This window comes from Verrucomicrobium sp. BvORR106 (assembly GCF_000739655.1).
Lineage (GTDB): Bacteria > Verrucomicrobiota > Verrucomicrobiia > Verrucomicrobiales > Verrucomicrobiaceae > Verrucomicrobium.
On the sequence record NZ_BATR01000096.1, the window covers coordinates 1 to 57671 of the forward strand.

The 57671-nt window shown below is 59.9% G+C and carries 48 protein-coding genes and 3 tRNA genes (1 of these 51 running past the window's edge); 30 read left to right on the forward strand and 21 right to left on the reverse strand.

The genetic code is table 11. From position 1 onward, the window contains the following. Together dnaK and BV106_RS16100 are read right to left on the reverse strand one after the other, a co-directional pair. The coding region (dnaK, locus tag BV106_RS16095; protein WP_038166401.1) for a molecular chaperone DnaK at window positions 1-1819 on the reverse strand (1819 nt) is incomplete at its 3' end. Between the two features lie 488 nt (window positions 1820-2307). Then, window positions 2308-4752 carry a hypothetical protein gene (locus BV106_RS16100; RefSeq protein WP_038166402.1) on the reverse strand — a complete coding sequence of 815 codons (2445 nt, stop codon included), beginning with the start codon at window positions 4750-4752 and terminating at the stop codon, window positions 2308-2310. A 181-nt stretch (window positions 4753-4933) separates the two neighbouring features. Here BV106_RS16100 and BV106_RS36835 point away from each other — a divergent pair, with 181 nt between their 5' ends. Next, a complete protein-coding gene (locus tag BV106_RS36835; RefSeq protein WP_265595744.1) occupies window positions 4934-5215 on the forward strand; it encodes a hypothetical protein in 282 nt (93 codons plus the stop codon). Then, a tRNA-Gly gene (locus tag BV106_RS16105) sits at window positions 5206-5280 on the forward strand. Before BV106_RS36835 ends, BV106_RS16105 begins: the two co-directional genes overlap by 10 nt. A gap of 208 nt (window positions 5281-5488) precedes the next feature. Here the strand turns inward: BV106_RS16105 and BV106_RS16110 are convergent. Continuing rightward, window positions 5489-6001, reverse strand: a complete 513-nt coding sequence (locus BV106_RS16110) for a GNAT family N-acetyltransferase (protein ID WP_051945943.1) — start codon at window positions 5999-6001, stop codon at window positions 5489-5491. 187 nt (window positions 6002-6188) lie between these two features. Between BV106_RS16110 and BV106_RS16115 the strand changes: the two genes are divergently transcribed. From BV106_RS16115 to BV106_RS35705, 4 genes are all read left to right on the forward strand, one after another. Continuing rightward, window positions 6189-6902, forward strand: a complete 714-nt coding sequence (locus tag BV106_RS16115) for a sigma-70 family RNA polymerase sigma factor (protein ID WP_265595745.1) — start codon at window positions 6189-6191, stop codon at window positions 6900-6902. Window positions 6903-7054: 152 nt separating this feature from the next. Further along, window positions 7055-8797, forward strand: coding sequence for a serine/threonine-protein kinase (locus BV106_RS35700; protein WP_051945944.1), 1743 nt, complete (start codon window positions 7055-7057; stop codon window positions 8795-8797). A 44-nt stretch (window positions 8798-8841) separates the two neighbouring features. After that, the gene (locus BV106_RS16125; protein ID WP_038166579.1) at window positions 8842-9270 is read left to right on the forward strand and encodes a DUF4442 domain-containing protein; all 429 of its coding nucleotides are present in this window, start codon (window positions 8842-8844) and stop codon (window positions 9268-9270) included. Window positions 9271-9442: 172 nt separating this feature from the next. Next, the gene (locus tag BV106_RS35705) at window positions 9443-10519 is read left to right on the forward strand and encodes a hypothetical protein (protein WP_265595746.1); all 1077 of its coding nucleotides are present in this window, start codon (window positions 9443-9445) and stop codon (window positions 10517-10519) included. 12 nt (window positions 10520-10531) lie between these two features. On the opposite strand, the gene BV106_RS16135 is transcribed toward BV106_RS35705, so the two are convergent. The 7 genes from BV106_RS16135 to BV106_RS16165 form a co-directional block, all read right to left on the reverse strand. Further along, window positions 10532-11464 (reverse strand): hypothetical protein, encoded by a 933-nt coding sequence (locus BV106_RS16135; protein ID WP_038166404.1) that lies wholly within the window; start codon window positions 11462-11464, stop codon window positions 10532-10534. Then, on the reverse strand, window positions 11461-12399 hold the full coding sequence (locus tag BV106_RS35710) for an alpha-1,2-fucosyltransferase (protein WP_051945946.1): 939 nt from the start codon (window positions 12397-12399) through the stop codon (window positions 11461-11463). The genes BV106_RS16135 and BV106_RS35710 overlap by 4 nt, the downstream gene beginning before the upstream one ends. Further along, the gene (locus BV106_RS16145; protein WP_038166406.1) at window positions 12396-13118 is read right to left on the reverse strand and encodes a hypothetical protein; all 723 of its coding nucleotides are present in this window, start codon (window positions 13116-13118) and stop codon (window positions 12396-12398) included. Before BV106_RS16145 ends, BV106_RS35710 begins: the two co-directional genes overlap by 4 nt. Window positions 13119-13122: 4 nt before the next feature. Beyond that, entirely contained in the window at window positions 13123-13848 is a 726-nt protein-coding gene (locus BV106_RS16150; RefSeq protein ID WP_038166407.1) for a hypothetical protein, read from the reverse strand. 5 nt (window positions 13849-13853) lie between these two features. Next, entirely contained in the window at window positions 13854-15233 is a 1380-nt protein-coding gene (locus BV106_RS16155; protein ID WP_265595747.1) for a glycosyltransferase family 2 protein, read from the reverse strand. Between the two features lie 67 nt (window positions 15234-15300). Beyond that, window positions 15301-15684: a hypothetical protein gene (locus BV106_RS38590; protein WP_265595748.1), complete on the reverse strand. Its 384-nt coding sequence runs from the start codon at window positions 15682-15684 to the stop codon at window positions 15301-15303. Between the two features lie 454 nt (window positions 15685-16138). Beyond that, window positions 16139-16213, reverse strand: a tRNA-Asn gene (locus tag BV106_RS16165). Between the two features lie 151 nt (window positions 16214-16364). Between BV106_RS16165 and BV106_RS16170 the strand changes: the two genes are divergently transcribed. From BV106_RS16170 to BV106_RS16185, 4 genes are all read left to right on the forward strand, one after another. Continuing rightward, entirely contained in the window at window positions 16365-17759 is a 1395-nt protein-coding gene (locus BV106_RS16170; RefSeq protein WP_265595749.1) for a hypothetical protein, read from the forward strand. A 288-nt stretch (window positions 17760-18047) separates the two neighbouring features. Continuing rightward, window positions 18048-18422, forward strand: a complete 375-nt coding sequence (locus tag BV106_RS16175) for a hypothetical protein (RefSeq protein WP_038166414.1) — start codon at window positions 18048-18050, stop codon at window positions 18420-18422. Between the two features lie 102 nt (window positions 18423-18524). Further along, window positions 18525-19316 (forward strand): aldolase DeoC/FbaB family protein, encoded by a 792-nt coding sequence (locus BV106_RS16180; RefSeq protein WP_009960440.1) that lies wholly within the window; start codon window positions 18525-18527, stop codon window positions 19314-19316. Between the two features lie 241 nt (window positions 19317-19557). Continuing rightward, window positions 19558-19649: transfer RNA gene (locus BV106_RS16185), tRNA-Ser, on the forward strand. A gap of 596 nt (window positions 19650-20245) precedes the next feature. On the opposite strand, the gene BV106_RS16195 is transcribed toward BV106_RS16185, so the two are convergent. From BV106_RS16195 to BV106_RS16210, 3 genes are all read right to left on the reverse strand, one after another. Beyond that, window positions 20246-20473, reverse strand: a complete 228-nt coding sequence (locus tag BV106_RS16195; protein ID WP_038166419.1) for a hypothetical protein — start codon at window positions 20471-20473, stop codon at window positions 20246-20248. Window positions 20474-20637: 164 nt separating this feature from the next. Next, on the reverse strand, window positions 20638-21120 hold the full coding sequence (locus tag BV106_RS16200; RefSeq protein ID WP_051945947.1) for a MarR family transcriptional regulator: 483 nt from the start codon (window positions 21118-21120) through the stop codon (window positions 20638-20640). A 1301-nt stretch (window positions 21121-22421) separates the two neighbouring features. Next, window positions 22422-23585, reverse strand: coding sequence for a DNA-binding transcriptional regulator (locus BV106_RS16210; RefSeq protein ID WP_038166421.1), 1164 nt, complete (start codon window positions 23583-23585; stop codon window positions 22422-22424). Between the two features lie 204 nt (window positions 23586-23789). Between BV106_RS16210 and BV106_RS16215 the strand changes: the two genes are divergently transcribed. From BV106_RS16215 to BV106_RS16240, 6 genes are all read left to right on the forward strand, one after another. After that, entirely contained in the window at window positions 23790-24356 is a 567-nt protein-coding gene (locus BV106_RS16215) for a DJ-1/PfpI family protein (RefSeq protein WP_038166425.1), read from the forward strand. A gap of 16 nt (window positions 24357-24372) precedes the next feature. After that, entirely contained in the window at window positions 24373-26184 is a 1812-nt protein-coding gene (locus tag BV106_RS16220) for a GMC family oxidoreductase (protein WP_038166427.1), read from the forward strand. A 28-nt stretch (window positions 26185-26212) separates the two neighbouring features. After that, complete coding sequence (locus BV106_RS16225) at window positions 26213-26827, forward strand: gluconate 2-dehydrogenase subunit 3 family protein (protein WP_038166587.1); 615 nt, start codon at window positions 26213-26215, stop codon at window positions 26825-26827. A 145-nt stretch (window positions 26828-26972) separates the two neighbouring features. Next, window positions 26973-27782: a sugar phosphate isomerase/epimerase gene (locus BV106_RS16230; protein ID WP_265595750.1), complete on the forward strand. Its 810-nt coding sequence runs from the start codon at window positions 26973-26975 to the stop codon at window positions 27780-27782. A gap of 167 nt (window positions 27783-27949) precedes the next feature. Further along, window positions 27950-28432, forward strand: coding sequence for a DUF2975 domain-containing protein (locus tag BV106_RS16235; protein ID WP_038166430.1), 483 nt, complete (start codon window positions 27950-27952; stop codon window positions 28430-28432). 84 nt (window positions 28433-28516) lie between these two features. Next, the gene (locus BV106_RS16240) at window positions 28517-28717 is read left to right on the forward strand and encodes a helix-turn-helix transcriptional regulator (RefSeq protein ID WP_038166431.1); all 201 of its coding nucleotides are present in this window, start codon (window positions 28517-28519) and stop codon (window positions 28715-28717) included. 116 nt (window positions 28718-28833) lie between these two features. On the opposite strand, the gene BV106_RS16245 is transcribed toward BV106_RS16240, so the two are convergent. Both BV106_RS16245 and BV106_RS16250 read right to left on the reverse strand, forming a co-directional pair. Next, window positions 28834-30513 carry a family 16 glycoside hydrolase gene (locus BV106_RS16245; protein ID WP_265595751.1) on the reverse strand — a complete coding sequence of 560 codons (1680 nt, stop codon included), beginning with the start codon at window positions 30511-30513 and terminating at the stop codon, window positions 28834-28836. Between the two features lie 397 nt (window positions 30514-30910). Then, window positions 30911-32386, reverse strand: coding sequence for an AlkA N-terminal domain-containing protein (locus BV106_RS16250; protein ID WP_051945948.1), 1476 nt, complete (start codon window positions 32384-32386; stop codon window positions 30911-30913). A gap of 143 nt (window positions 32387-32529) precedes the next feature. Here BV106_RS16250 and BV106_RS16255 point away from each other — a divergent pair, with 143 nt between their 5' ends. Continuing rightward, the gene (locus tag BV106_RS16255; protein ID WP_038166433.1) at window positions 32530-33033 is read left to right on the forward strand and encodes a methylated-DNA--[protein]-cysteine S-methyltransferase; all 504 of its coding nucleotides are present in this window, start codon (window positions 32530-32532) and stop codon (window positions 33031-33033) included. A 9-nt stretch (window positions 33034-33042) separates the two neighbouring features. Here the strand turns inward: BV106_RS16255 and BV106_RS16260 are convergent, their stop codons facing one another. Next, window positions 33043-33927, reverse strand: a complete 885-nt coding sequence (locus BV106_RS16260) for a LysR family transcriptional regulator (protein WP_038166434.1) — start codon at window positions 33925-33927, stop codon at window positions 33043-33045. A gap of 69 nt (window positions 33928-33996) precedes the next feature. On the opposite strand from BV106_RS16260, the gene BV106_RS16265 reads away from it, so the two are divergent. From BV106_RS16265 to BV106_RS16285, 5 genes are all read left to right on the forward strand, one after another. Further along, window positions 33997-34710, forward strand: a complete 714-nt coding sequence (locus tag BV106_RS16265; protein WP_051945949.1) for an HAD family phosphatase — start codon at window positions 33997-33999, stop codon at window positions 34708-34710. Window positions 34711-34885: 175 nt separating this feature from the next. Beyond that, the gene (locus tag BV106_RS16270; RefSeq protein ID WP_038166435.1) at window positions 34886-35305 is read left to right on the forward strand and encodes a hypothetical protein; all 420 of its coding nucleotides are present in this window, start codon (window positions 34886-34888) and stop codon (window positions 35303-35305) included. After that, on the forward strand, window positions 35302-35502 hold the full coding sequence (locus BV106_RS16275; RefSeq protein ID WP_038166436.1) for a helix-turn-helix transcriptional regulator: 201 nt from the start codon (window positions 35302-35304) through the stop codon (window positions 35500-35502). The genes BV106_RS16270 and BV106_RS16275 overlap by 4 nt, the downstream gene beginning before the upstream one ends. Window positions 35503-35703: 201 nt before the next feature. Next, the gene (locus BV106_RS16280; protein WP_038166437.1) at window positions 35704-37080 is read left to right on the forward strand and encodes a serine hydrolase; all 1377 of its coding nucleotides are present in this window, start codon (window positions 35704-35706) and stop codon (window positions 37078-37080) included. 463 nt (window positions 37081-37543) lie between these two features. Continuing rightward, the gene (locus BV106_RS16285; RefSeq protein ID WP_038166438.1) at window positions 37544-39610 is read left to right on the forward strand and encodes a cation:proton antiporter; all 2067 of its coding nucleotides are present in this window, start codon (window positions 37544-37546) and stop codon (window positions 39608-39610) included. A gap of 84 nt (window positions 39611-39694) precedes the next feature. Here BV106_RS16285 and BV106_RS16290 read toward each other — a convergent pair whose 3' ends face one another. Together BV106_RS16290 and BV106_RS16295 are read right to left on the reverse strand one after the other, a co-directional pair. Further along, the gene (locus BV106_RS16290) at window positions 39695-40828 is read right to left on the reverse strand and encodes a hypothetical protein (protein ID WP_038166440.1); all 1134 of its coding nucleotides are present in this window, start codon (window positions 40826-40828) and stop codon (window positions 39695-39697) included. A gap of 38 nt (window positions 40829-40866) precedes the next feature. After that, complete coding sequence (locus BV106_RS16295) at window positions 40867-41580, reverse strand: hypothetical protein (RefSeq protein WP_038166442.1); 714 nt, start codon at window positions 41578-41580, stop codon at window positions 40867-40869. A gap of 190 nt (window positions 41581-41770) precedes the next feature. On the opposite strand from BV106_RS16295, the gene BV106_RS16300 reads away from it, so the two are divergent. The 3 genes from BV106_RS16300 to BV106_RS16310 all read left to right on the forward strand — a co-directional run bounded on the left by BV106_RS16300 (window position 41771) and on the right by BV106_RS16310 (window position 47424). Then, window positions 41771-43153, forward strand: a complete 1383-nt coding sequence (locus tag BV106_RS16300; protein ID WP_038166443.1) for a hypothetical protein — start codon at window positions 41771-41773, stop codon at window positions 43151-43153. A gap of 402 nt (window positions 43154-43555) precedes the next feature. Beyond that, a complete protein-coding gene (locus BV106_RS35715) occupies window positions 43556-45331 on the forward strand; it encodes an SUMF1/EgtB/PvdO family nonheme iron enzyme (RefSeq protein WP_081891810.1) in 1776 nt (591 codons plus the stop codon). Window positions 45332-45651: 320 nt separating this feature from the next. Then, the gene (locus BV106_RS16310; RefSeq protein ID WP_265595752.1) at window positions 45652-47424 is read left to right on the forward strand and encodes a hypothetical protein; all 1773 of its coding nucleotides are present in this window, start codon (window positions 45652-45654) and stop codon (window positions 47422-47424) included. Window positions 47425-47443: 19 nt separating this feature from the next. Here BV106_RS16310 and BV106_RS16315 read toward each other — a convergent pair whose 3' ends face one another. From BV106_RS16315 to BV106_RS16325, 3 genes are all read right to left on the reverse strand, one after another. Next, entirely contained in the window at window positions 47444-48514 is a 1071-nt protein-coding gene (locus BV106_RS16315) for a hypothetical protein (RefSeq protein WP_038166447.1), read from the reverse strand. Window positions 48515-48694: 180 nt separating this feature from the next. Further along, window positions 48695-49243 (reverse strand): hypothetical protein, encoded by a 549-nt coding sequence (locus tag BV106_RS16320; protein WP_038166449.1) that lies wholly within the window; start codon window positions 49241-49243, stop codon window positions 48695-48697. Window positions 49244-49352: 109 nt separating this feature from the next. Then, complete coding sequence (locus BV106_RS16325; RefSeq protein WP_038166451.1) at window positions 49353-50435, reverse strand: SMP-30/gluconolactonase/LRE family protein; 1083 nt, start codon at window positions 50433-50435, stop codon at window positions 49353-49355. Between the two features lie 167 nt (window positions 50436-50602). Between BV106_RS16325 and BV106_RS16330 the strand changes: the two genes are divergently transcribed. The 5 genes from BV106_RS16330 to BV106_RS16350 form a co-directional block, all read left to right on the forward strand. Beyond that, a complete protein-coding gene (locus BV106_RS16330; RefSeq protein WP_038166453.1) occupies window positions 50603-51439 on the forward strand; it encodes a fumarylacetoacetate hydrolase family protein in 837 nt (278 codons plus the stop codon). Between the two features lie 27 nt (window positions 51440-51466). After that, a complete protein-coding gene (locus BV106_RS16335) occupies window positions 51467-52111 on the forward strand; it encodes a DUF2007 domain-containing protein (protein ID WP_038166454.1) in 645 nt (214 codons plus the stop codon). Between the two features lie 153 nt (window positions 52112-52264). Continuing rightward, entirely contained in the window at window positions 52265-53662 is a 1398-nt protein-coding gene (locus BV106_RS16340; protein WP_038166457.1) for an enolase C-terminal domain-like protein, read from the forward strand. A 387-nt stretch (window positions 53663-54049) separates the two neighbouring features. Beyond that, window positions 54050-56290, forward strand: a complete 2241-nt coding sequence (locus BV106_RS16345) for a DUF1549 domain-containing protein (protein WP_051945951.1) — start codon at window positions 54050-54052, stop codon at window positions 56288-56290. 129 nt (window positions 56291-56419) lie between these two features. Further along, on the forward strand, window positions 56420-57671 hold the 5' portion of the coding sequence (locus BV106_RS16350; RefSeq protein WP_038166459.1) for a DUF1501 domain-containing protein. 26 nt of this gene lie beyond the right edge of the window; 1252 of the gene's 1278 nt are visible here — the first part of the coding sequence; its start codon is at window positions 56420-56422; its stop codon lies off the right edge, out of view.

Genomic DNA, 57671 nt, shown 5'->3' on the forward strand with positions numbered 1-57671 from the left:
CAGGGGCGCCACCGGCCTGGGCCATGTGCTGGTATGCTTCGGCGAAGAGCTTCTGCAGTTCGTCCGTCTGGGACTTCATGGCGGCGGTGTCGTTGTCGGCGATGGCCTTCTTCAACGCATCCACTTTGTCCGTGATCGGCTGTTTCTGCTCGGCGGGGACCTTGTCGCCGAGGTCGGCGAGGGATTTTTCCACCTGGTAAACCATGGCTTCAGCCTGGTTCTTGGTCTCGACTCCTTCCTTGCGGAGGCGGTCTTCCTCAGCGTGGGATTCAGCTTCCTGCTTGGCGCGCTCAATCTCATCCTTGCTCAGGCCACTGGAGCCCGCGATGGAGATCTTGCTTTCCTTGCCGGTGGTCTTTTCCTTGGCGGAGACGTGAAGAATGCCGTTGGCGTCGATGTCGAAGGTCACTTCGATCTGCGCGGTGCCGCGGGGCATCGGAGGGATGCCGTCGAGCTTGAAGGTGCCCAGCGTCTTGTTGTCGCGGGACATCGGGCGCTCGCCCTGAATGACCACCACTTCCACGCCGGGCTGGTTGTCAGAGGCGGTGGAAAAGGTCTGGGTGTGGCGCTTCGGAATCGTGGTGTTGCGCGGGATCATGGGGGTGGCGATGCCACCTTCCGTCTCGATGGCCAGCGTGAGCGGGGCAACATCGAGCAGGAGAACGTCCTTAACGCTGCCCTGAAGCACACCGCCCTGAATGGCGGCACCTACGGCGACGACTTCATCCGGGTTCACACCCTTGTGGGGCTCTTTGCCAGCGAGTTTGCGTGCGGTCTCGATCACCTTGGGCATGCGAGTCATGCCGCCCACGAGCACGAGCTCGTCGATCTTGCTGGCGTCCAACTTGGCGGCGTTGAGGCACTCGCGGACGGGCTTGATGGTGCGCTCGAAGAGGTCGTCGGTGAGCTGCTCCATCTTGGCGCGGCTCAGGGACTTCATGATGTGCTTGGGACCGGTCGCATCTGCCGTGATGAAGGGCAGGTTCAGGTCATAACTCTGGGAGGAGCTGAGGGCGATCTTGGCCTTCTCCGCCTCTTCCTTGATGCGCTGCAAGGCGTCGGGCTGACCGCTGAGGTCGATGCCGGAGTCTGCCTTGAAGTCGTTGATGATCCACTGGATGAGCTTGTTGTCCCAGTCGTCACCGCCGAGGTGGGTGTCACCATCAGTGGCGAGCACTTCGAAGACGCCGTCACCGATCTCCAGCACGGAGATGTCGAACGTGCCACCGCCGAGGTCATACACGGCGATCTTCTCGTCCTTCTTCTTGTCCAGGCCATAGGCCAGGGAGGCGGCGGTAGGCTCGTTGATGATGCGGCGGACAGTGAGTCCGGCGATCTCACCAGCTGCCTTGGTGGCATTGCGCTGGGAGTCATTGAAATAAGCCGGCACAGTGATGACGGCTTCGGTGATGGTCTCACCCAGGCGGGCTTCGGCGTCGGCCTTGAGCTTGGCCAGGATCATCGCGGAGATTTCCTGGGGGCTGTAAACTTTCTTTTCGCCACCCACTTCCACTTCCACGTGGGCGTCGCCGTTGGAGGCTTCAACGATCTTGTAGGGCACCTGTTTGTCGGCGGCGGTGAGCTCCGCGAACTTGCGGCCCATCAGGCGCTTCACGGAGAAGACCGTGTTGCGAGGGTTGGTCACGGCCTGGCGCTTGGCAGCCTGGCCCACCACACGCTCGCCACCCTTGGTGAAAGCCACCACGCTGGGGGTCGTGCGTGCACCTTCGGAGTTCTCCAAGACCTGAGCCTCACCGCCTTCAAGGACGGCCATGCAGGAGTTGGTGGTACCGAGGTCAATGCCTAAAATTTTGCTCATGATGTTGGTAAAGTTCCTTTTGTGCCCGGAATCGGTCCGGGTGGGAAGTACTAGGGCACGAGTTGTGCCAGCAGGGGTTATTTTGATTTAACGTGTTGGTTATGAGTGTGTTGTGTGGATGGGTTGAGTATTGATGGTCCCGTAATGGGGTCGCTTTGGTGCCAAATTGGCGCAAAGGGGCGTGACGTTTTGGTCAACTTGGCGCAGTTGTGCGCGGCCGATGGCTCTCACACGGAGATGCCATGATCTGGCTCGGGCTCCAGCGGCGTCGGCGAATATGCCGGGAAGAGGCTGAATGAACGAGCGGCCACAACTTCCTGTGTTTTCATTCTGGATCAAATGGGAAGCGATGGAGGCGGAAGGACGCCTCGACCCGCCTCCAACTGGGCAGCCCTCTGCGTGACCCAATCGCCGACAAAAAAGTGCCCCGGTCAGTATGACCGGGGCACTCTCAACTCAATGACGTGGTGCTGACTGCCTCGTCCTTATTACTCGTACTTAAACGTCGCTGTCGCCGTCGCGTCCTTATCCGCTACGACCCGCACCCAGTACGCTGTGAAGGCAGTGGGGAACTCGTGGACGGTCGGTTTTCCGGCTTCAACCGCAAAGGTCTGGTACTTCACCCAGTCACCGCTGCCGGTCACATCCACTTCCACGCTGAGGTTCACGGCCTCCTTGCTGGTGTGGCTGAGGGTGACCTTCTTCTTGTCATACGCAGTCATGAGGTAGGGCTCGGATGGCTCACTGGCTTTGACGGCGGTGTCCTCCCAGGGGCCGCCTTCGCCACGGGGTTTGCCGAGCTTCCAAATATCGTCGATGGCACCGGCCCAGAGGGCAGTCTTGCCGTCGTCGCTGCGGATGATGTGCGGGTTGTCCTTGGTGGCTGCGGCGTCGGTGCTGACACCGGTCATGAGGAACAGGCCGCGGTAGGAGCAGTAATCCTGAATGCGGATGTTGCTCGTCGCCGCAGGGCGTACCTTGCTGAAGCCGCCAGCGTTGTTGGCTGGGAGTTCAAAAAAGGATCCGTAGGCGGCGAAGAGGTCGCGTTCGGTGGCCACTTCTCGGGCCACGCGGGAGTCGCCCAGCGGTCCGGTCTTCTCATAGCCAGCATCGCCCTTGGGCAGGCGCCAGCGCTTTCCAGCATCATCAGTGAAGATGACGGAGGCGGCGTCCACGGTGAGAACTCCGGCAGGAATGGCGGTGTGGGTCTTTGTGTGCTCCAGCAGTTTGGCATCGTTGACCGCCTTCAGCTTCAGTTCGGCATCCAACTCGTAGTAGCCGAGGTCCTTGCCTTCAGGGGCCTGGGCAGCGAAGGCAAGCGTCCGCTTGTTTTCGCCTTGAGCCCGAATGACCCCGCCGGTGACATTGGTATCACCCAATCGGGCCAAGCCGGCAAAGATGGCGTCGGCTTCGTTGCTGCGCTTGTCGTTGTTGCGATATTGGAAGTAGGCAGTGGCCTTTTCCAAGGCGGCGCTGGAGGTGAGGCGGATCCAGGTGCCCTTCAGGGCGGTGAGATCCACCCACTGGTAGCCAGAGGCGGCAAGCTCGAGCTCGCGGACCTTGGTCCAGGTGCCGTTGCCGGCTTCGTCCACCTCAAGGGTGAGGTGGGTTCCGTCTGCAGCCTTGGCGCTGATGTGCAGCCCCTTCTGGTCATAGCCAGCCAGCAGGAAGGCATCGGAGGGCTGACCTGCTTTCACGGAGTCGTTCATCCAGACTGCACCGCGACCGATGACGGGGCCGATGTGATCAATCTGAGAAGGTTCGACGAACCAAAGATTGGACTGGGACTGCGGAGCGGCGATCTCTCCCTTCGCCTTGCGCTTGTTCAGGAACTCGGCGTTGGCGGTGTCATCGCAGCCGAAGACAACCTTGTCCTTCCACAGCGCAAAGTCGCCGATCACCTTCAGGTAGTTGGAGCGGGGGGCGATGCCGGCGGAGTTCTTGCTGGAGAAGGTTTTAGGAAACTTCCACATCGCGCCATGCATGGTCATGAGGAGGTTGTCGCCTTCACCGATCTCGCGGATGCGGGGCCACTCCGTGTTCCAGCCGTGGGCACCGTCGTAGCTGTGGCTGGACTTGGGCAGGCGGTAGGTGTGCCACTTGCCGTCCTCCAAGAGCTGGAGGATCAGAGAGCGGAAGTCCCAGCCGATGCTCCAGATGGGATCCTTGTCCGGGTTTTCGTTGCCGTAAATGCCGCCGGGACCGGTTACTTCTGTGAACTGGTTGCGACGGATGAGGGTCCACTTGTCCGCTTTGCCATCCCACTCGGCGAGGGCGCCGGAGGGCACGGTAGGGTCGGTGACGACTCTCTTGTCGCGGTCGCCGTTGTTGGCATAGACCAGGCGGCCCTGGGTGGAGTACAGGCCCTTGCCATGGTAGCCGGGGAGATCCGCCTTGGGATTGCCTTTCGTGGCCTCATCAGCCCAGAGTTCCTTTACCGCGAGGGTCTTCACATCCACCTCGTAGATGCCTTCCTCCATGGTGGCGTAGTAGATTTTGCCCGCAGGATCAGTCAGGTGCCGTGCATTGCCCGTATGGCGGCCGAACATGACACTGGGTGGGATGACTCGCACTTTGCGCTCAGCATCGATGGCATAGGGCCCAATGAAGAGCTGATTTGACTCGCGGTGAATCATCCGGTTGGCCGGGGTGCCGCCCACGCTTTCCGGGCGGACGATCTGCTGCAACTCGGGGGTGATCTCGTAGAGCTTGTCCGTGGAGCCCTTGGGTTTGTGAGGCGCATAGGTGATCGCCCAGAGACGGTCTGCCCAAGGAACCACGGCACCGGTGCCGCATTCTCCCTCATTGTTAAACATGGCCAGTCCCGGGTAGATGCCGGAGATCTGGGGCGGTGCTGCGCTGAGGCGTGCCGTGAAAGGCAGGGTGGCCGTGGCTGCAGCGAGGAAGGCGAAGGAAGGTAAGGTCAGACGCATGGCTGTGACGGGGATAGTCCCGTCACAGCCAGATTGGACAATGAATTATTGCGTCTGCCGCAGGGTCGGTTTTTTTGGTCAGTTTCCTGCGGAGTAGAGGGGGTATCTGAACAATGTGATCTATGGCTTCGTGATAAGCGCGAGAACCTTGGAGATTTTTATCCCCAGGCGGATCGCGATCATGTCCGGCGCTTTGCCACTCGCGTGGAGCCGGTTCACTTCTTTTTGCAAAGGGGCAACGGTCTTGGATGGGGTTTGGTTCGATTTCATAGATGTCAGCCTTCGTCGTGCCATTTTTTGCACGGCGTCCTTTTCTTTAGAGACAGCGGATTTTGCCTACCGTTCAGCGGGAGGTGGTGGTGAAAGCGCATTTGCATGGAATTTTTGGGAAAAGGGCGCCTTTTCGCTTGCACATTTTCCCATTTTGAGCATACTCATCGCCCCGCACCACACGCGGGTGTAGCTCAGTGGTAGAGCACTTCCTTGCCAAGGAAGATGTCGCGCGTTCGAATCGCGTCACCCGCTCCATTTTTATGGAACCCGCCCGAAAGGCGGGTTTTTTTGTGACAATGCGCCGTTCTTGGAGCTCGTGACAGCTCGGCTGGATGTCAGACGCTTGGAGAACCTGGATGGCTCCCATCACTTGAACGGCCAGGACTTAATCTGCAACTGCCGCAAGGCAGAGGCTTGCGCAGTGGGGTCAAGCGTTTGTGATCCGTCAGGGGAGGATGGCAAGTCAAGATTCCATGAGGCTGGGAGAAGGCGAATCATCCTGCTGACGGGATATCCGCTTGCGCATGGAAACGGCCGTCTCAAAGCGGGTTTCGATTTCCCCTACCTTCTCGAAGCCGCATCTTTCATAGAAGCCGGTCGTGATTTCCCCGCAGACGACCCAAAGCCAGGCCGACCCCGTAGAGGCGGCCACGCGGCTGGCTTCCGCGATCAGGCGGGTGCCAATCGATGATCGCCATGCGCGAGGTTCCACAAACAACCCATCCAGTTCCGCCTCTCCGTCCTGACGCGATAGAACCACGCAGAAGCCGAGCATTTCTCCTCCCCGCTCCGCCACCAGGGTGCAGCCCTTCGTGAGGTGCTCAATCGGCAGAAGGATGGCATCAGGATGAGCCAGCAGAGTCGCCCGATGCTCCTCATTGGCCAAAGACGCCCGCCTTTGCAAAGCCTCCAACATCCCGCGCTCTGAAACCTTCGCAGCGCGGATGATCAGGTCGGAGAGAAAGGAAGAGGACATCGAATTTACGAACGGTTGCTATCATATGACAGGGGCTTCCTAACATTCAAAGGAACGCCGGGGTGCAGCTGCCTGAGCGGAATGATGTCACCTTTCTGCTCCAAAACGCCATGGAATCATGGCAGGATGAATTTCGGCGCAGCGCATGACTCAAAACGAGAACCCCCAATCAGCTTCCAAACCTCACGTGCCCGCTGATTTTTACACGACGCGGTGGACGCGGGTGAACTTGGCCAAGGCGGACTCTGAAGATGGGCGGCGGGCGCTGGCGGATCTCTGTGACGCGTACTATGAGCCGGTGGTGGTGTATCTGGTCAGTGTGCTGCGTGATGCGGATGCGGCACGAGAGATGAGCCATGCTTTTTTTGCGGATGTGTTGGAGGGCGGGGCGATAGGCACCGCAGATCCAGAGCGAGGGCGTTTCCGATTTTATCTGCTGGGGGCGGTGAAGCACTTTCTCTCGCATCATCGCGAGGCGGCGATCCGGCAGAAGCGCGGAGGTGGGGTAGCAACGCTCTCTCTGGATGCTGACCTGCCGGATACCCTGCCTTTGGAAGTGCCCGCCAGTGGTCGGTTGTCACCCGATGCGGTCTATGACCGCCAATGGGCCATCACGGTGTTGGCGCGGGCGATGAGTGCGCTCACCGCAGAATGCGAGGCGGCTGGGAAGGCAGCGTTGTTGGAAGCACTGCGACCCTCCCTGCTGGGAGAGGCGGAACATGGTGAGTTATCAGCCTCGGCGGGGGCGCTGGGCATGAGTATGGCTGCGGTGAAGGTGGCGGTGCACCGGCTCAGGCAGCGGTTCCGCCAGTGTGTGAAGGAAGAGATCGCAGGCACCCTTGGAGATGCTGGCGCGGTAGAAGACGAAATGCGATCTTTGTTCCTGGCGCTGGGTGGATAATTCCAAAATGTGTGGAATGCGTGTAACCATTCCCCGGCAAAACGCCACGGTGAAGCATGAGCCCATCCTCTGCACCGGAATCAACCTGTCCACGTTGTGGTGAAGTCCTGCCGCCCAACGCGTCGGTGAGCGGGCTTTGCCCGCGTTGCCTCATGGCCGCAGCGATGCTGCCTACGCAGACCGATGACGATGTGGTGGCGGTGCCCCCTCCCGAACCACAGGATTTGGCCCGGCACTTCCCGCAACTTGAGATCATCCAGTGCTTGGGGCGTGGGGGCATGGGGGTGGTGTACATGGCGCGCCAGAAATCACTAAATCGACTGGTGGCCTTAAAACTCCTGGCTCCAGAGCGCGCGGGGGATCCAGAGTTTGCCGCGCATTTTGAGAAAGAGGCCCGTGCGCTGGCTACGCTCAACCATCCGAATATCGTGGATGTGTATGACTTTGGTGAAAGCGGTGGATACTACTACCTGCTCATGGAGTACGTGGATGGAGTGAATCTGCGCCAGCTGATCCAATCCAAACGGCTCACGCCCAAGGAAGCGCTGACAATCGTGCCACCGGTGTGTGACGCACTGCAGTGCGCGCATGATCACCACATCGTGCACTGTGACATCAAGCCGGAGAACCTGTTGGTGGACAAAGCCGGGGTGGTGAAGATCGCGGACTTTGGCGTCGCGAGAATCGTCGAGCCTCAAACTGGCCGGATGGCGGAGACCTCGGGAAGCCAGGGGTTGATGGGGACGCCGGACTACGCTGCGCCGGAGCAGGCTTCTGGCAGTGCCGATCACCGGGCAGATATCTACAGTCTGGGCGTGGTGCTATACGAGATGCTCACCGGTGAGCGGCCCAAGGGCAAGATCGAGGCTCCATCGCGGCACGTGCAGCTGGACATCCGCATCGATGAGATCGTGCTGAGAGCATTGGAGAAACAACCTGAACTTCGTTTCCCCACCGTTGGTGACCTGCGGACCTCCATCGAAGCAGTGATCGGCGGGCCGGCGGGGGCTGCCGAGGAGAGTCGTCGCACGGGATCTCGTGCGGTGGGTAAGAAGAGGTGGAAACTCGTGGTCGGAGCTGTGGTCGTCGGGCTGCTGATGGCGGGAGCGGGTGTTTACATTTATGATGTGACGGGCAGGCCGAAGCCCAAGCGGCCAGGTACGGACGTGGTGGACTTTGATTCTGGCAAGCTCACTGACTTCTTCTCTGACAACGTGTTGTTTGGCCGGAGCGGCTATGCCAATACACTGCATGGCGTGGCGAAGACACCGGGGATGGTGCTGGCGCAGAACATGAGCACCGAGGGGACGCTGGTGTACAAACGCAAGTCTTATGATCTCTCCCAGCTGTCCCTTCTGGAGATTTCATGTTGTTTCCAACGCCAGGACATCGGTGCTGGGTCCAATGCGTTGATACTCGGGCTGACGTCGACCAGTGAAGGGCATCTGAGTGGCGTTTCAGGGGCGGCGTTTGTGGCCCTGCGGCTCAGGCCCGTAAATGACTCCCTGCAACTCCAGTTCATGAGCAAATCTGCGGAAGGGAAGGCGCCCAGGTCATGGATAGGGACAAACCACTTTGAGACCAAGTCGGGCCAGTGGTATCGATTGCGGGTGATCTTTATTCGGATGGCCCCGGACCGGCTTCGAGTGAGAGGAGAGGTGTATGAGGTGCGTCGGAACGGGGAGAATGGAATCTGCGTGGGCGTATTCCATGATCGGGATTTCATGGGGCAGGACTTCTATTTTGGAGGAATGATGGAGGGTCCGGTCTGGGCGGCGTTGCGCGCCTGTGGACCAGGAGGGGTGGCCTTGGTGGATGACTTTGAAATTCTGGCCCGACCTCTGCCGACTTCTCTGGTGGCAAAGGATCCTTCCGGCACGAAGTCACATCCCTGATGAGGGTGCTGATTGCCCAGGCTTGTGCAAACATCGTTGACCGCATGAAACACAGCGTAACCGAGTTGCCGTTTAACCGGCATATAGGACTGGAGGCCGGTGGGGAAGGAGAAGAACTGCTCCGGCTTCCGGAAGGAGAGCGCTATCTCAACCATCTGGGCACCGTGCATGCGAGCGCCTTGCTGGCATTGGCGGAGGCGTCAAGTGGTGAGCTTTTGCTCAAACATTTTGGATCTGCTGAAGGGGTGGTGCCTGTGGTGCGTCGACTGGAGGCGAAGTTTCGAAAACCGGCGCACGGTGCCGTGGGAGCGAAGGCATTTATCGATGCGGAAGAGCTGGCACAATTGCAGGTGAATCTGGCGTCGAAGGGACGGGCGGTATTGTCCGTGGCGGTGGAGCTGTATGACTCAACCGGCGCGCACGTGATGAGTGCCACGGTGGAGTGGTTTTTGGCCGTGCGGAGCGAGGAATAGGATGAGTTATTTTTCCTCCGTCACGGGTGACAACGGCGGCGGCGACGGCATGAACCCCTTCAAGCTGTTGCAGGGAGGTTCCGGAGTTTTCAAGATCATGGCTGCCGACAGAGGTGATTTTCGTTGTCCCTATCGACGAACTCTTCATCTTGTCCCGAGTTCACGGTCTCTCATGAAGCTAACAGCACTTTGGCATCGCATCTTTGGCAATCCCATTGCACCATCTGGTGAGAAAAAGAGGGTTCGTGAGATTCCATTTTGCCTTCCCAAGAACGAAGTCACGGGGCTGAGAGGGGAGTTTCTGCGGGCGTTCCTCACTCAGAGCAAGCGGGATGTGTTTATAGAGACTGGGACCTATATGGGCCGGTCGACGGCTCTTGCTGCGGGTTTGTTCAAGGAGGTGCATACGATTGAACTCAGTGCTGAACTGCACGCGGCTGCGGTGGAGCGTTTTGCCGGGCATGCCCATGTGACTTGTCATGGAGGTGATTCTGCGGCCGTCTTGCCGGCCATCCTTTCTCCCTTAAAATCCAGAACGATGTTCTTCTGGCTGGATGGGCACTATTCAGGAGGCGTTACCGCTCAGGGAGATGTGGTCACGCCCATTCTGGGGGAGCTGGAGGCCATCCGCACTGCAAGGCTCAGCTCGTGGATCATCGCGGTGGACGACCTGCGGATCTTCCGGGGCAGCATCAAGACCTCCGATATCGCGTTCAACGACTATCCTACGGCCTTGGAGCTGGCCTCCAAGTTGCGCGACATTGACCCTGCGGCGCAAGTGGGCGTGTGGGGGGACACCATGGTGGCGTGTTCCGGCAGTCTCCATTGCGAGTTCAGCCAAGTGACGGTGCAGTTGCTGCGCAGCCGGTTGTATGATGAGAATGATGTGTCAGCCGCATCGCTGCTGGATCCTGCGATTGAGAGCGAGGACCATCTGCGGAAGGTGAATGCAGAAGTGCTGGCTAAATTTGAAGAATTGGCCACGAGCTACCTGAGTTCAGAAAACTTCGGTCTCGGTGGCCACTATCACCTCTGGACGGGACTCGCACGGCTCGGGCAAAATCGTGCTGAGCTCGCTGTGGAATCCTTCCGTCGGGCGATGACTCTGGATGTCCGACACTGGCGCGTTGTGTGTTATCTGGCCGAGGCGCTGCATCTGGCAGGGCAGGCTGAAGAGGCTGCCAAAGAGTTGAGTCGCGTTCAAGTCTCTCACTCTCTTGTTGAGAGAACCCGGGCGCGGATTGGCTGAGGGTTATGGGCATTAACCCCACCCATTCGCATCGCAGGGGCGGGGCATACCCAGCGAGCTGAGTTGTTGCTCCAGCATCGGGAAGAAAGACAGTTGATCCAGAATGGCGCGCTTCTGACGGCGGACGGCGTCGATCCTCTCTTCATACAGTCCCCTGGCGATCGACTCATTGATTACCTTCACGGCGTCCTTTGGTTTGGACAGGTCGATGCGCACAAAGCAGGCGGGATCGATGAACGATTCCAAATTCGGGCACCCGCTGTAGAAGGCGAGCGTTTCTGAGACGATGGCGTCAGTGATCTTTTCCGTAAAGTAGTTCGACTCGTAACAGTTTTCGCAGGCGATGGTATAGCGGTACGGACGGAGAGCATCACTCTTGTCCCTCACGACACCGCGGTAGCAAGACGAGGGAGGAACTGACCAGCGACCGAAGAGATCCACTTCAGGGTCGATGTTGTGCAAGTGGTCCCGAACGAATCGTGCGCGATGCCAGCCACCCTTCAGGTGGTCTTTCCCCGAGATGACAGCAGAAATGATTCGTGTTTTCTCTGGGCGGTCACGGTTGAGGAACTCCCAGTCCCGCTCATATCCCGAGTACCAACAGATGGGCATGTGATGGCGGTCGATGGTGAACACAAGTGCGGCCGCATTCTCCGGGGGATTGCCCCAAGGGACTGGCCAGTGCTCCCGGAATGCCCGGGGTTCATGCTGATAGATGAGCGTGCGCTGGGGATCGTAAGGGCGATCGGGATAGTTGTGTACCACGAGCACGTCGTAGGGCTCATCGTTGACCAACTGTAGATGGTTCCAGCGTCCGCCTGCTCGCGCATAGCGAAGCCACTCTGAGTAAATCTGACTGTCACTGCACCAGGGAGCGATCATTTTCACCCGGATCAAGCCGGTTGGGGCGGCTTGAATCGGAATGGTGTCAGGCGGTAAGCTCATGCCGCATTGAGGCATGAATCTTCATCCTCCAGAGCGATCCACGAAGCCGGACAGGGGTGGATGTTCCGGAACTCCGTCGCGCGGAACCAGGCTGCGGGACGGATGACCATCTTGGCGGGCGAGTCAGAAGCCAGCCACGCCGCCCACCAGGCAAAGGAGCTGTTGGCAATGACAAAGTGTCGGCACAGAGACATGAGGTAGAGGTGCGTGGTCCCCGAGGGTCCACCCAGAGTCTCTGGCACGAAACGTAGTTGGGCGTCCAGTCCTGGCAGATGCTCCTGACACCAGGCCATATCGTCAGAGAACACATAGACTGGTCCTGCGGCCCCGTCGGCACGCAGTTTCGCAAGGCCTTTCGCATAGTACGCGATTGAGGGCACTCCGTGGAACGCATGTGTGGGGCCGATGTGAATGTAGTCGCCCCGGCGGATGTGGAGCGCGATGCCGCCGGTGGATTGAATTTCGGTGGCGAGCTTTTGCGCGGCCTCATCATGTGCCAGGGCAGCGAGGCCTCGGGAGAACTGCTCCTGGAGCTGTCCGCCGCAGGGGCCGAAGTAACGCTCATCTTGGAAATAACCTTCCATATAGGTCCGTCGGGGAAGTGAGGCAAAGGCCGGGTCAAAGACTGGCGGCGCGGCCTCCAGGTGATAGTGAACTGGAAAACGCTCCTCCTTGAACTTCTGCCACCAGGATCGTGCCTGCGGCTCCACTTGCTGCCGGTAGCGCAGTATCTCATGCTGTTCCGCCCGGGGAGTGGTGACGCCCACCAAGTGGAGCCAGTAGTCGCGAGGCATGAAATTGGTCCGCGGGGTGCGATCTTCCAGAAAGGAATGATCAAGCTTCAGTGGAACCCCTCTCAACGTAGCGAGGTGAAGGCCGGCGGCATATTGAAACATCTGGTTGCCCAGACCTCCCATGAGACGGACGATGATCATGACTGGCAGGGGAAATCAGCGGGCTTGGGTAGAGGAATCTTCGGAGAGATGTCGCAGTAGCGATGGATCCGGGAATGATGGAACATGGGATTCTGCCCTGTTCCGTAGAACACCGTGGCAGGGCGTCGCAATGCGGCAGCCAGGGTGGCACCCCCTGACGTCAGGCAGTAGAAGCGCTTGCACGACGCGATGATATCGCAGTAGTGCCACAACGATTGGGTGGTGAGTTCTGGGGCGTGGCCAGAGAAAGGGACGCAGGTGCTTCCTGGGCGAAGCTGGGTGACATGCCTCAGATCCCGCCGCAGGTGATGCGTCACCTGCTCCTGCGAGGTGTCGCCCACATAAGACACGAAATTGGGATCGTAGATGAAGGTGGAGATCAATTCCGGCAGCAGCTGGGGGCGGTAGTACACCTCGGGTTCATGATGGCGCAGGCCATCGTCCAGACCGCGTTCCAGCATGATCCTGTCCAGGAGGTTGGTGCCGGGCTCCACCCGGTCAAATTCCGGATAGTCAGCATCTTCGTCCGTGAAGCCATCCACATAAGGATTCAACTCCCACACCAGCTTCTTATAGTGGGGGGATCGGTACTCAGACAGGTTTGAGATGTAAACTCTTTCCGCGGCGCCGGTCTGTTTCGCAACACGAGGCAGGTGGCTGTAGAAGAGGTGGTCTCCCAGGCCACCGTATCGGATCTTGATGATAAATGGGGCGGGCATGATCTTAGCCGTAGGAAGTGACGGTGTCAGGAAGAGGCAGGATTCGTTCCCGGGGGTAGCCGTCGCGCTGTTGCAAGGTGGCCGTGCAGGCTGCGGAGGGGGAGAAAAGGGCGTCCAGATGTCGGGCGCAGAGAGGAAGCAGTGTCACCAGAGGGCCGGTGGCTTGACCCAGAGGGCTGGAGTCGTCTGGTGCCACCGTCACGTGCAAGCGCATGCCGGTCTGCTTGAGCTGGCGAGCCCAGCGGCTGATGAGCTGCCATCCTGTAGGACACTGAATCACATGCAGAATACGGGTGCTGGAGTTCTGTAACACCTGTACCAGAATGGCGAGCCTGTCCTCCTCTGGCAGGTCTGCCGTGAGGGTGCCAAAGGGAATGACTGCAGGAGGTGCTGAGTCCTTTGACGTGAATCCCTGGCTGACGCATTCTTCTGCTCCACTTGTCGTCACAATGGCACAGCGGACTCCTTCATCTGCTGCATGGGCGAGATGGGGCTGCAGGAGTGCCGCGGTATCTGCCAGAGTGGGGACGATGAAGACCTGGGTGGCGCGGGCGGCTTGTAGCTGGGGGAGCACCTTGCAATGGTACACGCCACCCGCATTGGAGACGGGGTGGTAGTCATGCCACATGAGCTGGCGGTCGTCGGGATCGGGAAACAACTGCGGCTCCACGGCCGAGAGTGCAATCATGTCCTCGATAACCCAGAGTGGTGCGGGGAGCGGCTTTGGCATGAGATCTATCTGGGGGTGTAGGCTCCGGCGAAATGGGGGCTGCGGGCCAGGGCCGTGGGGCGGATGATCGCACGGTGCGCCAGTTGCTGCATGACCATGGAGTCTGGACGGCGACGGTAAAAGAGCGCCGTCTCCGCGGCAGTCACGTGGTGGAGACCAGCGGCAAGGGTCTCGCAGTTCCAGTGCCAGTCTTCAAAGCCAAAGCCAGCGCGCCCCGTATCTGTGGCCGTGTAGGGCAGGCACTGGTACACGGCTCTAGGAGCGAAGGATGTGACGATCCAACGGTTGGCCGTGAGGGGTGAGATCTCATTCAGATCACCGCAAGTGGTATCGAACACCGTTGCCATGCCTTTGAGAATGCCGAAACTCACGATGCGCTCCGGGTGGACGATGACGGGCCATTCGAACTGGCGGCACCGGTCGTATGCCAGAGCGAGCCAGCGGGGGGAGTAAAGGTCGTCTCCATCCAGGATGGCGATGTAGTCGCCAGTGGCCTGATCGATGGCGTGATTTCGCGAGGATCCCACATCGCCATGACGCATTTCGAGGCACCGGCCTTGCCGGGAGACAAGCGGGTGTTGGGAAACAATCTCGGCAGTCAGGGGATCGGCATTGTCCAGAGCGTACAGCAGTTCCACCTGCAGGTCGTGCTCGGCGGCAGACCGGCACATCAGTTCCAGGCCATTGAGCGTGCGGTGGGCATACGCTCCCTCGTTGTGAAAGGTGATGACCACGGAGATGCTGCCTTTGACCGGGTGACCTTGCCACTGGCTGGCCAGATACGAAGCAAGGCTGCCTCCAGCGAGACGGTTGATGCCGGGCTGGAAAGTCAGATGCTGCCCTGAACCTTCATCTTCGTGAACATGCCTGCAAATTCGGTCCGGGTGGATCCGACGCTTGGGCGTGGGCAAGATGTACTGTCGCCACGCGGGGTGATTCTGCAGGCGGGGGCCGCGAGCGTATAAGACGAGATTCTGGGCCAGAGCGTCTGGTACGGAGGACACCTGACACAGCTCGTCACGAAACCGATCCACCAGAGTATAGCCAGCCCTGGCAAAGTGGACTGCCCACTGATCAGGCCAGAGCGCGGCCGTGGTCTCCGCTTCGCGGTGCGGGACGAATGGGGGAGGTTCTGCTGCGAAAAGGATGCAGTCGGTCAGCAGGGAAATCCGCTGTAGAATCGTCTGACACTCTGAAAGCGGTCGATGATGGGCGTCGCCAATCCAAAGCACGATATCGGCGGCAGGCAGCCGCGATTCGATATCGGAACTTGCCTCTAAGATCTCGTCAATGGATGTCTGAGCAGTGTCAATGCCCGTGGACTGCGTGGAGTGAACCGAAGTCAACTCGATGACTGAGGTCGCTCCTCCAGCGAGGAAAAGCACCCAAGGGAAGGTGCCAGGAGCTGATCCTTCAAGTGTTTTGTCGAGGGTTGGCCCTGGGATGGGAGCACTAGGATTTATCACCACCGGGAGCCCTCCACTTGTGAAAAGCCCGTTTCATCCAGCCACGTTGCTGCCACTCTTTCGCGGAGAGCACCACTTTGTGAAGGCGCTTGATCTCACTTTCCTGCTTGGCGAGCCGTTTCTGTAGCGCGGCGAACTGCGTCTTGTTCTCCGTAAGAAGCACTGCCTGCTGTTGAATGGCCAGCCCCCGGCGATTGAGCTCCTGGCTCAAGTATTCGCATCGCGCCTGGAGTGTGGCGAGTTCAGAGGGAAGAGGTTGGGCAACCTGGAGGACGGCCACGGCGGGGGCTTGGGGCGGAGGTGCCCCTTCGTTTGACGAGGCTCCTCCGACTGTCGTGGGATCGGATGCGACTGGTGTGAGCGGTAACATGGCAAGAAGAGCCGCATCCACCGCACCATTTTGCCCGGGGGAGGCAAAGTCAGGCTGGGCGGCGGGTGACGCGACCGGAGAATAGGGAGTTTTTTGCCATAAATTGTATTCGGGAGATTGCGAGTTGCAACTGTCTGCACACAGGGGGTGGGATGCGTTGCACAGTCAGAACTTGGGAAACTGGGGGCAGTCTGACCGGAGGAAATTACCATCATGGTTGTCAGGTATGACGGTCACCAGATGATCATCTCGCACGTGCTCAGATGAAGGACGTGGCGGAATGCCAGGGCTTCAAAGCCTGAACGGCCTCTAGATGAGCCCGTGTATCAACCCGCAATTCAGGTGAAGCTTCCCAAGCGAAGTTGGAACTTCCCAGATGGATTCTCGAGGACGTACACCCGAAACACGAGGTAAATTAACCGTGACTGGTTAAATGGGAGGAGCCAATTTTGATTGGCTCCTGAGGTAGGGTTCGAACCTACGACCTAGTGGTTAACAGCCACCCGCTCTACCGCTGAGCTACTCAGGAATTCCGTGAGGGCCGTTATCTTACCCAGCCTAGAATCTTTGCAACTGAATTTGCGAACTTCTGGTCTCTTTTTTCAGTTTTTTTAGGGCTTGTCGTGCTGTTCCCAGTTGTCGGATCATGGAGGCCGACTTTTCGCCGCATGAATCTCATCATGAAGCCCTCGTCTCACTTCGAAATACCATGCACCTCCATGATCCGTTCGGGGTTCGGTGGCGGTAGGGCGTTGCGGGTGGCGCTCCTGATCGTCAGCTTGGGGCTGCTCTTGCCTCAAGCTGCATCCGCACTGGGATTGCTGGTGCTGAAGGGGGCCAACACCAGTCCCGAATTTGCCAAGGTGGTACCGTTCTCCCGCTGTGAGGAATTTGCGGTGAACTACAAGGTCCAGGTGACGGGCAGCGGGGAGAAGGTGTACCTGATCAGCGAGGTGTTTGGCATGGTGGAGTACGATCCCGTGCTGCTGGCTGTGGACCTTGTGGACCTGCAGGACTATGCGCCGCTGCTGGAGGTGGTGGAGCGGACACGGGTGCTGGAGACCCGGTACCCGGCGGTACGAAATGAGTCGCAACGTTTCCTGAAGCCCATCATGGAGGTGCTGTTGCTTCGTGACCAGGGCATGGTCCAATTTGAAGGGCGCTGGATGACGCGCGCCTCCTACGATCGGATCAAAGAAGAGCAGCGGCAGAAGCAAAAGGACACCCGCGCCATGACGGAGGCGCTGGAACGCACCCGCAAGTTGGAGATTCAGCGTCAGGAGGAAGAGGCCAAGGCCATGATGCAGACTGCGGCGAACCGCGTGAAAGCGGAAGAGCAGACCAGGGTGGAGGAGGAAGATCGACGCCGGGCTGCCCAGAAGAAGATGGAGGAAGAGCAGGAGAAGGAAGCCCAGCTTCTGGCGGAAAAACGGGCTCAGGAGGAGAAAGAGCAGTCGCGACTTCGGGTGAACTGGAATCGCATAGGTGGTGGCCCGACGGCGGCGCTCCTGAAGGCGGAGTGGGAGACCCTCCAGGGCTGGTATCGGGCGGGGCGGGAGACATTCCCGGGCATGGAACTACCGGGTGCCGCTGAGGCTCTGCTGGTCCAACAACATTTTGCCAAGGGGAGCACGGAATTGCCTGCAGTGCTGGGGAGCACCCAACCTGCCACCTGGATGGAGTCGGCAGACGGGCACCGACTGATGATCCGTGTGGTGCGAACAACCGAGGCGGGCGACACACCCCGGTCTGGTCTCCTCATGGCATTTCAGGTGCCTACGGATGCGAAAGGCGGTCCCGTGGCTGGGGAAGAACTGCGAGGTCTGACAGCCGTGGTAGGAGACGTGAGTCGCGAACTGCAACGGGCCCTCCCGCGTGCCATGACGGTTGCGCTCACCTCACTGCCACAGGCGGGAGCGCTTTCCCAGCGGGTACCTTTGACAGTGGGCGAGGCTTCCGGCTACCTCACTGTGAGTCGTCCCCTTTTGGGGGAGGATGGGAGCTATCATCTGATCTTGCTGGTGGCATTGGGGCTGACGGAAGACCGGGCAGCCGCACCATTGAAGGCTCGTTGAGATGAGTGGGTTGAGTTGATGAAGTTTTATCTCTTGTGATACCTTAGAGTCGGGCCTGAAAGATCCATGGAATCCTCATTGCCACCGCCTTCCCCGCATCCCGCACCGCCCCCTGTGCCTTCTCCCGCTGTGCCGATGCCTGTCGCTCCACCGTTGCCGCCAAGGTCTGTGACCCCAGGGGTGTCAGGTGTTTCCGGAGTATCGGTCCGCTTGGCCCAGTCTGGGGCTGGGCACGGGCAAGTGCCGCTTCCGTCCCGCCGGAAAGGGTGGGGAAGTCGGTCGCTGGTCATGGTGGCTGGTGTCGTACTGGTGCTCGCAGCAGGTCTGGCCTGGGACGCCGCCCGGTCAGGACCGGTCTGGCATACCTTGAGGAAGGTGGCGGGTCTCGTGGAGGCTCCTCATCCTTCGGGACGTTGGTATGAGTTCGGCCATCGATTGGGGCGCACTCACGCGGGGGTAAGTGAGGCGTTTGAGACTCCGCCCGTGGCCACTGCGGCGGATCTGGCCTATGCGCTGAAGTCCTTGGGGGTGGAGAACCCGCATCGGGAGGTTTTTGAGATGTGTCTGCGGGGCTACGAGGACGGGGTGGCGGGGCGGGAGCGACGCTATAAGGCTGATGGCAAAGGCGCGGATGGTTTCCCGGCAGCGTTGGAGAATCTGTGAAGCAGGCGGGAGGGGGCGAACTCCTGGAGGGACGACTCCGGGCGGCTGCAACCATTGCGGGCTTTACTTTTTCACCATTTGGCCGCAAGGTTTCGACCCGCTATGAGCCGACAAGACAACCTTGAGACCTTCTTCCGTGACGGAAAGACCGTCATTCTGCCGATCGACCACGGAGTGGCGATCCCTGTCCCCGGTCTGGAGAATCCGTTCCAACTGATCGAGGATGTGAATCCCTATGTGGATGGGTATGTCTTGAATCTCGGCCTGGCCCTGCGCACGGGCGACATGCTGACAGGCAAGGGCATCTGCCTGCGCACCGATGTGTACAACGTGCGGACCACGGGCAAGGGCGCTGGCAGCATTAACATCTACGGCCTCGGCGAGGCGGAGATGGTGGGAGCCACGGGCGTGATGAACATGCTCTTCCCCTTCAGCGAGAATGAAGAGCTGATTACCCAGAATTGTGCCGATCTCATCAGCGAAAGCCTGGACGTGGACATCCCCGTCATTCTCGAGACGCTGCCGTACGGCCTGGGCCAGAAGGACAAGTACACTGTGGAAAACATCGGCTTCGCCGTGCGTCTGGCCGCCGAGATGGGGGCTGATGTGGTGAAGACTGCGTACCCCACGAACGGTACGGTGGAAGACTTCAAGCGCATCGTGGAGTCCTGCTACGCTCCGGTCATCGTGCTGGGCGGCGCGGCGGATGGCAATGATCTGGACCTGCTCTCCATGGTGCATGATGCCATGAAGGCCGGTGCCGCTGGCATCGCGATCGGTCGCAACGTGTGGCAACACCGCAGCCCCGCCGCCATCGCCCGTAGCCTCGCTGCCATCGTGCATGAGGGGGCCAAGGTGGATCAGGCGCTCACGCTTCTGAAGGAGCCCGTTTGAAGGGACTGGAGCTGGCGGCGTTGAGGTGAGTGCATCTGACCGGGTGGATCGCCTCCACCCCGGCCTTAAGGGCCGAAACTCCGTCGAGTGACCCCGATTGCGAGAGCGAGCAAAAGATCTGCGAAGAAGACGGGCCGAAGCCCGTCTTTTTTTGTGTCAAAAATGCACCTCCTGCTTGACTCTGAAGGCGGGATGGCTAAGTATCTCTTCCCAGGTTTCAACGCCTGAGCTGAGCATTATTGGAGAGGTGGCTGAGTGGTCGAAAGCACATCTTTGCTAAAGATGCGTAGCCTTTAACAGCTACCGAGGGTTCGAATCCCTCCCTCTCCGCCAGCTTTTCCTTTCGCAGGAGTTCCGTTCAACGATTGAGGGCGGGTGTGCGCAGGGGTTCGAGGAAGGTGAGTTCGAAAGGCTTGATGTTCTGCCTGTGTGATCAAAAGTGATCCGGCCACGCCTGTTCTCTTTACCGCTGAACCCTACAATGGCGCTTCGCTTCTTGCTTGTGATCCACCTTCTTCTGTTGGCGTCTTGCAGAGACATGGATGCCGATGTTGAGGTCGAGGGATTCCCGTCGAGCGATGTGGAAATGAATCGTGCCTATGAGATCTCGCGTCGAGAGGTCGGCGAGTTTCTCAAGGCACTGGAGGATCCCTTTCCCGACTCGCGATAGCTGGTAAAAATGCGGGTGCAGGCGGATGGTCAGGTGGAGTACATGTGGATCGAATACCTTACCTATCGGAACGGTACTTTTTTCGGGGAGCTCGTGAACAAGCAGTGAGAATTACCTCGATCCAAAAAGGGGCAAAATTGCACGTGGCCTTGGCCGAAATCTCAGATTGGGCCGTCGTAGATCGGGCTGAGGCCATAGTTGCGGGTGGCTACACCATTCAGGTGATGGCCGAAAAAGAAGGCTTGCGCCCGTAGCGAGGTCATTCACGCGGCGACGGAAGTGCTGCCTTTGTTCTTCTGCGTACGATCAGCGTCGCTATCAGCCATGAACCGAGCAAGGTTTGAAGCGGCCACATCAACAACGCCCAATGTCCCAGCGGGGTGAGATCGAAGAATAGCGGCAATAGAAAAGTGGGGAACAGAATCACGTAACCCAACACGATGTACCAGAGCTGTTCAATCCCCAGGAATGCGTACAGGAAGGTCATGCTACCATAAATGGCAAAGCAGGCTCCCCATGTAAGTGCGAAACGGAGACGGTTCTTTCCCTTCATATCGTCAGCGGGTTGATCGAATGCAGTGCGGGACTGTCAGATCCCCGAGGTGGCCAAAGGAGAGGGTGTCATTGAGATCGCAGAAAGTAGGCGCTTGTTCATCTCGAGTTCTCACCCTCGAGGTTGGGGGGAATTTTCCCCTTCAACAACTGCTCAGCATATTGAGCCAGGGTGCCAGCGAGGCGGGCGACTTCCTGCTCGCCGAGGAGGTCAATCGCCACGGCTTCTACCTCAAGGATGGCATAGTGTGCTTGCATGAGCGCTTCTCTCCCGGTTGCCGTGACTTCGCTGCGGAGGATGCGGCCATGATTGGGATCGGATGATCTTGTGACAAAGCCCTCTCGTTCCATGTTGACGAGGATGCCTTGCATGCTCTGGGGGGTGACGAATGCGGCTCGGGCCAGAGCGGCATTGGACAGGCCGGGTTCCTGCTCCAGTGCGGAGAGTACCGCGCACTGGGGGGCGGTGAGGTTGAGGGGGCGCAGTGCTTCGTCCAGCCGCGTGCGCAAGGCATGCTGGGCTAGCTTGAGCGCTCCTCCAAAGCGACGAGCGAGCGGAATTTCAAAGTTTGGTCTCGACATATCAGGGTCCTGATAATAGTGTCAGGTCCCTGATACTACTGCGTTGTCGCAATAGTCCAACCCCCAAATGGTCCAACATGTCTGGCACCCCCTCTCGACAGGATTCTTCGTGTCCATTGAGTGATGAGATACTCAAACGCTTCATCCACGATGGGTTCGTGAAAATTGAGGACGCTTTTCCGAGGCACCTGGCGGAAGATGCGTGTGAGATTCTCTGGCAGGACTTGCGAAAGCAGGGGGGCTGCGATCCTGATGATCGGACTACTTGGATTCACCCGGTGATCCGGTTGGGCATGTACAGTCAGCCTCCCTTCATCGATGCTGCCAACACGCCGGTTCTCCATGCAGCCTTTGATCAATTGGTCGGGGAGGGGGCATGGGAGCCCTGTCGAAGCATGGGTACTTTCCCAGTCAGGTTTCCTTCGGCCGATAGTCCTGGGGACGTCGGCTGGCATGTGGACGTGAGCTTCGACTACCACCTGCCGAACTTCCTGGATTGGCGGGTGAACATTCACTCCCGGGGAAGAGCTTTGCTGATGCTGTTCCTGTTCTCTGACGTCGGGGAGAATGATGCGCCCACTCGTATTCGTGTCGGCTCGCACCTGGATGTCGCAAGGGTGCTGGCACCTGCGGGTGAGGCGGGATTGACGTTGGGCGAGTTGATTCCACATTTTGCCAAGAGTGAGCGGTGTCCCGAGATCTTGGCGACGGGGCCTGCGGGTACGGTGTATCTTTGCCATCCATTCCTGGTGCACTCCGCGCAGATGCATTCTGGCAGCAAACCGCGATTCATGGCACAACCACCGCTGCTCCCGCACCATGAACGACCGATTGGTTTGGGGGGGACCCGGTGACTCCCATCGAGCAAGCGGTGAGGTTGGCGCTTGGGTGAGGAGGGCACCTGCAATGCCATAAATGGTCGGGGCTCCCTCAATGGAGCAGTTGGTGATAGTAGGGAGGGACATTCCTATCCCGTTCGGTTGGGCCTGAGCTGAAGCGGTGGCTGGGAGGAGGTCCTGAACCCAGCTGGCGAAAACGACGTCAAGCACCACTACTCCACGGCGCTATCGTGTGGCGAATGAGTGCTGGGACGCTTGAGGCGGTCGGGGACTGGGAAGTCCCCCTGCCTCCTTGTACTGATCGTGGCGCGAACGCAGGTCCGGTGTCTGACGTGTTTTTCCGACTTCTCGCTTCCGGAAGTTCGAGGAGATATTTTTTGCGGCGGCATGTTCAATGGGAGGTGCCGGTGGGGGCGTCAGTTCGCAGGGCCGACGGGTGATTTTCATGCCCTCCCGCGGCCCTTATGCATGTGCGCGCCTGAAGGCTCCGGGGGTTTGACTATAAGCTTGCTTGAAGGCGGCCTGTAGATAGTGGCTGTGCGCGAAGCCGGTCTGCCGGGCAATGATGTCAATCGTGAGGTCGGTCTCGCAAAGGAGGCGTTCTACCTCGCGAAAACGGATGCGCGTGATCTCTTCCTTGGGGCTGCGGTTGAGTGCGGCTTTCATGCGGCGGTCGAGCGTGCTGCGCGAGGCGTTTAGTTTGCGACAAAGATCATCCACATTGATGCCGGTCATTGCGTTCTCACGGATCAAGCGCGCGGCATGGGCAACGAGCGCATCGTTGATGACCAAGTCATCAGACGAGCCGCGCACGACGATCCCTTTTGGGGGCGAGAGAATCTCGTGAAGAGGGGCCGCCTTGCCGCGCATCATATTGTCCAGCACCGCCGCGCCATTGTACCCAACGGCCTGGCCGTCGAATCGGACGCTGGTCAGGGGCGGAGTGGCGAAGGTGCAGAGAGTTTCCTCGTTCTCCGCACCCACGACAGCGACTTCCTCGGGCACGGCGACGCCTGCCCTCTGACAAGCAGCAAGAAGGTGAACACCGAGCTGATCGTTGGCTGCGAAGATGCCAACGGGTTTTGGCAATTGCGCCAACCAGGAGATGAGGCGGGCCTGGTTCTTCTCCCAGTCAGAGACATTGTCAGAAACGACCTCTGGAAGCTCTGCGCAGGTGCAACCGTAGGCCTCGACGGTGCTGACAAAATTTCGCACCCGTTCGATGAAGAAGACCTCGGTCGGCAAGCTGTAGGCTGCAAATCGCCGGTAACCACGCTCGTAGAAGTGCTCGGCGACAGTGCGTCCGATATGAGCGTTGTCGATGCCGACAAAGGGTCTCTTTCCGGCGAGGGCCTTGGAGCGCAATTCCACGGCTGGCAGGCCGGTGGCATCGATCAGATCAGCTGTCTCGCGGGTAAAACTTCGCGTAAGGATGCCGTCGCCATCCCAATGCCGCAGCCAGGCCGGTGGTGCCGAGTCAGGCGCGCGGAGTTCGAGGAAGGTAGACCAAGGGCCATGCTCCGCCACGAACCGACGGACTCCCGCGAGCATATCGCGCGAAAAGGTGCGAGTCGTCTCGATGAGGAGTGCGACGCGAGGAGCGCGGCGGCGTTTGCGGAGGCTCATGTCCGAAAAAATAGGTGACGAAAAACCTGAGGTTTTGTGCACCATAGTTGTATTGGCGCCTGCTGGCAAGCGGATAGGGTTGCCGCCGTGGATCGCCGCCACTTCATCGCTCACTCCAGTCTCGCTGTCGCGGGAACTGTCCTCCTGCGTGCCGCATCGGCATCGGATCCATCTCCAACTCAATCCAAAGAATCCACATCATCCATGAGCAAGCCCAAAGTCCTGGTTATCGTCGGCGACGCCACCGAAACGGTGGACACCCTGTACCCTTACTACCGCCTCATCGAAGCGGGTTTCCAGCCCGTCGTCGCTGCGCCGGAGAAGCGCAAATACCAGATGGTGATGCATGAGGTGAAGCCTGGCTGGACGATTACCAAGGAATGGGAGGGCTACACGATCGATGCCGAGATCACTTTCAAGGACATCAAGCCTGAAGAGTACGCGGGTATCTTCTTCAGCGGTGGTCGTGCGCCGGAATACATTCGTGAGGATGAGGACCTGCTCCGCGTCACTCGCTGGTTCTGGGAGAACGAAAAACCCATGGCGAGCGTGTGCCATGGAGTGGAGATCCCCGCTCGTGCTGGCATCGTCAAAGGGCTGCGTATGGCGACGGTGGCGAAGTGCAAGTTTGACCTCGAAGTTTGCGGCGGCATCTACGTCAACGAACCGTGCGTCATTGACCGCCACATGGTCAGCGGTCGCACCTTTCATGACAACGGCCACTACGTGGGTCCTTGGATCAAGATGTTGGAAGCGGCACGCGGCAACTAACCAGATTCTCCCCCCAATGCCTGTCATCACCCATGACAAACTTCAGGAGAACTACGATGTGATCATCGTGGGCTCTGGGGCCGGCGGCGGCCAGACGGCCTATACGCTCACCATGGAAGGCGTGAAGGTGCTCGTGCTGGAGGCGGGGCGTTCGTTTGATCCGGCGACGGAAGTCGCCATGTTTCAATTGCCCAGTCAGGCGCCTTTGAGGGGCGTGCCCACGCCTGACAAGCAATACGGTTTTCACGATTGCTCGATCAATAGCGGTTGGGAGATTCCGGGGGAGCCTTACACAAATGCCCACCCGGAGCCGGCGAATCAGTTCCGCTGGTGGCGGCAGCGCATGATGGGAGGGCGCACGAATCACTGGGGGCGTATCACCCTGCGCAACGGACCTTATGACTTCAAGCCGCGGACGCGATTCGGCGCGGGCTTTGACTGGCCGATCAGCTACAAAGATGTCGCACCTTACTATGACAAGGTGGAGATGCTGATCGGTGTCTTTGGTACAAACGAAGGTTTGGAGAACTCACCCGATTCATCGCCAGGTGTGTTGCAGCCAGCACCGAAGTTGCGCGTCGGCGAACTGTATGCCCAAAAGCACGGGAAGAAGTTGAATGCGCGCGTCACCTCCATTCATCGTGCGGTACTCACACAGGTGCAGGACGCGGAGGCCATTCCGGCGAAGCTGCATCCGCACAATGCCACAGCCCAGCGCATTCTGGCGGAGCACATGCGTTTGCGGGCTCCGTGCTTCTGGGCGACGGACTGCCATCGCGGATGTTCGATCCGCGCGAACTACGATTCGCAAACCGTGCACCTGCGACCTGCCCTTGCGACGGGGAATCTCGATATTTTGCCCAACGCGATGGCGCGTGAGGTCACGATCAACAAGCAGGGTCGGGCCACAGGCATCGCCTTCATCGACAAGACCAGTGGTCGCGAAGGCCATGCCAAGGGGCGAGTCGTCGTGCTGGCGGCGAGTTCGCAGGAGTCGGTGCGCCTGTTGTTGAACTCAAAGTCGAATGCCTTTCCTCAAGGGCTTGCCAACTCCAGCGGTAAAGTTGGCAAATACATCACGGACTCTGTTTCTACGAGCCTCAGTGCGCATATCCCGGCCTTTGAAGGAATGCCAATTCACAATGAAGACGGCGCAGGCGGTCCTCATGCGTATGTGCCGTGGACGCTGCATGACCAGAATCGAGAAGGTGGGCTGGGCTTCCCCGGTGGCTATCACCTGGAATTCACCACCGGGCGACAGATGCCATCACTAACCACGCTGAATGGTATCGACACCTTCGAAGGCAACGGCGGCGTGCTCTTTGGCAAGAAACTCAAGGAAGACGCACGGCGCTACTACGGCTCCCGCGTCGGATTCGGAGCACAGGGCACGATGTTGCCCAATGATGGTTCGTTCTGTGAACTTGATCCGACGGTGCGGGATCAATGGGGTATTCCGGTGCTGCGCTTCCATTGGAAGTGGAGCGACTTTGAACTCAATCAAGCGCGCCATCAGCAAAAGCACATCGGTGAGCTGCTCGAGGCGATGGGGGGCAAGGTTTCGCCCAAGACGGATGCCGATGTGCTGAAGTCCCTGAAGCCCGGTGGTACGGTCATTCATGAAGTCGGAGGCGCCATCATGGGGGATGACCCCGCAAAGTCTGTGACCAATCTATGGAGTCAGACATGGGATGTGAAGAATGTCTTCCTTGCCGATGGCGCACCCTTCGCCAGCACTGCTGACAAGAATCCCACGCTGACCATTATGGCCCTCGCCTGGCGCATGGCTGATCACCTCATGGATGAACTCAAGAAAGGAAATATCTGACATGGGCTCCTCAGACGACCTCCCGCGCATGGACCGCCGCGTTGCCATTCAGTGGATGCTCAGCGCTGCAGCAACGTTTGCCGCGCGTGATCACCTCGCCATTGCCGCCGACGCTCCAGTCCGGGCAAAAGGCTACGGCCCTGACCCAGTGATGGCGAAGATCTACAAGCCTGGCGACTTGTGGCCGCTCACACTCACCGAGCCACAGCGGCGCACCGCGGGTGCCTTATGCGATGTGATCATCCCTGCTGACGATGCCTCGTCGAGCGCTTCCTCCGTCGGAGTGCCCGACTTCATCGATGAATGGATCAGTTCGCCGTATCCCGCTCAAGCCGGTGATCGCCGCGTCATCCTCGAAGGTTTGGAGTGGTTTGACGAAGAAGCCAGACGTCGTTTCTCCAAACCCTTCGCTGATCTCACTCACGATCAGCAAACCGCGATTTGTGCGGACGTAGCCAGCGCAAAAGTGAAGCCCGAACACAGGAAGCCCGCTTCATTCTTCAAGCGCTACCGCGATCTCACCGCGGGCGGCTACTACACGACGCCCGAGGGCATGCAGGGCATTGGCTACGTGGGCAACAGGCCAACTGCCACCTTTGAAGGTCCGCCCATTGAAGCGCTGAAGCATGTCGGACTTGCTTGAATCAGCCCCCACTCAATACACCATGCCCACTCGCCGCCAATTCCTTCAACAAACTGCCGCCACCGCTGGACTTGCGTTGGTAAACATCCCCCTGCCGGCGGGGGCGGCAGAATCCAATCTCAGCCTTGGCTTCAGCCTCTATGGGATGAAGACTCTGCCGCTCGCGGAAGCGCTCAGGGTGTGTGCCGAGATCGGCTATCATAACGTTGAGCTCCCACTCAACGCGGGATTCCCAACCGAACCGAGCCGGCTGTCTGCGGCGGATCGCGCCTCTCTTCGCGAGTCACTTGGCAGACATCAACTCACCGTCTCCGGTCTGATGAACAACCTGAGCCTCGTGGTGGACGATGCCGCGCACGAGAAAAACTTGGAGCATATCAAAACCGCGGCCGAGTTCGCATACGAACTCGCGCACGGTGCGCCGCCGATTCTGGAATCCGTGCTGGGTGGTAAACCCGCCGATTGGGAGGCGCTTAAGGAAAGAATGGCGGATCGGGTGCGGGATTGGGCAAAAATCGCCGCTGAAAACAAACTCACCATCTGTCTCAAGGCACACGTCAACAGCGCGGTGAATTCACCGGAACGACTGCTCTGGCTGCACGCGCAAGCCGCAAGTCCATTCGTGAAACTCTGTTACGACTACAGCCACTTTGAACTCCAGGGAATGGAGATGGAAGCCACGCTCAAGCCGCTCATCTTCGAGACGCGCTTCATCCACGTCAAAGACTCCGCGGGCGATGCGAAGAACGTCCAGTTCCTCCTGCCGGGCGAGGGCCGCACCAATTACGCTCGGTTCACGACATTGTTGACGCAGTCCGGTTGGAGCGGCCCTGTAGTCGTCGAAGTGAGTGCCATGGTCTTCAACAAGCCAGGCTACGATCCGGTGGCGGCGGCGAAGCGGAGCTTCGCCATGCTGGCGCAGAAGCTGGGCTTCAACTCCGAACTGCGCCGCTAGGCAACTGTCGTTTGGCCGGGTGCGGTGGGGCTGGTGGCGGTGGATTGGTGTTGGGGAACGAACCCGGCTGACAAATGCGCGATAGTGTCCAGCGCGGGATGGATGCGCTTTGAAGATAACGATAAATGAATATCGAAAAACGATAAATGTCGGGATAGGGTCGGAGCATGAAGAAAAGCTCCACGGTCTTTCTCCAGGTGGTCATTGTGCTGGTCGGCATGGTTGCTCTTGGCTTGATGCTTTGGGAGCCTCACCTTGAAGGCAGGAATGCGCATGCCACGGTTTATCAGGTCTACTTCAACGATCCGTTCTTGGCGTATGTGTATCTGGCTTCGATCGCTTTCTTCACTGCGCTTTACCAGGCTTTCAGGCTCCTGGGTTATGTGGGACGCAATGAGGTGTTCTCGCTTCGGTCGGTGAATGCCCTGAGGACCATCAAGTACTGCGCGATGTCGCTGGTTGGTTTCATTCTGGGGGCAGAGGCCTACATCTTCCTATTTCAGCGAGGCAAGGATGACATTGCGGGCGGGGTGATGATGGGCCTCTTTCTGATGTTCGTCTCCTCCGTCATTGCAGCTGCGGCGGCCGTGTTTGAGAGGACTTTGCAAAGTGCCGTGGAACTGAAGGCCGAGAACGATTTGACGGTTTAGGAGTCAAGATTCAAAAAATCAAACTTCAAACTTCAAACTTCAAAGTCCGGTATCGGCATTTCGAATTCCTCAATCCTTTCTCGCATGGCAATCATCATCAACATCGACGTCATGCTGGCGAAACGGAAGATGAGCGTCACCGAGCTCGCCGAGAGAGTCGGCATCACGATGGCCAACATCTCCGTCCTGAAGAATGGGAAGGCAAAAGCGATTCGACTGTCCACCTTGGAGGCGATTTGCAAGGCGCTTGATTGTCAGCCGGGAGACATTCTGGAGTACAAGTGACCTTGCGCTATATGAAAAGGCGGTTTGTGCACGAGGCACAAACCGCCGCTCCTTGGTGGTCATTCCCTCCTGCCCCAAGTCGGGCGTCTGAGGTCTGGCCTTCTGCAATCTTGAGCTTATTTCTCCGCCTTCAGTCGTTCGAGGAGATAATCTTGAGCGGTGGCGTGTTTCACGTCGGGGGCGCCGGGATAGACCAGTTCACAGGGGACGTTGGTGGCGCGGCAGTGTTCTTGGAGCTTCACGCCGAAGTTCGCAGAGTGCGCGGGGTCCTTCTGGTTCTGTCCCATGGCGGGGGCCTCTGAGTAGGACATGTAGATGGGCGGATCATCGGAGGTGACGAGGGCATAGGGCGAGTACTCGGCGATCCAGGGGAGGATGGTTTCGCGCTTCGCGTGGAACTCGGCGAAGGAGGTGGTCTTTTTCACCGGGTCGCCCGTGATGCCAAAAGCGTGTGCGCCGTAGCTGCTATTGGGCATCCACTCCTTCATCTGCTGGGGATCGAGGGAGGTCTGGGCACCGAGCACGGCTGCGCACCAGAGGCGGGTGGACTCGTGGGCAATGGGGTCGGCGTTTTTCGGATCAGCCAGATCAGGGTGGAAAGCGAGCCAGAGGGAGGTGCAGGCTCCGGCCGAGCCGCCGCAGGCGCCGATGCGCGTTTTGTCGATGTTCCACTCCGCGGCTTTGCTCCGCACCAGTTGGAGGGCGCGCGCTGCATCGTGGAGGGGGCCTTTGACAGGGGGGACGACTCCGTCCTTGGTGGCCTCCCCCACGAAGCGATACTCCACGGAAACGACGGAGATGCCAGCCTTGAGCATCTCTGGTAGCATCTTGGTGACGCCGCTCAAGCGGCCGCCGCCGGTCCACCCACCGCCGTGGACGAAGAACAAGAGCGGGGTCGGCTTGGTGGACTCCGCCTTCCAGAAGTGCAGGACCTGCTTCGGGTGCGGGCCATAGGCCACATCGTATTCCGTGGGGTTTGGGATTAGAGGATTCTCCGCCGCAAACTTCTTGGCCTCGGCTTCTTTGATTTCGCGAATGAAGACGTTGCGCCAGCGGATCTCGCCTCCGTGCGTTTGCAGCATGACGGGGCCCTTGGTTGGGAAGGGCTGGGTCTTGTCCCAGTAGTTTTCCATGCGTGCGCCGTCGACTACAAGGCGGGTGTTGTACGTCACCCAAACACGGTCACCGATGTGCTTGATGCGAAAGGTGTTCCACTGGCCGAAGGATTTGTCTTTAAGCTCAATGGGATCACGCCCGAGAGTCTTCGGCGAGTTGTTGAAGAGGCCGCCTGAGCCCAGATGGGGGCGGCGGTCCGGCTTGGTGGGATCGAAGACCTGGTTCGAATCCCAGATCTGCACCTGCGGCACGCCGCGCAGGTAGATGCCGCTGTCGGCCTTGGCCACCGTCTTGTATTCGAGCATCAATTCGTAGTCGCCGAACTCTTCATCGGTCGTCGCGTAGGGGCCGGTGCCGTTGTTGACGAGGTCGCCGTTCTCAACGCGCCAATGGTTCGCGAAGTCATCCCGCATCTGCTTGAGGGCCGCCTCCTTCTTTTCACCGGTGAGCTTGGCGACGGAGTGCGGATTCAGGCCGTGCCAGCCGCTCAGATCCTTGGTGTTGAAAAGAGTGCGGAAGCCTTCCGGCGGCGTCGATGCCACGGGAGAGGTCGCAGGTACAGGTGCTGGCTTGGCAGGGCTAGCAGGTGAGGGGGCTTTTTCCTGCGCTACGGCGGGAAAGCTGGCGACACTGCTGGCGGCCAGGACGAGAGAACAAACGAGAAGGGCGGGGCGGGGCATGGGAGTAGGCTTGAGCGTGGGAGGGCATACGTGGGTGGGTGGGGAATCATTCGGAGAATTTGGGGATTGGGCGTATGGGAAGCTAGAAGTGTGGGCAGGAGAGGGTTCGTGGAGGTGAACCTGTGCAGTATCCGCAAAGAGCCTCTGAAGGATGTGGCCAGTCGGACCGCCGAAACTCCTGCGGAGTAAATGCTCCTCCCTCTTCAACCCCACGTAGACTCGCTGGAAGCTCGTCAACGTGGGGCTTGTGGCCGCATCCTCTTTGAGGAACGATTTTGACTGACGCAAGGTGGGCCATCAGCCTATGCGCAGGGGTTGCCGGCGGTGGTTGTCAAACGCCGGGGCTATAGACGTGGGCTTGCGACTGACGAGCTAAAGCTCTGGATTACTTTTTGGCTCAGAGTGATTTCCAGACGTGCAGAACGGCGTAGCTCCGCCAGGGGCGCCAGCGGTGGGACATTTCCTCTGCGCGTTTGGCGGTCACTCCGCCGAGCTTGTTCCGCACGGCGATGTCTTCCTTGGGGAAGGCGTCGGGCCAGCGCAGGGCGCGCATAGCTATGTAATGGGCGGTCCATGGGCCGATGCCTGGAAGGGTGACCAAATTGGCAATCGCGCTGTCGGGTGGGGTGCCGGCGTCGAGTTTGAGGGTGCCGTCCTGATACGCTCTGGCGAGACCGAGGATGCAATTGGCGCGGGCGGCGACGATGCCCAATCGGGCCACTTCGTCCAGGGTGGCGCGGGCCACTTGTCCGGCCTGAGGTGAGAGTCGGGTGAGTTCGGGGAACGGGGTTTCAATCTTCTCTCCAAAGGCGGCAGCGAAGCGGCAGGAGATGGTGGTGGCGGCCTTCACGGTGACCTGTTGACCCAGGATGGCGCGGACCGCGAGTTCGAATCCGTCAAAGGCTCCGGGCACACGCAGGCCGGGGTGGGACTCCAGACTGGGGCGCAGGAGGGGATCCTGGGAGAGGTGCGAGGAAATCAAGTCAGGACGCGCCGCCAGATCGAAGAGGTTGCGCAGCCGGTCCAGCAAAGCAGGCAGCACGGGGGCGAGGCAGTGGGTGAACTCCACGAGCAGGGCGTGTTTCTGCGGTGCCTGCGTCACCCGCACCCAGCCAGTATGACTGCCAAGGCGGACCGTGCGGGTGTAGCTCTCCCCAGTGACGTGCTCAACATCCTTGATCATGCGACCGCGCAAGAAGTCCAGGATGGCCAGCCAGTCATAGGGCGGGCGGTAGCTGAGCTGGAGGGTGGAGGTGTCTGAGGCTGGAGCCGCTGTGTCCCCATTGGTGGTGGCTTCCTTCCGCAACCGCGTGGGAGGCATGCGGTACTGGGCGCTGAAGGCGTCATTGAACCGTCGCAGGCTGGAGAAACCGCTGGCAAAGGCGATCTCGATCACCGGCAGCCGGGTTTCTGTGAGCAACTGCTTGGCCAGGAGCAGCCGGCGGGTCTGGAGGAGCTCGATGGGGGAGACGCCCAGTTCCTTCTGCACAATGCGGCGGAGCTGGCGTGAACTTACCCCGAACTCGCTCGCGATTTCCTCGATCCCGGTGCCATCCTCCAGCAAACCCTCATTCATGCGGTGGGTGATCAGGTGGGCGATGCGCTGGGCATTGTCCACCGGGGCATGGCCGGGGGCGAGCTCGGGCCGGCAGCGCAGGCAAGGGCGGAATTGCGCCTTCTCTGCCGCCTCGGCACTGGCGAAGAATCGGCAATTCTTTAGCATGGGCACTTTGGCAGGACAGATGGGGCGGCAGTACACGCCCGTGGAGGTCACCCCTACGAAGAACACTCCGTCAAATCGCGGATCGTGCGAGGTGAGGGCCTGGTATGCCGCCTGGTCATCAATGAGTGAGCTTCCTTCTGGATCGTTCATGGCTGGGAGCAAGGTAGCTGCACCGGGGTTCCAAAACTCGCCGTTTTCGGACGTCGATGTCATTTTACTTTCATGTCCGAAAACGGCCAGCGATAATCCACCTCCCGTGGCATGCTGGTGCCGTAGATCATCTGAGGAAGACCATGAAGCACGTTTACAAGACCATGAAATCACCCGTGGGAGAACTCACGCTGGTGGCTAGCGATCACGGGTTGGCGGCGATTCTTTGGGAAGACGACGATCCCAAGCGAGTGCCGTTGGGCGAAACCGAGCATGATGACCAGCACCCAGTCTTGCTGGAGGTGGAGCGCCAGTTGAATGACTATTTCGCGGGCCGTCGGAAGCAGTTTGAGATCAAGCTTGCGGCCGTGGGTACAGCATTTCAGAAAGATGTGTGGCGGGCGCTGTCGACCATTCCCTTTGGGGAGACCCGCAGTTATGGGCAGATTGCCCAGCAGATCGGCCGGCCCAAGGCGGTGCGTGCGGTTGGGGCGGCCAACGGGCGCAACCCTATCTCCATCGTGGTGCCCTGCCATCGGGTGATTGGCAGCAACGGCAAGCTCACGGGATTCGCTGGCGGCTTAGAGGCGAAGAGTGTGCTGCTGAAGCTGGAAGTTGGGAATGATGAGTTGGGACTGACAAGCTAGCTCGCCCGGTTACTTCCTGCCATTCACCGATGTCTCACGACGCAAGAGGTCGAGAAAGCGCTTCAATACAGGATTGGAGTCGCCTTTGCGCCAGGCGGCGCCGACGGTCCAGGCGGCTTCTTTATCCCGCAGAGGATGAAAGCGGATGCCTGCGAATTCACTGGTGGCCGTGGACTGGGGAACAACGGCAAGGCCAAGGCCGGCGCGGACCAGGGCGAGAGCGGTGGTGATCTCCGACACCTCCTGGATAATGCGAGGGTGGAAGCCGTGCTTGGCACAGAGCAGAAGCATGTGGTGATGAAAGCCAGGCGCGCGCTTCTCGGAGATGGCCACGAAGCGCTCGTTGCGGCAATCTGCCAAGGTGGCGTTTTCCCGGAGCGGGGAGTTCGAGGAGGAAACAAGGGACAGCCGGTCTTTGATGACGGGCATGGACTGGAGGTGGGACGGAGCTGGCTGTCGCACAAACCCGAGGTCAATCCGTCCGTTGGACAGGCCTTCAATCTGCTCGGCCGATGAGAGGTCACGCAGGCTCACTTCCACCTCCGGACATTGTTCCCGAAACTTCACCATGAGGCGGGGCACCAGCTCGAATGTGTGGAAGCCGAAGGCAACGTGCAGACTGCCGGTCTCACCCAGGGCGGACTGCCGGCCCTGGGTGAGGAGTCGCTCAAAGGCCGCGAGCACCGGACGGGCTTCTTGAAGGAATCGGCGTCCCGTTGCGCTGAGCTGGGTGCCGTGGCTGTCCCGCTCAAAGAGGGGCGAGCCCAGGTCCTCCTCCATTCGCAGAATCTGCTTGGTCAGCGCAGGCTGGCTCAGGTTCAGCAACTTGGCAGCACGTCCAAAGTGGAGCTGCTCAGCCAGGGTGACGAAAGAACGCAGTTCGCGGATGTCCATAACGCAAGGTTATCACCATCATGAATTTATGCCATTGGAAGAATCGGGCACATTGGGGAACCTTTGATCATGAACGCAACCCTTGAACTGGAACCCGAAGTGAAATGTGGTGGAAAGTCAAAAGTGAGACTGCAGCCGGGCTCCTGCCTGCTGGACGGTATGAAGGCCATCTTGTTCGACATGGATGGTGTCTTGATTGACTCTGAGCCGGTGCATGCCGCCTGCATTTCTGCACTGGCAGAAGAAATGGGTGGTCGGGCGCTGGAAGAGAGAGAGGTGCTGAGTTTCAAGGGGGTGCCCGAACGCCAGGTGGCGGCAGGTTTGATGCGGTTGTTTCCTGATGCAGGTCGCGAGGCGCCGGCTGTGATGAAGCGGGCGTTCGACCTGTATGTGGAGCGTTTCTCCCTGGTTAAACTCATCCCCGGGGCGCGCGAGTTTGTGCTGGTGGCCAGCGAGTCCGGTCTGCGTCTGGCGGTAGCGACCTCGGCGGCGCCCAGCATGCAGCAGATGGCGTTTGATGCGTTTGGTCTAAACGGGCTCTTTGAAACGGTGGTGACCGGCGATGACGTGAAACGTGGCAAACCGGACCCGGAGCCGTACTTGCTCGCGGCGGAGCGCTTGGGCGTGATCCCGGCCGAGTGCTTGGTGATTGAAGATTCCATCAATGGGGTGAAGTCCGGCAAGGCGGCGGGCTGCCGGGTGGTGGGGCTCACCACGAGCTTCCCGAAAGAGACCTTGCTTGCTGCGGGTGCAGATGTGGTGGTGGATGCCTATGGGGTTTAGGCGCGCTTCGCGCTGCGCTGGTTGAGGCGCTGCGCTGGGTTGATGGGCCGCAAGGGAGGGCTCAGGTCTGATGTCTGGAGTCTGGCAGTCTGGTGTCTCTTGATCTTTTTATGTAAAACATACTTTACATCATGTAAAGTATGCGCGTAGCTTGAGGCGTCACCACGACTCCCCTATGCTTCCGCGCATTTTGTTGCCTCGATGGTTCAAGTGGCTGGGCGTGCTGCTCTATGTGGGCACGTTCATCTATGTGGCGGTGACGCTGCCACCGATGGATGATCTCACCTCCGGAGTGGGGCTGTTGGTGCAGTGTCTTTGCATGGCGGGCCTGCTCTTCATCACCTGCGCTCGGGAGAAGGTGGAGGATGAGTGGATCGCGCGGCTGCGCCTGACCTCATTGCAATGGGCGGTGGTGGTGCTGATCGTGGTGCGCATGTCAGTCAAGACCTATGCCTGGGCGCGGCAGGATCCCTCGGTGGACGTGGGCTACCAGACGAACTTTATGTTGCTGGTGTATGCGCTGGTCTTCCACTCGCAGCTTTACGGCTGGCGGCTGTATGCCTGGTGGAAGGGAAGGGAGGGCGCGGATGAATGAAGAACCAGCTTAAGGTGGAGCGTGCTCGCCACAATCTGACGCAGCAGGATCTGGCCGATGCCGTGGAGGTGTCCCGACAGACCATCCATGCCATTGAGACGGGCAAGTTTGTGCCGTCCACGGTGCTGGCATTGAAGCTGGCTCGGCGGTTTGCGATCCGGGTGGAGGAATTGTTCGCCTTGGAAGAGGGGGACTGAGTCAGTCAATCCGACAGGACGGGGTACCATTTTTTTCAGATCAAACCAGAACATCATCGCCTGTTTCCTGTCTCATCCCGGGCATTCTGCCCACCATGATGCAGCGGGAACAGACCGGCCCAACCGTCACGTTCACCGTTCATCATGAATATGAAGATTCACCGCACTCTTTTGATTATGTTTGCCTGGCTTACCAGTCTTATGACTTCCATTGCCCAACTTGCGGATCGAGCTGCCCACGATGAAGCGTGTGAACGGATCAAAGAGCGCTACAACGCCGGAGACTATGCTGCCTTGTACAAGATGCTTTCGGCGGAGTTTCAGGAGCAGTTGAGCCTGGAAGCGACGGAGAAGTTCTTTGGCACTTCTCTGCGCGAGCCGTATGGCGAGTTCACGGCGATTACCTTTGCCTTCGCCGACAAGGAGACTCGTGTCTATGAAGTGCAGGGGGCGAAAGGCGTCTGCACGTTGCGACTGGTGGTGGACGGGCAGGGGAAGATCGGGGGAATGATCTTTCGCCCAGGCAAGCCGAAGGCTCCTGCCGGGCAGGCCCTGCGCGCTGAGCCGAAGCATGACAATCCCCTAAAAACAGCGACGGACAAGAAGGTGCACGAGGCGGTGCTGGAGTTTTATCTCAAGAGCAAGGTGCCCTGCCTGACGGTGGGAGTGCTGGAAGACTGGGGGACCCAGATTTACAACTATGGGGAGACGTCTCCCGGCAGTGGCAAATTGCCCAGCGGTGAGACGATCTACGAGATCGGATCCATTACGAAGACCTTCACCGCGCTGCTGCTGGCTCAGGCGGTGGTGGAAAAGAAGGTGGCGCTGGACGCGGACATCCGCCCTCTGCTGGGACCGGGAGAATGGAGCCATCTGGCGAAAAAGAACCAGCCGATCCGGCTGGTGCAACTGGCCAACCACACCTCCGGCCTGCCGAGACTGGCGGATGACATCGACAAGCAGCAGGGCTACAATCCTCAGCAACCCTATGCGAATCATGACTGGAAGATGATTGCGGCATTTCTGGAGCGGGTTTCCTTGAACTCCGAACCGGGGGTGCATGAGGAGTATTCCAATCTGGGCGCGGCGGTGCTGGGGCGCACGATGCAGAACGTGTGGGGAAAGTCCTATGCCACATTGGTGGAAGAGCGCATCTGCCGGCCGCTCAAGCTGGCAGATACCATGGTGGGAACCCGCGATCCGGCGAGAATGGTGCCGGGATATGATGAAAAGGGGACTGAGACGCCAGCGTGGACTCTAGGAGACTGGGCTCCTGCCGGTGGTGTGCGTTCGACCATGAAGGACATGTTGGTGTACCTGGAAGCTCACCTGCATCCGCGCGACGAGGCGGTGCGACTGGCTCTCACCAAAACCACGGGACAGGGGCGTGAAGCGGCCGCGCTGGGCTGGCAACTCACCCGCCTAAAGAATGGGGATGAGCTCACCTGGCACAATGGCGGGACGTTTGGGTTCAGCAGCTTCTGCGGGTTTGTTCGCAACCGGGATTTTGGAGTGGTGGTGCTGAGCAATTCTGGAGAGTCGGTGGATGGCTTGGCGGCCAAGGTATTGAGGAAGTGAGGGTTTAGCTTGCGTGTTGGCTCATGAACTGAGCGGGATGGAGGCTTGGTGAGTGGGATTTGATGGAGAAGCGGTCAACATCTGGATGCGAAGCATCTTTAGGACTGCGGCGAGAGTCGCCGCTTTTGGGAGTCCTGTGTCGGTGGAAATGCCGGATGAACGGAGCGGAGGATGTGGGCTTCGGTGGGGAACGAAGGGTTCAAGTAAATCACAAGACCCAGCCAAAGCGGTGATTCTCACCGCAGTCCCAAAATCCCGCTGCGCGGGATCAGCTGTTGGGGGGTGTTGAGGTGGATTGGGCGTTGTGGGAGCTTGCGGTGTTGGAGGGGGGGGCTGCTGAGTCGCCGGATCAGGCAACCCACAGGATTTTTTTCTCCAAAGAACCCGATCAAAATCGGTGCTGGACTCGTTTCCGTGGGCAACTGTTACGTTGCCATCGGGATCTCCGCCTTCTATCCTCCGCATGCATCACGTCTCTTTCCTTCAAGACCTCGCTGTTGTGATGATTGTCGCGGCGGTGGTCACGATTATTTTTCGTCAGCTCAAGCAGCCGGTGGTGCTGGGATACATTCTGGCTGGCCTGATTATCGGGCCGCATACTCCGCCGTTCCCGCTGATCTCAGATCAGCATACCATCGAGACGTTATCCGAGCTGGGGGTGATCTTCCTGATGTTCGCGCTTGGGCTGGAATTCAGTCTCAGGAAACTGACCCAGGTCGGAGTCACGGCGCTGGTGGCGGCGGCGTTTGAGATCCTGTTTATGGTATGGGTCGGCTATCAGCTGGGGCTGGCCTTCGGGTGGAACACCATGGACAGCGTGTTCCTCGGAGCCATACTCTCCATTTCCTCGACCACGATCATCATCAAGGCGCTCGAGGAGATTGGGAAGACCAGGGAGCGGTTTGCCCAGCTCATCTTCGGCATCCTGATCGTGGAAGACATCCTGGCGATCCTCATGATCGCGATGCTGTCAGCCTTTGCCACGACGGGTGAGTTGGGAATCGGTGAGGTGGCGGCTACGGTGGGGCGCTTGAGCGCCTTCCTGGGAGTGTTGCTGGTGGCTGGCCTCATCCTTGTGCCGCGACTTCTGAACTATGTGGCCAAGTTCAAGAGCAATGAGATGCTGCTGGTGACCGTGACGGGCTTGTGCTTTGGCGTCTCGCTCCTGGCGGTGAAGCTGGGTTACAGTGTGGCGCTTGGAGCGTTCCTCATCGGTGCCATCATCGCGGAGGCCCGGCAGATCGCGCAGATCGAGGACCTGATGCATCCGGTGCGGGATCTCTTCAGTGCGGTATTCTTTGTGTCCATCGGGCTGCTCATTGACCCTGCCCTGCTGGCCCAGTACTGGCTGCCCATTCTGGTCATCACGCTGGCGGTGATCGTGGGGAAGGTTCTGACGTGTTTCTTCGGCACCTTCATTGCGGGCAATGACCTGAAGTCATCCATGAGGGTGGGCATGGGGCTGGCGCAAATCGGGGAGTTCTCCTTCATTATCGCCGCGCTGGGGTTGTCGCTGAAGGTCACGAGCGGTTTCCTGTACCCCATCGCGGTGGCGGTGTCAGCGTTGACCACCCTGTCCACGCCCTACCTCATCCGCAGTTCCGACTCTGCGGTGGGGTTGCTGGTCAGGTGGATGCCGCCGGGGCTTATGGCCTCGCTGAATGCCTATACGGAATGGGTGGGCGGACTTTCCGCGAACCGTGGAAGGAAGTCCGCCGGGGTGTTCCTGCGCAAGTGGGGGTGGCAGATTGCGTTGAACCTCCTCTTGATCGCGGCGGTGTTCATTGCGGCGGTTTACTTCAAAGACCATGGCCGGGACTGGGCCTGGGTGCCGGAGATTCCTGGGGGGCAGAATGGGTGGAAGGGAGCCATCTGGCTCGCGGCCATGGTGGTAAGTCTGCCCATGATCATTGCGGCGGTGCGGAAGTGGCAGGCCTTTGGCATGCTGGTGAGTGAGATGAGTGTGAGCCGCGCCGCGGGCGGTGAACGTACCCCGGCCATCCGCGCGGTCATTTCCCAGACGCTCTTCGTGGCCGGCTGTGCCGGGCTGGTGCTGTACCTGCTCGTGCTGAGCTCCGCGCTCCTGCCTTCCACGAACCTGCTGGTAGTGCTGGCGGTGGTGCTGGCCGGTACGGCAGTGCTGCTGCGCCGGGCTTTCATCAGGGTGCACTCCAAGGCCCAGATCGCACTGCAGCAGACGCTGAGCGAGCCTCCTGATCAACGGGAGGTCGGAGTCTCAGGGCACGGGCACGGGCAGGTGGTGGAGGCTCCAGTGCTGCCTCCGCTGTTGCGCGAGGCTCAACTGGTGATGGTTCAGGTCATTGAAGGCTCGCCCGTTGCTGGCAAACTGATTGCGGAGATTCAGCTGCGCACTTTGACCGGCGCAAGCATTGTGGGGATTGAGCGGGTAGCTGAAGGGGCCAATGTGATCAACCCGGGGGTGAGCGAAGAGCTGAAGGCCGGTGACACCGTGTTGTTGCTCGGAACTGAGGGGCAAATCGTAGAAGCCAGGAGGGTGTTTGGGGGGTAGGTTCTTGGTTCTTTCTCTGCGTGTTGGCTCATGAACCGTGCGGCTGAACCCATTCGCGCCCTGAAAACTTCAAACTGAAAACTCTCACCCGTACTTCACCCACGCGCCGCCGCCGCCGCAATGAGGGCCGCCGAGGCGGGTCTGGTTTTTGGCCGGAAGTTCGGGCAGGATCCAGACAGTCTGGCTGCGCTTGCGACGGAGGGTCTTGAGACCCAGGGAGGTCAAAATGCCCAGGACAATGAGACCGCCGAGCGACCATGCTGCGGCGGGCCAGGATCGGCCCCAGATGTCCCGGGCCTGATCCAGCAACGGTAGGGCCTCTGGAGGGGAGGGGGGAGAAACTTCGGGCATGGGATCCTGCTGGGCAGCCTGCAGCACGGGAGGAGGCTCCGGTTGGGCTGCTGCCCGGAAAGCACCCGGGTAGGCGCGTTCCATCCAGATGAGCCGGATGGAGAGCTGGGTGGCAAAGCGCTGCAACTGCTCCTCTGGCTCAGTGGCCTGAAGTGAGTCCGCAACGCAGGCGCGCAACAAGGTCTGCAGGTAGCTGGCTGGTACCACGGCAGTGACCTTGTGACTCATGAAGAGGCGTGACCGGAGGGGCTGGCCCAAAGCGTAAACCACCAGGCACTGGTGACCTTCCAGGAGACGACCTCCGGCGATCCGTGCGAGGTCCATGCCAGCGGGAAGTTTCTGGTTCTCGTCCAGCAGCAGCATGTTGGCAGTCATGGCCGACTCCTCGGCGTGGTAGCTCAGCAGTCGGCGGAGCGTTTCCCCCTGGGTCTCTGGCAGGACGGGATTGGGATCAAAGAGGTGATCGTCAGAGTCGGAGGACTCGCATTTGGCGAGGAAATCCGGCCCCACTTCGATGAGACGACGGGGGGCGGCGAGCAGTGGCGGAGGGCTGGGGGCTGGCTTGGGTTTGGTCTTGTTGCCCTTGGGGATGAAAAAGAAGAATCCGTCGAAGGCGCTCTTGGGGGCGGCAGGGGCGGTGGAAGCGGTGCTGTTGCCCATGCTGTCCATGCCTTCCATCTCGCGGATGAAATTCATGTCGTTGGGCAGGAGGGCGTTCTCCATCGGAGCGCCGTCCTCAGCAGGCAGGGCGCTGATCCCGTCCGCCGCGGTCCACTTGGGCAGAGGCAGCGTGTCCTCCTCTGCGGCACCGTGCAGGGACACGGTGGCGAAGAGAGTGAGGTGCAGGATGGCGAGCCGGGAGCGCACGAGTGGGAGGTAAGGGGATGCGGTTTCGGTGGAGTCTTCTAAATGTAAGGGAGGTCGTCACTGTCCCGTTCGCGATCTCGATCTCGCTCCCGGTGCCGCCATTCGAAATCGGCTTCCCGGACCGGGGGCGCGCTGTCGGCGGGGCGGAGTGAGCGAAGGCCGGAGCGGCCCATAAACTCCTGGGTGGAGCCCGGAGCTTCGAGATTGCTGGAAGCTTGGGTGGGTTTCCCGGCGTGGCGCAGCAGTTTGGCCACCTTGCTCAGAGCAGAGGTCACCGCGCTGACCAACTCCCCGTGCCAGAGGGGAGTGCGGATGGTCTGAAGCACCTTTTGCAGCTTCTTGGTGGTCAGGAGGGGTTCGAGGGCGTAGCCGACGTTGATGCCGGCACACTTCCCCACCGGATCCACAATGAGGAGAACAGCGAACTCATTGAGCTTTTTAAGCTCCTCATTGTTGAAGGCGGCGTGATTCAGGAGCCAAAAGCTGAGCTCGCCTGGGGAAAAGGAGGGGGGCAACACCCCGAAGTAGACCGCGAAGAAGACTTGAGGAAAATCGGCCTCCAAATCTTCGAGGTATTCATCGATCGCCTGGGCATCCCGGAGCCGGAGGCAGTTCGCGGCATCAGTGAGCCGGTCCAGCTGGACGAGTTTGTGGCCGAAGGTGCCAATGACGGCCGCCAGCGAGAACGCACAACCGCCGCACTCGGCCTGGGCCGGTTCGACGGGGGAGCCGCAACGAGGGCACGTCATCATCTTAACTATGAAAAATAATGTAACAGTGTTAAATTATCAATCTCCATCCGCAGAGGTTGAGGTAGAGACTGTTACAATATCGTCTGTCAGGCCACCTTTTGCGGCTCTTGCATTGACAATTCTCTTCAAAAACAGATAATTTGCCGGAATTAGGAAAGGAATCTGCTTCCCTTCGTTCTCTCTCTTGACTATGAAAACAGCCTCCATTGCGCTTATTTTGGCGACCGCTGGCCTCGTTGGCGACGCTGCGGCCGCTTCTTGGCCGCGCCTCCCTTCCGCGGGCTCCCAGCCGATTGATCTTGCCAACACTGCCATCCCCGGCACCGTGGTTAGCAGCAGCCAGGGGATTGGCCAAGCTTCCTCCCTACTGGCTGCGGATCCTGTTGCAGGTTCCAGCGTTCCCGTAGGAGCGAGCGAGGTGGTGATCCGCCTTTCGAAGCAATACACGATCAATACCGCACGCTTCCTGAGTGATGGCGTAGAGGGCAAGGTCACGGTGTCCGGCAGTGCCGACGGCAATCAGTGGACCGGCCTTGGCCAGATGGAAATCAAAGCCAGCGACCGCCTTGTCCCGGTGAGCTTTGCCGGAGCGCAGGTGAAGTTTGTGAAGCTTTCCATTCAGGCTTCCCAGAACGGTGTGATCCGCAGCTTGGCGCTGTACGGTTCCGCGAAGACCAGCGACTTCCATTTGAAGTTCTCGGAGAGCTCCAACGCTTCGGGGTTGAACCTCGCTGACGGCGTGGGTGGTGCTCGCGTTATCTACGCCTACCCGACCCCGACGAACGCAGGTGAGAAGGAAGCTTCGACGAACGTCTTCCATTTCCCCGCCTCAGGTGAAAAGTACCGCACGGTCATCTATGATCTGAGCGCTCCTCGCAAGCTGAAGCAGTTCACGGCTATCTACACGGCTACTCCGGTGCGCCTTGAGGTGTTCGCCTTCAATCAATTGGCTGAGAAGAAAGATTGGCGTGGCAAGCTCGCGTTTGACGCAGCCCTGCTTGACTCCTCCACTCCGGTGGCCGTGGGTCAGGATGCGCGTGGCTTGGGCAACATCAAGCTGACGCCCAGCAAGACGGTACAGGCCCGCTATATCGCCCTTCGCTTTGAGCTCGGGGCTGGCGGCAATGCCTCCGTGGGGGGCACCGTGTCCGACTTCCTGCAGTTCGCCATGCTTCCTGTGGATGGCGTGGTCAGCTTGCTGAATCCTACTGAAGCTTCCCAACACGTCGCTGCTGATGGTAACGGCGGATTCACCGTGACTGGCATCGGCCTCAACGCCGCTGGCGAAGGCAACTATGAGTCTTCCGGCAACGAGCAGGGTGACGAAGAGAACAAGGAAGACGAGAACAGCGAAGACAAGCCTGACATTGAAGATCAGAAGGCTCTCTGGAGCCAGTTCGCTGGCAATTACGGTGCCTTCAACATGATGACGGGGCCGCGCGGTGCTACCGGCGGTGCAGCTGGCAGCGTGGAAGGCAACGGCGGTGGCGATGGTGGCAACAGTGGCGGCGGTGGTGATGGTCCCACGATCAACATCAATCCGACGAATCCGCCTTCCGACACGGCCCTCTAAAGATGGGCGCCAGAAGCGAGTGACCTGATTTTAAAACCGCAGTCAGCAGTGACTGCGGTTTTTTGTTTCTTAGTGCAGAAGAGTGGAGGCGCTTGGACGTTTGCCCTGCCTGTTTTCCGCGGGTGAATCAGCATGGAATGCTGAAGAACCATCCTTGGACGGGACTTCATTTCTGATGCCCTCGTTCGCCCTGCTCACATCCGGGGGCAATTCTGACTGATATCTTTACTGGATTCTCCGTATCCCTTTCGCAACATTACCAGCCCGCGGCTTTCTAAACTGCGCGGGGACTGGTGGCGTGGTCGCGAGTCTTCTCATATTTACCTGCCTTCAGTTCTGCGCACTATTACCATTCGTTCATCTGCTTCGGTGCGTTCATCATCCGGTTTCCCTTTCATCCTCATGTCAGTGTTTTCCCATTCTCTACCGCCTGTATTGCGACACCTGGCACTGGGAGGGGTGGCTGTAATGGCCGTAAGCGGGTGGGGTGGGGCACCAGTATGGGCCCAAGGCCAGCCAGCAGTTGATGCTGCTCCCGCTGCGGCTGCCCCGGCTGGGAAGTTCCTTCCTGGATCTCTTGATGAACCGGTTCAAGTTCTGCTGAAGAACAGCTTGGGTATGAGCTTCTCCACCGTACCCGGTACGCCGGTGCTTTTCGCGCGGTGGGAGACGCGGGTGTCGGATTTCGAGGCGTTTTTGAAAGCCACAGGGCGGGTGTGGAATCATCCGCCGTCATTTACCCAGACCGGCGATCATCCGGTGGTCAATGTGACCCTTCAGGAAGCGCTGGCGTTTTGCAACTGGCTCACGGAAAAGGAGCGTGCCGAGGGTACCCTGGATGCGAATCAATCCTACCGTTTGCCGACAACGTACGAGTGGACCACTGCCGTGGGACTGGCTGTAGGGCGGGTGACGGATCTAGCCGTTTCCCAGCGGGTGATGGACAAGGAAGCGCATCCGTGGGGGCCGGACTGGCCGCCGCCCGCGGATGCTGGGAACTACAACTCCCGGGAGATCAACGGTTCTGACGATGGCTATACCCATACCGCCCCGGTGGGGAGCTTCCGCCCGTCCAAGGAAGGGCTCTATGATCTCGGCGGGAACGTGTGGGAGTGGACTTGGGTGAACGAACTCACTGCTCAAAGCAACGGCGTGCTTCGTGGTGGTTCGTGGATGTACTTCCGGCCGGAGACGCTGCTTTCTGCCTATGAATACAAGGTCTCTGGGGAGCTCCGGGCCCCCAGTGTGGGTTTCCGCTGCGTGATGGAGGACAAGCGACGGAGCTCGGTCTTCCTGACGGAGACGGACAAGGCGAACAAGGCGGCTGCCCAGGCCCGCCGGGAGCAGTTGACAGCCACGCCTTCCGTCTCGGCGGAGGATGTGAAGCGTCGCATGGCGGAAATGGCAGGACGTAACCCAGATGGCACGGTGGCCGTGCGGCAACTGCCGGATGTGAAGTCCTTGAAAGCAGCTTCGGCAGGCAAGCCTTATACGAACACGCTGGCGATGAACCTGCTGCCCCTGGATGTGGCAGGCACCAGCCGGAAATTGCTGAGTGAGACGGAAGTGCGGGTGCAGGACTACGAGCTGGCTCTGGCGCAACAAGGCAAGAGCTGGACAAACAAGCCTCCCTTCGCGGTGCGGGAAAATCACCCGATCGTGAATGTGACCTGGACTGAGGCGGTGGATTTTTGCAAGTGGCTCACGGAGCATGACCGTACTGCGGGGCTGATCCCGGCCAATGCAACCTATCGCCTGCCGACGGATGCCGAATGGAGCGAAGCGGTGGGTCTGAAAGATGAGAAGGGTTCCACGCCAGCGGAGAAGCATCTGGCTGACAAGGTGCACTATCCATGGGGAGACTCCGCCACGCCGCCCCCTTACAGCGTGAATCTGGACACTTCCCGCATGCACGGCTATCAGGACAGCCACTCCTACACCTCCCCCGTGGCGAGCTTCACTGGGGATGCCGGCAGGTTCAAGGACCTGGCTGGGAATGTCCTGGAGTGGTGCCAGGATGAGTGGCCGGGCGCGACAGGGGAGCGCACGCTGCGCGGTAGTTCGTGGCTGACTTCGGAGCCGGAGGCGCTCCTTTCCTCGTACCGCAGCCACTTGCCGGCAGACTCGGTCAGGCCGCATGTGGGCTTCCGCGTGCTGCTGGATCTGGGATCTCCCTAAAGAAAAAGACCGGTCTGCCTGACAGACTGCCAGAGACGGGAGTGCCCGCTGGCGGAACGAGAGGTGGACAGGGAAAGACACGTTGAAAGCCATCGCCCCTAAAGCCAGGAAAACTGAAGTCGCCAGAGATGTCCGGAGGAACTACACCGCAGCCCCCTACACCCGCACCCTCTGATCCTCCGGAGGGCGGTGCTTCCGTGTCGCCTTCATCCGGACCTGGAAAGGAAAAGTCGGTGGTGGACGGTCAGCCTGCTCGCGGGGTCAGTTCTGGCGGAGCCACGGGCGCCAACAAGGTCGCAGCTTCTTCGTCTGGTTTGGGAATGGCGTCGACCGTCTCCTCGGCAGTGATTATGCCGGGTAGATTGCCTTCCCAGCGCGGAGGGGGGCGCCGATTCTGGCGGCGTTGGTGGAAATGGCTGACGGCGCTGGTGTTCGTGTTGGGAGCCATTGTGGCGGCGGCATTGGTGGGACGTCCGCTCTATCATGCGTGGGAGCGCCGCGAGGCTTTGGCCATGGTGGCGCAGGCGCGGCATCATCTGGATGCTGAGCGCTGGGAAGAGGCCTCGAAACTCCTGGGGGAGGCTTATCAAAAATCTCCGGACCAGGAGGAGGTGCTGCGTGCGCTCATGGAGCTGATACGCCGGACCAGCCCTAGTGCGGAGCGGCAGCTGTTCTTCTTGCGCCAGCTCAGTGCCGGTGGTCACTCCACTACGGAGGATCAAGTGCGGATGGCTGAGAGCCATCTGGCCTTGCGTCAGCCGGATGAAGCCAGGCAGCTGCTGGAGAAGATGTCTCCGGCTGACAAGGAAGGGCGTTATGGGCTGGAACTGAGGTCTCTGCTGGCTCGCGCGGACGGCAGGCAGGCGGAGGCCCTGGCACTGCTGCGCAGTTCGTGGGAGAAGGCACCAGAGGACCCAGAGTGCCGGTTGCGTCTGGCGACGCTGGACTTGAGAAACCCTTTCAAGGAGGTGCAAGAACGGGCGGAGGACCAGGTGTGGGCCGTGGCGCGGGGGAAGGATCGTGCCGCATTGCTGGCGATGGAGCTGTTGTCAGGGCAGGCAGGAGTCGCCATCCCACTTACTCCTGCGGAGGCGGATGAGCTGTGGAAGCTGGTGCGGGATCACCCCTTCGCTTCTCCCCGGCGTGAGCTGGCGGTGCTGGGGGCGTATGTGAAGGCGCGACCTGAGAAGCGGGATGTGATGATCGAGGAGGAGGCCACGCGGCTGGAAGGCCGCCCGCTGGAGGACCGAATGGACTTCCTGCGCTGGCTGGCAACGAGCGGGGACCACGAGCGCTTTCTCAAGCTGGTGCCACGGGACAAAGCGCTTCTGATGCGGGAGTTGTTTCCTCTTTATGTGGAGGCCCTGGCGGGCTCCGGCCGCTGGCAGGACTTGAAGGATACGATGAACCGGTCCGCCATCATGCCGCTGAATGCGGCGGAGAAGGCGTTGCTGCAGGCCCGCCTGGCTCGCGGGCTGGGGGAGCCGGTGGAGACTGTGAAAGGTTATTTCCGGGAGGCCTGCCGTCATGCCGGTGCCATGCGGGACTATCGCGGCCTCTTGCGGGCCGCCGCATTCTCGGAGGACGCTGGGTTTGCCGACGTGGCGCTGGAGGCTTACCGGTCGGCGGCCGCATCGTCAAAGGACCCGGCGGTGATGGAGCGCCTCCTGCAACTGCAACAGCAGCGGGGGCAGGGCGCCGAGGCCATCCTGGCGACGGTGGAGGATCTCCTCAAAGCTCAGCCGAACTCCCGTGACCAGCAGGCGGCGCGCTTCTATCTCAAACTGCTGCTGGGGCGTGAGATGGAGGTCTGCGGTTTTGAATCCAGGCAAAGTGAGGCCGAGGGATTGCTTACCCCCAATGCTGCTGCGTTTGTGGGGGCGTTTTCAGCTTATCGCGAGCTGGACTTGTCGAAGGTTCGTTCCCTGACGGCAAAAGTTGACGCAGAAGCTCTGCCCACCGGTCAGCGTGCCGTGCTGGCTGGCCTGCTGGCGGATTGCGGAGAGGCCGCCCGGGCCTTTGCGATTGCGGAGAAGATTTCGCCGGTGCTATTGATGCAGGAGGAGGCAGCGTTTTTGCGGAAGGCGCTGTAGGAGGCGGCTTCCTCTCCCTTCATCGCGCCACCACCGGAGATTGCCCCCTGGCAAGCAGAGTGATTTTCCCGGAATAGGGCCGGAGCAGACAGATTTGGTCTTTCCCCAACTGGAAGATCACCAGGTCATCGCTGACCTGGGTGGCGTGGCGCACATGCCACATGGCGAAGGGAGTCTCCAGGGCGAAATGGAAGGGGCGGGAGCCCCACTTCCTGATTCCTTCATTGGCGTACGACCCCACCTGGTAGCTGTCTTCGGCACCCGCTGATGGTGCCATCCTGCTTGCGGGGCCGCGATTGGGGGAGGGGCCGGGGGAGGGCATGTCGTGAGCCACCTCGGGCTCCACGCCGGCATCGGAGGAGAAATTGGCCAGCAGTGTCTGCAAGTGCCATTCCTCCACTTGTTTGCGGTTTGAGCCGGTCAAAAGCATGAGATCGAAACTGCGCGGGGTGGTGGGCAGGGCGTAGAGGTGTCGACCCTGTTCAGCGGGGAGTGCTGGCAGGGATTTCACCATGACGGGCGGGGTCCCTGTGAGATCGGTCTGCAGCACTTGATTTCCTTCTGGAGAGAGGAAATACAGACGGAGGTCCTTGGGGGTATCCGAGGTGTTTGGGGCTGCGATCTCGAGCTGGGTTAGCATGCTCGTGCTGCTGGAGCTCAAGTAGAGGACGGCCAGCGGCGGGTAACTGATGGTGTTGACCAGAAGCACCCCCAACAGGGTGGACCGAACAGGATGGGAGCGTTTGCGCAGGCCCAGCCAGATGAAGGGGGATTCCACCACCAAGGTGAGCATGAAGGCCAGAAAGACGCCCTGCCACAGCCAGGTGTGAAGGTTCGTGATGTTTACGTCTGCTGTCCCGGGGAAATGGTGTGGGAAAATCCACGCCCCCAGCCAGGCGGAGGCATAGTTGGCCAGGAGTTCGTATCCGACTGCAGTGAGTCGCCGAATCTTGAAGCATGCCGCCAGCAAGAGGCCCTCGAAGAGGGCGATCACCGCGTTGCCGATGAACAGATGAAGCAAGGTCATCCACATCAGTGGTGTGCCCATGTTGGCGAAAACGATGTCGGGAAGATGCAGGTGGGCGAGCATCTGGCTGGGGTTTTTAAGGGCTTTCAGGAGGCTTGGAAAGCTTCAAAGTGCGTTGAGCCTTCCACCCCGTGTCGCCGGGATGCTTGGGCGAGCACCTGCCAGCTTACTGGCTGAGTCCCCGTCCGGCCGGGAAGAGATCCAAGGGGAGGTTGGGTGGCCCCCCAATGCGCATGAGGCGGTTCAGGGGGCGCGGTACCAGACGTTCCCCACGCCAGAGAGTTCTCTCATTTCGGTGTAGTCCTCGTTGAACACGCATTCGCCCTGGGAGTTGGGGCTCCAGATCAGAAAGACTTTGTTTTTACCCGCCACGTTGAAAGTGATCTCATGGTTCTTGCCTTTGAACTTGCCGTCTTCGGTGAAGATTCGGGCCTCAGCCTTTCTATTCCCCGGTTGCCATTCCGTGCCTATGAGAAAGAGACGGAGCTGGACGTCGGTGGTGGGGAGGAGAGTATGTTTGTCCCCCTTGGACTGGAGCTCTGCTGTTTCCACGCGGAGTTGCTCAAGCAAGGACTCGAGACGGACCAGTTCCGCTGTTTTCTTTTGCATTCGGGCTTGGGTCACAGCCCCCTCCAACCAGCGCATGAAGTTCTGGTTTTCCCGAACCAGAGCTTGGCCCCTAGATTTGCGGAAGCCCTCAATGGCGGAGGTCGTTGGATCAGCCCCTTTGAGGGGTGACGCAGTGAGCCCGACTGCCGTCAGGGCAGCGAGAAGTTTGAGGAAGGATCGCATGGACGGATTTTAGCTGACGTTCTCTGAGTGCATAGTCACAATTTTGAGCGTGAGTCCGCTCAAATAGCAGCGCTGGTGAGGGCTCTTTGCCGTGGCGGCGGGAATTTCTTCAACACCAGTGGGCGCCCTGGGTGTTCACGTAGACGCTGTAGAGGGATTGGCTTGCAGTGATGAAGAGGCGGTTCCGTTTTGGTCCTCCAAAGCAGATGTTGCTGCCGGTCTCTGGCAGGCGGATGAGGCCGATGAGCTGGCCTTCGGGGTTGAAGATGTGGACCCCGTTGTAGCCTTCGCCTGCCCAGCCGGCGCTGGCCCAAATGTTACCATCCACGTCGCAGCGCACGCCGTCAGAGCCTCCGTTTTTGAGCCGGTACTGCTCTTCCTTGTTCCACGAACCACGGGTGTACTTGGGGCCGCCTTCATAGAGTTGCCAGTCGGTATTGGCATTGGCAACGAGCACGCTCGATTTCCCCAGCTTGGTGCCATCCCCCTGCACTTCGTAAGTGACGATGTTCTTGGCGGAGCCGGTGTCCACGACATACAGCTTTTTGTAGTCGGGGCTAAAGCAGAGCCCGTTCGGGCGTTCGGCCTCGTCGGTTACTTTTTCCACCTTTCCGCCGGGATCAATCCGGTATACGGCGGTCTTGAGCTGGAGCTCACCCTTGTTGCCTTCATAGTCACCCATGCTGCCGTAGCCGGGATCGGTGAACCAGACGCCACCGTCAGGGTGGACGACGACGTCGTTGGGGGCGTTGAAGGGCTTGCCGTCGAAGGTGTCTGCCAGGACGGTGATTTTGCCATCCAGTTCGTAGCGGGCGACTCGACGGGTGCCGTGCTCCGCGCTGACTTGACGGCCGTGGGTGTCGAAGGTGTTGCCGTTGCTGTTGTTGGAACTGCGCAACGTGCTGACGTGGCCGTCCTCAGGCAGATAGCGCATCTGGGCGTTGTTGGGGATGTCACTCCAGACGAGATAGTTGCCCGTGCCATTCCAGGCCGGGCCCTCTGCCCAGAGGCAGCCGGTGTAGAGCCGTTTGATGGGAGTGTTACCGATGAGGTACTTGTTAAAGCTGGGATCGAGTGCCACGAGATCGGGGTCCGGGTAACCAGCGGGCTCGGCATGAGGGCCAAAATCACGAGCCATGGCAGGGGTGGCGGCAGCGAGGACAGAAAGGGAGAGGAAGGTGCGGCGGTTCATGGAGAGAGGAGGGAAAGTGTGAGTGGGATTGGGGGGTGCCTTAGGAAACCGAGTGAGGGAAGGGGTGTCGAGACAAAATAAAACGGCGGGTAGGCGCTGAGGTCTTGCTCTGAGGTCGGCAGACAGGTAGTGATGGGTCGAGTTTTTCGCACTTTTCTGCCGAAGTTATGATCCTCTATCGCACTGCTCAAGGTCCTGTTGTTGAACGTGATGGTCGGTACCTCGCGGTGCCGGTGGCAGATTGGGATGAACTGGTGAATCGGGAGAGCCTCTCGCAGTGGTTGCGTGGGTTGGAGCTGGGGCCAGAGGGAGAGGTTGGCGCCCCTGCGGTGGGGGACTTGCTGGCACCCTTGGGCACGCAGGAGGTGTGGGCTTCTGGGGTGACTTACTACCGGAGCCGGACGGCGCGGATGGAGGAGAGCAAGGAGGCCGGTGGAGCAGATTTTTACCAGCGGGTCTATGAAGCAGACCGGCCGGAGTTGTTCTTCAAGGCCACGCCGTCCCGTGTGGTGGGCCCGGGTGGCGTGATGCACCGTCGCCTGGACTCAAAGTGGATCGTCCCCGAGCCAGAACTGACCTTGGTGATCAACCGGCGCGGAGAAATTGTGGGCTATACCTGTGGCAATGACCTGAGCTGTCGTGACATTGAGGGTGAAAACCCACTGTACTTGCCGCAGGCGAAAGTGTTTGCCCGTTGTGCGGCATTGGGGCCTGGGGTGCTGGTGGCGGAGGGGCCGATGACGCCCGCGACGAGCATCCAGTGTGAGATCTGGCGCGCGGGTGCGTCAGACCCGGTGTTCCGTGGGGAGACAACGCTGGCGCAGATGAAACGCACTCCGGAAGAACTGGTGGGATGGCTGTTCAAGGAGGAGAGCTTTCCTGCAGGCTGCTACCTCATGACTGGGACCGGTGTCGTGCCTCCGGATGACTTTTGCCTTCAGCCCGGGGATGAGGTGAAGATCACGATCGAGGGCATTGGCACACTGGTGAATGGAATGGATTGAGGAAAAACGGAATTCACCTTTCGGCTGATGTTGATCCGCCTGTGCCATACCTACAACCCTCCCTGGGCCCACATGGCAAAGGCTCTGCTGGGCGCGCATGGGGTGGAGGTAAAGGTGGTGCATGAGCAGGCCATGCACCTGTATGCACCTGGCTCGGTGATGCCGTGCACTCTGCTGGTGGAGGAGGAAGACTGGGCGGATGCGGTGGAGATTCTTAGGGCGGAGCCGGTGGAGGTGGATGCTGCACCGGTGCCGCCGCCCGTGCCCGTGAGCGCGCTCGGGAAGGCAGATGACACTGTTGCGGCGGATGCGCCTGGCCCCGTGGAGGTGAAAGCAGAGGCAGAGGTGGAGTCCCGTGAGCATTATTTCCCAGATCCCATGGCGCTTCTGATGAGTCGGGCGCTGGTGGGCGGTGCCCTGGGAGTGACCGCGATCCTTTTTTCCCTGCTGAGAACGGAAGTCCACGTGAGGGCGTTGAATTCGCTGGGGCACGTGGCCGTGGCCGAGGATGCTGCCGCTGCCATCAATCTGTTTTTAGGACACGTGATCAGCACGCCGCTGGTGCTGGTTTGCGTGCCCGTGCTGATCTGGATTCGCTCGCAGCATGCTGCGTCATTCCGGCTGGGGAAACTGAGGAAAGCAGCCGCGGAGTTGCGGGACGAGGAGGGGTGACGGCGTTCGCCTGACGGGGCGTGTCGATCAACAGGGATTTGGTGCGATTGTGCCGGGCTGTGAGCAAAATGTCCCCAGCGTTTGGAAACGAGCCAGGGACTTTCGACATTCGCTGCTTGAATCCGGGGTTGCCCCGGAGAGACTTGTTTCACCATGCCCATGCTGCCTACCGACGTCCGTATTGTTTCCGCCCAGGTCTATTTTTTGCCAGTCACGCTGCGAGTGCCGCTGAAGTTTGGACCTGAGACGACAACGAGCGTGGTGTGTCTGCGCACCGCAGTGACGGTGCGGGACGAGGCGGGAAAGACGGCTCAAGGCTGGGGGGAGACGCCCCTGAGCGTGTCTTGGACGTGGCCTTCCACAGCAACGACGGTTGCGGATCGCGGGCGGCGCATGAAGGAGTTTTCCCTGATCCTCGGGGAAAAGCTGGCGGCGTTCGAGCAGTGGGGGCACCCACTGGAGATCGGGTATGATTTTCAGAAGCTTGCCCTGATGCCAGCCGTGGCCGAGCACAACACCAAAGAGGGGGGGGAGCCGATGCCCTACTTGGCGGCCCTGGTGTGCCTGAGCGCGTTCGACATTGCCCTGCATGATGCCTATGGAAAGCTGCACGAGCGGGACATCTATGACTGCTATGGGCCGGAGCACGTCTCAAGAGATCTGTCGGAATTCCTAGAGCCTGCGGAGAAAAGCGGGGTGTCGTTCAAGGGGCGCTTCGTGCAAGATTTCTTGGTGCGTCCGGCTCCAACCAAGCTGGCTGTGTGGCATCTCGTGGGTGGGCTGGATCCCCTGGAGACGGCAGATCTAACGGGCAGCGAGCCCAATGACGGCCACCCGGTGACGCTGCTGGACTGGATTGCTCAAGACGGGTTGACCTGCCTGAAGGTGAAGCTGCGCGGTACGGATGCCCGCTGGGACTATGAGCGCCTCCTGCGTGTCGGCCGTTTGGGCCTCGCCAATGGCATGCGCTGGATGAGCGCAGATTTCAACTGCACGGTGGCTGAGCCGGACTACGTGAACGAGATTCTGGACCGCCTGCTTCGCGATGAACCGGAGATTTATGCTCGTACTCTGTATGTTGAGCAGCCCTTCGCCTACGAACTGGAGCATGACATGCTCGACGTTCGCAGCGTTTCAGCGCGCAAGCCGCTGTTTCTGGACGAAAGCGCTCATGACTGGGAGTTTGTGAAACTGGGTCGGTCCCTGGGTTGGAGCGGAGTGGCGCTGAAGACGTGCAAGACCCAGACGGGGGCGCTGCTGAGCCTGTGCTGGGCTAAGGCTCACGGCATGCCGCTGATGGTGCAGGATCTCACCAACCCAATGCTGGCCATCCTGCCGCACGTGCGGCTGGCGGCCCATGCAGGGACCATTCAAGGCGTGGAGTGCAACGCCATGCAGTTCTACCCTGATGCGAGCCTGCCTGAGGCGGCGGTGCACCCTGGAATCTATGCGCGTCGCGGTGGCGTCCTGGATCTCAGCACGTTGGGTGGGCCGGGAATGGGGTATGGATTGGAGAAGATGGTGAGAGAGCTTCCAGAGAGCAGCTCATAGGGGGTAAGTGATGGCACAGGGCCTCGGAATCGAGGCCTGTGCCTGGTGATTGCTTGGAGGCCCGGACGGTCAAAACGGGGGCCACAAAGTGGGCGGCAGGAAAACTGCCGCCCCAGACGTATGATTAGGTGGGGGGCAGAGCGCTTTCGTTGCCCACTTGGCGGCCCCAAGAAGGGGCAAAGCCCTCTATGCAGCCTTTTCGCGTCCATACGTCGAATCCTGAGGGTGTCACAGGCACCAAATCCCGAATATTCGTGCAAAAAGCTGGCGAATTTCTAATAATATTCTTTCGGAATCGTTCAAAACCCGAAGAGGCGATGCGCCCAGCGCTGATGGCCCTTTGGTTTGATTTTCTCCGACCACCGCATTGACACACTGATAACCCAAATGAAAACCAATACTCTGCTTCTCGGACTCGGCGTTGCTGCCCTGTTCGGAACGATGACGGTCTCGGCTGCTACGACCACCCGCGTGTGGACCGACAGTCAGGGCCGTAAAGTCGAAGCCACCTTCGTCAAGCTGGACGGAGACACGGTTTACATCCAGCTGGCCAATGGCACGGTTTTCCCCCTGCCTCTGAACAAGTTGGCTGCGGAAGACCAGCAGATTGCCAAGACGCTGCCTCCGGCAGAAAATGCGAACGCCATGATGGCGGTGCCGACCAACGCTTCCGCAGCTCAAGCGGCAGCGAAGATCGACCAGCTGGTGGAGATGGGCCTGCAGAAGGGCAACATCAAGATGGCTGAAGCTCACAAGAAGCAGGCCGTTGACGACATGAAGGCTGGCAAGCAGGCCAAGCCCTTCCAGCCAGTGGGCCCGAACCCGCTGATGACGGACGAGCAGTTCGTGCGCCGCGTGTACCTAGACGTGGCAGGCCGCATCCCGAACTACGATGAGGCGATGGTTTTCCTGAAGGATGGCGCCGCCGACAAGCGTGCCAAACTGATCGACAAGCTTCTGGATAGCGAAGGCTTCTCGAGCAACATGTACAACTACCTCGCCGAGATGCTCCGCATCAAGGACCGTCTGGACGGGGCCGACTTCGTGCGTGGCACGCCCTACATCCAGTGGATGAAGGATGAGATCAAGAAGAACGAAGGCTGGGACCAGATCGTCTACAAGATGATCACCGCTGACGGCAAGGCTTGGGACAACGGTGCTACCGGCTACCTCCTCCGTGACTCCGGCATGCTGCTGGACAACCTGGCCAACACCTTGACGGTGTTCCTGGGCACGGACGTGTCCTGCGCCCAGTGTCATGACCACCCCTTCTCGGACTGGACCCAGCGCCAGTTCTACGAAATGGCCGCCTTCTTCGGTGCCACAAGCACGCAGATGGGCAACAAGGACTTCCCGAACGGCAACCCCACCCGCAAACTGATCGAGGACGCCTCCCAGATCATGGAGAGCAATGGTGTGGACCCTCAGCGATATCGCAACCTGCTCGGCAACGTGCTCGGTGCGAACCGCTACTTGGTGAATGACGTGAGCGAAAACCGCCTCAAGCTTCCCCATGACTACAAGTACAAAGACGGCAACCCTGGTGATGCCGTGGCTCCGAAACTCATCATGTGGAATGAGAAGGACAAGAAGAACCCGGCCTACGATGTGGTGTCCGCTGGTGTCAAGAAGAGCAAGAAGGAAGAAGGCGGCGTGAAGAATGCGGAAAACCTGCGCGACAACTTCGCGAAGTGGATGACGCACCCCTCCAACCCGCGCTTCGCGATGACGATCGCCAACCGCCTCTGGGCTCACACCTTCGGCATGGGCCTCACCCCGACCGTTCGTAACCTCGACCACCCAGAAGAGTCCTACAATCCGGAACTCCTCCAGCACCTCTCCAACGAAATGGTGCGCGTGAAGTTCAACATGAAGGAGTACCTGCGCATCCTCTACAACACCAAGACCTATCAGCGCGAGGCGACGACCGCCGAGCTGGCGATGGGTGAGCCCTACTACTTCCAGGGCCCGGTGCTGCGCCGCATGAGCGCCGAGCAGGCTTGGGATTCCTACATGACCCTGGTGATGGGCAACCCCGACACCGTCAAGAACAACGAGGCTGATCTGTACATGCGCTCCATCGACATGGACCTGACCAACCCGAAACTCACCGCCACTGACGTGCTCCGCAAGGTGAACGCCGTGCAGGAGATCGGCAAGAAGCAGAACGCCATGATGATGGCCGGTGGCGGCCTGGAGATGGCTGGCAAGGACGACGAGATGATGGAAGGCAAAGTGATGAAGTACGGCAACATGAAGTTGATGCGTGCCTCTGAGCTGGAACAGCCCGCCCCTGGCGGTCACTTCCTCCGCGAGTTCGGCCAGTCTGAGCGCATCCTCATCGACGGCGGCTCCAAGGAAGGCAGCGTGCCCCAGGTGCTGATGATGATGAATGGGAAAGCCCAGGAAATGCTCACCAACAAGGATTCCCTCATCTTCCGCAACATGGAGAAGGTAAGCTCCCCCGCCGACAAGGTGGAAGCCATGTTCCTGAGCATCCTCAACCGCCGCCCCACGCTGCGTGAAAAGGACATCGCGAAGAAGCAGCTCGGCTCCAACGGCGACGCAGGTTATGCCAACATGATCTGGGCGCTCGTGAACACTCGCGAGTTCAGCTTCATCCAGTAGTCCCGACCCCTTCAAGATGACGGAGGGGCGGCTGCCCGCCAGGCGCCCCTCCCGAATTTGCTCTGCTCCTCTTTCGTTTTTCTCTCACCTCCCGACTAGCTCCTCAATCCTAAGAAAGGTTTTTTCCCCATGAAGAATGCGTACCTCAAGCTCGATCCGGCTTCCCGCCGTGAGTTCATGCTCCGCACGGCCAAGGCTGCGCTGGGCGTCAGCGTCCTCTCCGGACTGGACAACGAGGCTTTCGGCGCTGCCGAAGCTTCACCCACTGGCAAGGGCGGCAAAGCCAAAGCCGTGATCTACCTCTACATGGGTGGCGGCATGAGCCATATCGACACGTTTGACCCGAAGACGGGTGAGACGAAGGGCTTCAAAGACCCGATCAGCACGAATGCCTCCGGTATTCAGCTGGGTGGTTACATGACCAAGATGGCCAAGCAGGCCGACAAGATCTCCATCGTGCGCTCCATGTCCTCCAAGACGGGTGTGCATGAGGCTGGTACCTACATCATGCACACGGGTTATGATCCCCGTGGCACGATCGTTCACCCGACGCTTGGCTCCTGGGCTCAGCACTTCAAGGGCCGCTCTCACGCCACGCTGCCTTCCAGCGTGACGATCGGTGCAGGCACCGCCAATGCAGGCTTCTTCCCCCCGGCGCTGGCTCCCGTGCCGATCAGCAGCCCGGAATCCGGTCTGCAGAACGCCAAGTCCAGCGTGACGGATGACATGTTCAAAAAGCGTGTGTCCCTCATGAACGAGTTCGACAGCGCTTTCCGCGACAAGTTCCGCAGCCCTGAAGTTCGTGCGTACACCGAGTTCTACGACGAAACGATGAACCTGCTTACGAGCAAGGACCTCGAAGCGTTCGACCTCACCAAGGAAGACGCCGCCACCCGTCAGCTTTACGGAAACGGCTTCGGTCAGGGTTGCCTTCTGGCCCGCCGCCTCGTGCAGAGCGGTGTGCGTTTCGTGGAAGTGCGTTCCGGCGGTTGGGACATGCACAACTACATCGACGAAGCCATGGAGCGCACCGGCAGCGGCATGGACAACGCCTTCGCGGCGCTGCTCACGGACCTTAAGCGCACCGGTTTGCTTGACTCCACGCTCGTGGTGCTGGGCTCCGAGTTCGGCCGTACGCCGAACATCAACGAGAACAGCGGTCGTGACCACTATCCCAAGGTGTACTCCACCGTCTTTGCTGGCGGCGGCGTGAAGGGCGGCTACGTCTATGGTTCCTCCGACAAGGACGGCAAGGAAGTGGCCGACAAGCAGGTGACGGTGCAAGACTTCATCGCCACCATCGGCGCGGCCATGGGCCTGCCGGTGAGCGAGGTGGTGATGTCCCCCTCCGGCCGCCCCTTCACCGTGGGCGACAAGGGCA

What these genes read in the sequence shown, in the direction of transcription:
- BV106_RS16100 (WP_038166402.1), bottom strand. Translation starts at nt 4,752, where the DNA reads ATGCGTCTGACCTTACCTTCCTTCGCCTTCCTCGCTGCAGCCACGGCC.
- BV106_RS36835 (WP_265595744.1), top strand. Translation starts at nt 4,934, where the DNA reads ATGTCCGGCGCTTTGCCACTCGCGTGGAGCCGGTTCACTTCTTTTTGC.
- BV106_RS16110 (WP_051945943.1), bottom strand. Translation starts at nt 6,001, where the DNA reads ATGTCCTCTTCCTTTCTCTCCGACCTGATCATCCGCGCTGCGAAGGTT.
- BV106_RS35700 (WP_051945944.1), top strand. Translation starts at nt 7,055, where the DNA reads ATGGCCGCAGCGATGCTGCCTACGCAGACCGATGACGATGTGGTGGCG.
- BV106_RS16125 (WP_038166579.1), top strand. Translation starts at nt 8,842, where the DNA reads ATGAAACACAGCGTAACCGAGTTGCCGTTTAACCGGCATATAGGACTG.
- BV106_RS35705 (WP_265595746.1), top strand. Translation starts at nt 9,443, where the DNA reads ATGAAGCTAACAGCACTTTGGCATCGCATCTTTGGCAATCCCATTGCA.
- BV106_RS16135 (WP_038166404.1), bottom strand. Translation starts at nt 11,464, where the DNA reads ATGAGCTTACCGCCTGACACCATTCCGATTCAAGCCGCCCCAACCGGC.
- BV106_RS35710 (WP_051945946.1), bottom strand. Translation starts at nt 12,399, where the DNA reads ATGATCATCGTCCGTCTCATGGGAGGTCTGGGCAACCAGATGTTTCAA.
- BV106_RS16145 (WP_038166406.1), bottom strand. Translation starts at nt 13,118, where the DNA reads ATGCCCGCCCCATTTATCATCAAGATCCGATACGGTGGCCTGGGAGAC.
- BV106_RS16150 (WP_038166407.1), bottom strand. Translation starts at nt 13,848, where the DNA reads ATGCCAAAGCCGCTCCCCGCACCACTCTGGGTTATCGAGGACATGATT.
- BV106_RS38590 (WP_265595748.1), bottom strand. Translation starts at nt 15,684, where the DNA reads ATGTTACCGCTCACACCAGTCGCATCCGATCCCACGACAGTCGGAGGA.
- BV106_RS16170 (WP_265595749.1), top strand. Translation starts at nt 16,365, where the DNA reads ATGAAGCCCTCGTCTCACTTCGAAATACCATGCACCTCCATGATCCGT.
- BV106_RS16175 (WP_038166414.1), top strand. Translation starts at nt 18,048, where the DNA reads ATGGTGGCTGGTGTCGTACTGGTGCTCGCAGCAGGTCTGGCCTGGGAC.
- BV106_RS16180 (WP_009960440.1), top strand. Translation starts at nt 18,525, where the DNA reads ATGAGCCGACAAGACAACCTTGAGACCTTCTTCCGTGACGGAAAGACC.
- BV106_RS16195 (WP_038166419.1), bottom strand. Translation starts at nt 20,473, where the DNA reads ATGACCTTCCTGTACGCATTCCTGGGGATTGAACAGCTCTGGTACATC.
- BV106_RS16200 (WP_051945947.1), bottom strand. Translation starts at nt 21,120, where the DNA reads ATGTCGAGACCAAACTTTGAAATTCCGCTCGCTCGTCGCTTTGGAGGA.
- BV106_RS16210 (WP_038166421.1), bottom strand. Translation starts at nt 23,585, where the DNA reads ATGAGCCTCCGCAAACGCCGCCGCGCTCCTCGCGTCGCACTCCTCATC.
- BV106_RS16215 (WP_038166425.1), top strand. Translation starts at nt 23,790, where the DNA reads ATGAGCAAGCCCAAAGTCCTGGTTATCGTCGGCGACGCCACCGAAACG.
- BV106_RS16220 (WP_038166427.1), top strand. Translation starts at nt 24,373, where the DNA reads ATGCCTGTCATCACCCATGACAAACTTCAGGAGAACTACGATGTGATC.
- BV106_RS16225 (WP_038166587.1), top strand. Translation starts at nt 26,213, where the DNA reads ATGGACCGCCGCGTTGCCATTCAGTGGATGCTCAGCGCTGCAGCAACG.
- BV106_RS16230 (WP_265595750.1), top strand. Translation starts at nt 26,973, where the DNA reads ATGAAGACTCTGCCGCTCGCGGAAGCGCTCAGGGTGTGTGCCGAGATC.
- BV106_RS16235 (WP_038166430.1), top strand. Translation starts at nt 27,950, where the DNA reads ATGAAGAAAAGCTCCACGGTCTTTCTCCAGGTGGTCATTGTGCTGGTC.
- BV106_RS16240 (WP_038166431.1), top strand. Translation starts at nt 28,517, where the DNA reads ATGGCAATCATCATCAACATCGACGTCATGCTGGCGAAACGGAAGATG.
- BV106_RS16245 (WP_265595751.1), bottom strand. Translation starts at nt 30,513, where the DNA reads ATGCCCCGCCCCGCCCTTCTCGTTTGTTCTCTCGTCCTGGCCGCCAGC.
- BV106_RS16250 (WP_051945948.1), bottom strand. Translation starts at nt 32,386, where the DNA reads ATGAACGATCCAGAAGGAAGCTCACTCATTGATGACCAGGCGGCATAC.
- BV106_RS16255 (WP_038166433.1), top strand. Translation starts at nt 32,530, where the DNA reads ATGAAGCACGTTTACAAGACCATGAAATCACCCGTGGGAGAACTCACG.
- BV106_RS16260 (WP_038166434.1), bottom strand. Translation starts at nt 33,927, where the DNA reads ATGGACATCCGCGAACTGCGTTCTTTCGTCACCCTGGCTGAGCAGCTC.
- BV106_RS16265 (WP_051945949.1), top strand. Translation starts at nt 33,997, where the DNA reads ATGAACGCAACCCTTGAACTGGAACCCGAAGTGAAATGTGGTGGAAAG.
- BV106_RS16270 (WP_038166435.1), top strand. Translation starts at nt 34,886, where the DNA reads ATGCTTCCGCGCATTTTGTTGCCTCGATGGTTCAAGTGGCTGGGCGTG.
- BV106_RS16275 (WP_038166436.1), top strand. Translation starts at nt 35,302, where the DNA reads ATGAAGAACCAGCTTAAGGTGGAGCGTGCTCGCCACAATCTGACGCAG.
- BV106_RS16280 (WP_038166437.1), top strand. Translation starts at nt 35,704, where the DNA reads ATGACTTCCATTGCCCAACTTGCGGATCGAGCTGCCCACGATGAAGCG.
- BV106_RS16285 (WP_038166438.1), top strand. Translation starts at nt 37,544, where the DNA reads ATGCATCACGTCTCTTTCCTTCAAGACCTCGCTGTTGTGATGATTGTC.
- BV106_RS16295 (WP_038166442.1), bottom strand. Translation starts at nt 41,580, where the DNA reads ATGATGACGTGCCCTCGTTGCGGCTCCCCCGTCGAACCGGCCCAGGCC.
- BV106_RS16300 (WP_038166443.1), top strand. Translation starts at nt 41,771, where the DNA reads ATGAAAACAGCCTCCATTGCGCTTATTTTGGCGACCGCTGGCCTCGTT.
- BV106_RS35715 (WP_081891810.1), top strand. Translation starts at nt 43,556, where the DNA reads ATGTCAGTGTTTTCCCATTCTCTACCGCCTGTATTGCGACACCTGGCA.
- BV106_RS16310 (WP_265595752.1), top strand. Translation starts at nt 45,652, where the DNA reads ATGGCGTCGACCGTCTCCTCGGCAGTGATTATGCCGGGTAGATTGCCT.
- BV106_RS16315 (WP_038166447.1), bottom strand. Translation starts at nt 48,514, where the DNA reads ATGCTCGCCCACCTGCATCTTCCCGACATCGTTTTCGCCAACATGGGC.
- BV106_RS16320 (WP_038166449.1), bottom strand. Translation starts at nt 49,243, where the DNA reads ATGCGATCCTTCCTCAAACTTCTCGCTGCCCTGACGGCAGTCGGGCTC.
- BV106_RS16325 (WP_038166451.1), bottom strand. Translation starts at nt 50,435, where the DNA reads ATGAACCGCCGCACCTTCCTCTCCCTTTCTGTCCTCGCTGCCGCCACC.
- BV106_RS16330 (WP_038166453.1), top strand. Translation starts at nt 50,603, where the DNA reads ATGATCCTCTATCGCACTGCTCAAGGTCCTGTTGTTGAACGTGATGGT.
- BV106_RS16335 (WP_038166454.1), top strand. Translation starts at nt 51,467, where the DNA reads ATGTTGATCCGCCTGTGCCATACCTACAACCCTCCCTGGGCCCACATG.
- BV106_RS16340 (WP_038166457.1), top strand. Translation starts at nt 52,265, where the DNA reads ATGCCCATGCTGCCTACCGACGTCCGTATTGTTTCCGCCCAGGTCTAT.
- BV106_RS16345 (WP_051945951.1), top strand. Translation starts at nt 54,050, where the DNA reads ATGAAAACCAATACTCTGCTTCTCGGACTCGGCGTTGCTGCCCTGTTC.